Annotated in this window: 40 protein-coding genes and 1 riboswitch (1 of these 41 only partly in view); of the genes, 33 read left to right on the top strand and 7 right to left on the bottom strand. The window is 70.0% G+C overall.

Annotation, left to right across the window (positions count from 1 at the left end; all coding sequences use genetic code 11):
* Together ACIRQP_RS28140 and ACIRQP_RS28135 are read left to right on the top strand one after the other, a co-directional pair.
* Window positions 1-1,617: the 3' portion of an IucA/IucC family protein gene (locus ACIRQP_RS28140; protein WP_403894291.1), read on the top strand. 303 nt of this gene lie to the left of the window's left edge; the window shows 1,617 of its 1,920 coding nt (coding positions 304-1,920); its start codon lies off the left edge, out of view; the stop codon is at window positions 1,615-1,617.
* A gap of 38 nt (window positions 1,618-1,655) precedes the next feature.
* Window positions 1,656-3,626 carry an ATP-dependent DNA helicase gene (locus ACIRQP_RS28135; RefSeq protein WP_403894288.1) on the top strand — a complete coding sequence of 657 codons (1,971 nt, stop codon included), beginning with the start codon at window positions 1,656-1,658 and terminating at the stop codon, window positions 3,624-3,626.
* Window positions 3,627-3,750: 124 nt separating this feature from the next.
* Here ACIRQP_RS28135 and lexA read toward each other — a convergent pair whose 3' ends face one another.
* Window positions 3,751-4,536, bottom strand: coding sequence for a transcriptional repressor LexA (lexA, locus tag ACIRQP_RS28130; RefSeq protein ID WP_030350125.1), 786 nt, complete (start codon window positions 4,534-4,536; stop codon window positions 3,751-3,753).
* A 502-nt stretch (window positions 4,537-5,038) separates the two neighbouring features.
* Between lexA and nrdR the strand changes: the two genes are divergently transcribed.
* Both nrdR and ACIRQP_RS28120 read left to right on the top strand, forming a co-directional pair.
* Window positions 5,039-5,548, top strand: a complete 510-nt coding sequence (nrdR, locus tag ACIRQP_RS28125) for a transcriptional regulator NrdR (RefSeq protein WP_403894285.1) — start codon at window positions 5,039-5,041, stop codon at window positions 5,546-5,548.
* A gap of 144 nt (window positions 5,549-5,692) precedes the next feature.
* The gene (locus ACIRQP_RS28120; protein ID WP_403894282.1) at window positions 5,693-8,590 is read left to right on the top strand and encodes a vitamin B12-dependent ribonucleotide reductase; all 2,898 of its coding nucleotides are present in this window, start codon (window positions 5,693-5,695) and stop codon (window positions 8,588-8,590) included.
* A gap of 71 nt (window positions 8,591-8,661) precedes the next feature.
* On the opposite strand, the gene ACIRQP_RS28115 is transcribed toward ACIRQP_RS28120, so the two are convergent.
* A complete protein-coding gene (locus ACIRQP_RS28115; protein ID WP_403894279.1) occupies window positions 8,662-9,186 on the bottom strand; it encodes a TerD family protein in 525 nt (174 codons plus the stop codon).
* A 202-nt stretch (window positions 9,187-9,388) separates the two neighbouring features.
* Here ACIRQP_RS28115 and ACIRQP_RS28110 point away from each other — a divergent pair, with 202 nt between their 5' ends.
* The 6 genes from ACIRQP_RS28110 to ACIRQP_RS28085 all read left to right on the top strand — a co-directional run bounded on the left by ACIRQP_RS28110 (window position 9,389) and on the right by ACIRQP_RS28085 (window position 15,568).
* Window positions 9,389-9,994, top strand: coding sequence for a YdbC family protein (locus tag ACIRQP_RS28110; RefSeq protein ID WP_403894409.1), 606 nt, complete (start codon window positions 9,389-9,391; stop codon window positions 9,992-9,994).
* Window positions 9,995-10,277: 283 nt separating this feature from the next.
* Window positions 10,278-10,937: a histidine phosphatase family protein gene (locus ACIRQP_RS28105; RefSeq protein ID WP_403894276.1), complete on the top strand. Its 660-nt coding sequence runs from the start codon at window positions 10,278-10,280 to the stop codon at window positions 10,935-10,937.
* 13 nt (window positions 10,938-10,950) lie between these two features.
* On the top strand, window positions 10,951-11,880 hold the full coding sequence (locus ACIRQP_RS28100) for an ADP-ribosylglycohydrolase family protein (protein ID WP_403894273.1): 930 nt from the start codon (window positions 10,951-10,953) through the stop codon (window positions 11,878-11,880).
* A 358-nt stretch (window positions 11,881-12,238) separates the two neighbouring features.
* Window positions 12,239-13,786 (top strand): DUF4153 domain-containing protein, encoded by a 1,548-nt coding sequence (locus tag ACIRQP_RS28095; protein WP_403894270.1) that lies wholly within the window; start codon window positions 12,239-12,241, stop codon window positions 13,784-13,786.
* A gap of 295 nt (window positions 13,787-14,081) precedes the next feature.
* Window positions 14,082-14,792 carry a ribonuclease HII gene (locus ACIRQP_RS28090; protein WP_403894267.1) on the top strand — a complete coding sequence of 237 codons (711 nt, stop codon included), beginning with the start codon at window positions 14,082-14,084 and terminating at the stop codon, window positions 14,790-14,792.
* A gap of 137 nt (window positions 14,793-14,929) precedes the next feature.
* Complete coding sequence (locus tag ACIRQP_RS28085; RefSeq protein ID WP_403894264.1) at window positions 14,930-15,568, top strand: hypothetical protein; 639 nt, start codon at window positions 14,930-14,932, stop codon at window positions 15,566-15,568.
* Window positions 15,569-15,662: 94 nt separating this feature from the next.
* Here the strand turns inward: ACIRQP_RS28085 and ACIRQP_RS28080 are convergent, their stop codons facing one another.
* Complete coding sequence (locus ACIRQP_RS28080; RefSeq protein ID WP_403894261.1) at window positions 15,663-16,283, bottom strand: hypothetical protein; 621 nt, start codon at window positions 16,281-16,283, stop codon at window positions 15,663-15,665.
* Window positions 16,284-16,610: 327 nt separating this feature from the next.
* Between ACIRQP_RS28080 and ACIRQP_RS28075 the strand changes: the two genes are divergently transcribed.
* The 8 genes from ACIRQP_RS28075 to ACIRQP_RS28040 all read left to right on the top strand — a co-directional run bounded on the left by ACIRQP_RS28075 (window position 16,611) and on the right by ACIRQP_RS28040 (window position 29,545).
* The gene (locus ACIRQP_RS28075; RefSeq protein ID WP_403894258.1) at window positions 16,611-18,767 is read left to right on the top strand and encodes a RecQ family ATP-dependent DNA helicase; all 2,157 of its coding nucleotides are present in this window, start codon (window positions 16,611-16,613) and stop codon (window positions 18,765-18,767) included.
* A 286-nt stretch (window positions 18,768-19,053) separates the two neighbouring features.
* Complete coding sequence (locus ACIRQP_RS28070; RefSeq protein ID WP_403894255.1) at window positions 19,054-20,346, top strand: DUF4192 domain-containing protein; 1,293 nt, start codon at window positions 19,054-19,056, stop codon at window positions 20,344-20,346.
* A gap of 115 nt (window positions 20,347-20,461) precedes the next feature.
* Window positions 20,462-22,519 (top strand): glycogen debranching N-terminal domain-containing protein, encoded by a 2,058-nt coding sequence (locus ACIRQP_RS28065; RefSeq protein ID WP_403894252.1) that lies wholly within the window; start codon window positions 20,462-20,464, stop codon window positions 22,517-22,519.
* A gap of 118 nt (window positions 22,520-22,637) precedes the next feature.
* Window positions 22,638-23,402 carry an NUDIX domain-containing protein gene (locus ACIRQP_RS28060; protein WP_249953052.1) on the top strand — a complete coding sequence of 255 codons (765 nt, stop codon included), beginning with the start codon at window positions 22,638-22,640 and terminating at the stop codon, window positions 23,400-23,402.
* 124 nt (window positions 23,403-23,526) lie between these two features.
* A complete protein-coding gene (locus ACIRQP_RS28055; protein WP_403894248.1) occupies window positions 23,527-25,407 on the top strand; it encodes an ATP-binding cassette domain-containing protein in 1,881 nt (626 codons plus the stop codon).
* Between the two features lie 160 nt (window positions 25,408-25,567).
* On the top strand, window positions 25,568-26,455 hold the full coding sequence (locus tag ACIRQP_RS28050; protein WP_403894244.1) for a FadR/GntR family transcriptional regulator: 888 nt from the start codon (window positions 25,568-25,570) through the stop codon (window positions 26,453-26,455).
* Between the two features lie 341 nt (window positions 26,456-26,796).
* Window positions 26,797-28,347, top strand: a complete 1,551-nt coding sequence (locus ACIRQP_RS28045) for an RNA polymerase sigma factor (protein ID WP_403894241.1) — start codon at window positions 26,797-26,799, stop codon at window positions 28,345-28,347.
* A gap of 349 nt (window positions 28,348-28,696) precedes the next feature.
* Window positions 28,697-29,545 (top strand): S1 family serine peptidase, encoded by an 849-nt coding sequence (locus ACIRQP_RS28040; RefSeq protein ID WP_403894238.1) that lies wholly within the window; start codon window positions 28,697-28,699, stop codon window positions 29,543-29,545.
* Window positions 29,546-29,742: 197 nt separating this feature from the next.
* Here the strand turns inward: ACIRQP_RS28040 and ACIRQP_RS28035 are convergent, their stop codons facing one another.
* Window positions 29,743-29,973, bottom strand: coding sequence for a hypothetical protein (locus ACIRQP_RS28035; protein ID WP_030350144.1), 231 nt, complete (start codon window positions 29,971-29,973; stop codon window positions 29,743-29,745).
* 455 nt (window positions 29,974-30,428) lie between these two features.
* Here ACIRQP_RS28035 and ACIRQP_RS28030 point away from each other — a divergent pair, with 455 nt between their 5' ends.
* The 4 genes from ACIRQP_RS28030 (at window position 30,429) to ACIRQP_RS28015 (ending at window position 35,057) form a co-directional block, all read left to right on the top strand.
* Entirely contained in the window at window positions 30,429-32,555 is a 2,127-nt protein-coding gene (locus tag ACIRQP_RS28030) for a type IIA DNA topoisomerase subunit B (protein ID WP_403894235.1), read from the top strand.
* A 146-nt stretch (window positions 32,556-32,701) separates the two neighbouring features.
* A complete protein-coding gene (locus ACIRQP_RS28025; protein WP_403894232.1) occupies window positions 32,702-33,211 on the top strand; it encodes a DUF1453 domain-containing protein in 510 nt (169 codons plus the stop codon).
* Complete coding sequence (locus ACIRQP_RS28020) at window positions 33,208-34,392, top strand: sensor histidine kinase (RefSeq protein WP_403894229.1); 1,185 nt, start codon at window positions 33,208-33,210, stop codon at window positions 34,390-34,392. Before ACIRQP_RS28025 ends, ACIRQP_RS28020 begins: the two co-directional genes overlap by 4 nt.
* Entirely contained in the window at window positions 34,389-35,057 is a 669-nt protein-coding gene (locus tag ACIRQP_RS28015; protein ID WP_403894226.1) for a response regulator, read from the top strand. The genes ACIRQP_RS28020 and ACIRQP_RS28015 overlap by 4 nt, the downstream gene beginning before the upstream one ends.
* Before the next feature lie 126 nt (window positions 35,058-35,183).
* Here the strand turns inward: ACIRQP_RS28015 and ACIRQP_RS28010 are convergent, their stop codons facing one another.
* On the bottom strand, window positions 35,184-35,861 hold the full coding sequence (locus tag ACIRQP_RS28010) for a response regulator (protein ID WP_403894222.1): 678 nt from the start codon (window positions 35,859-35,861) through the stop codon (window positions 35,184-35,186).
* The gene (locus ACIRQP_RS28005) at window positions 35,858-37,567 is read right to left on the bottom strand and encodes an ATP-binding protein (RefSeq protein ID WP_403894219.1); all 1,710 of its coding nucleotides are present in this window, start codon (window positions 37,565-37,567) and stop codon (window positions 35,858-35,860) included. Before ACIRQP_RS28005 ends, ACIRQP_RS28010 begins: the two co-directional genes overlap by 4 nt.
* 380 nt (window positions 37,568-37,947) lie before the next feature.
* Here ACIRQP_RS28005 and ACIRQP_RS28000 point away from each other — a divergent pair, with 380 nt between their 5' ends.
* From ACIRQP_RS28000 to ACIRQP_RS27970, 7 genes are all read left to right on the top strand, one after another.
* Window positions 37,948-42,177 carry a discoidin domain-containing protein gene (locus tag ACIRQP_RS28000; protein ID WP_403894216.1) on the top strand — a complete coding sequence of 1,410 codons (4,230 nt, stop codon included), beginning with the start codon at window positions 37,948-37,950 and terminating at the stop codon, window positions 42,175-42,177.
* 139 nt (window positions 42,178-42,316) lie between these two features.
* Window positions 42,317-43,327 (top strand): LacI family DNA-binding transcriptional regulator, encoded by a 1,011-nt coding sequence (locus ACIRQP_RS27995; protein ID WP_403894213.1) that lies wholly within the window; start codon window positions 42,317-42,319, stop codon window positions 43,325-43,327.
* Window positions 43,328-43,609: 282 nt separating this feature from the next.
* A complete protein-coding gene (locus ACIRQP_RS27990) occupies window positions 43,610-44,959 on the top strand; it encodes an ABC transporter substrate-binding protein (protein WP_403894211.1) in 1,350 nt (449 codons plus the stop codon).
* Between the two features lie 7 nt (window positions 44,960-44,966).
* Entirely contained in the window at window positions 44,967-45,923 is a 957-nt protein-coding gene (locus ACIRQP_RS27985; RefSeq protein WP_403894208.1) for a carbohydrate ABC transporter permease, read from the top strand.
* Window positions 45,924-45,939: 16 nt separating this feature from the next.
* Window positions 45,940-46,860: a carbohydrate ABC transporter permease gene (locus tag ACIRQP_RS27980; RefSeq protein ID WP_403894205.1), complete on the top strand. Its 921-nt coding sequence runs from the start codon at window positions 45,940-45,942 to the stop codon at window positions 46,858-46,860.
* A 38-nt stretch (window positions 46,861-46,898) separates the two neighbouring features.
* Window positions 46,899-48,503 carry a glycoside hydrolase family 13 protein gene (locus tag ACIRQP_RS27975; RefSeq protein WP_403894202.1) on the top strand — a complete coding sequence of 535 codons (1,605 nt, stop codon included), beginning with the start codon at window positions 46,899-46,901 and terminating at the stop codon, window positions 48,501-48,503.
* A 324-nt stretch (window positions 48,504-48,827) separates the two neighbouring features.
* Window positions 48,828-50,003, top strand: a complete 1,176-nt coding sequence (locus tag ACIRQP_RS27970) for a CobW family GTP-binding protein (RefSeq protein ID WP_403894199.1) — start codon at window positions 48,828-48,830, stop codon at window positions 50,001-50,003.
* A 12-nt stretch (window positions 50,004-50,015) separates the two neighbouring features.
* Here the strand turns inward: ACIRQP_RS27970 and ACIRQP_RS27965 are convergent, their stop codons facing one another.
* Complete coding sequence (locus ACIRQP_RS27965; RefSeq protein ID WP_403894197.1) at window positions 50,016-52,466, bottom strand: DNA topoisomerase (ATP-hydrolyzing) subunit A; 2,451 nt, start codon at window positions 52,464-52,466, stop codon at window positions 50,016-50,018.
* Window positions 52,467-52,667: 201 nt separating this feature from the next.
* Between ACIRQP_RS27965 and ACIRQP_RS27960 the strand changes: the two genes are divergently transcribed.
* The 4 genes from ACIRQP_RS27960 to ACIRQP_RS27945 all read left to right on the top strand — a co-directional run bounded on the left by ACIRQP_RS27960 (window position 52,668) and on the right by ACIRQP_RS27945 (window position 57,454).
* A complete protein-coding gene (locus ACIRQP_RS27960; protein WP_403894406.1) occupies window positions 52,668-54,035 on the top strand; it encodes a M16 family metallopeptidase in 1,368 nt (455 codons plus the stop codon).
* Window positions 54,036-54,052: 17 nt separating this feature from the next.
* Window positions 54,053-55,435 carry a M16 family metallopeptidase gene (locus tag ACIRQP_RS27955; protein WP_403894404.1) on the top strand — a complete coding sequence of 461 codons (1,383 nt, stop codon included), beginning with the start codon at window positions 54,053-54,055 and terminating at the stop codon, window positions 55,433-55,435.
* A 188-nt stretch (window positions 55,436-55,623) separates the two neighbouring features.
* A riboswitch (cyclic di-AMP (ydaO/yuaA leader) is annotated at window positions 55,624-55,793 on the top strand.
* Window positions 55,794-55,807: 14 nt separating this feature from the next.
* Window positions 55,808-56,572: a M23 family metallopeptidase gene (locus ACIRQP_RS27950; protein ID WP_403894194.1), complete on the top strand. Its 765-nt coding sequence runs from the start codon at window positions 55,808-55,810 to the stop codon at window positions 56,570-56,572.
* Window positions 56,573-56,764: 192 nt separating this feature from the next.
* Window positions 56,765-57,454 carry a GntR family transcriptional regulator gene (locus ACIRQP_RS27945; protein WP_403894192.1) on the top strand — a complete coding sequence of 230 codons (690 nt, stop codon included), beginning with the start codon at window positions 56,765-56,767 and terminating at the stop codon, window positions 57,452-57,454.
* The last annotated feature ends 217 nt before the right edge of the window (window positions 57,455-57,671 follow it).

Below are 57,671 nucleotides of genomic sequence, written 5' to 3'. Positions count from 1 at the left end.
CTCACCTTCCGCGCGACACGTGGCGCCTACGGCAGCTGGCGCGTCGATCCCGGCTCCCTCGAATGCGACGGCCGGCGCTTCACGGATCCCCTGCGCTTTCTGCTGCTGTCCCGCCAGATGCTCGCCCTCGACGGCGCGACCCTCGGCCATCTCGTCCGCGAGCTCACCACCACCATCGCCGCCGACGCGAAGCTCGCCCACACCGCCCACAGCGCCGCACGCCTCGCCGACCTCGGCTACGCCGAACTCGAAGGACACCAGACCGGCCACCCCTGGATCGTCCTCAACAAGGGCCGGGGCGGCTTCTCCGCCACCGACGCCGACCGGTGGGCGCCCGAGGCCCGCACACCCACCGAGCTCCCCTGGATCGCTGTCAGCACCTCACTCGCCACCTACCGGGGAGTCGGCTCGCTCGACACACCCGATCGGCTCTACGCCGACGAACTCGACGACGCCGTCCGGGAGCGCTTCGACTCCCTGCTCCGCGGCCGGGGCTTCGACCCGGCCGGCTATCTCTACCTCCCCGTGCACCCCTGGCAGTGGGACGAGGTACTGCTTCAGCTCTACGCCCCCGCCATAGCCGAGGGAGCGATCGTCCCGCTCCCCACCGACGGTGATCTCCGGCTGCCGCAGCAGTCCATCCGTACCTTCCTCAACCTCGGACGGCCCGACCGCCACACGGTCAAGTTGCCGCTGTCCATCCTCAACACCCTCGTCTGGCGCGGCCTCCCCACGGAGCGCACGCTCGCGGCCCCCGCCGTCACCGCGTGGATGCACGGGGTGCGCGAAGCGGACACCTTCCTCCGCGACGAGTGCGGGGTGATCCTGCTCGGTGAAGTCGCCTCCGTGACGGTTGAACACCCCCTTTACGACCATCTCCCCGAGGTTCCTTACCAGTACAAGGAGTTGCTCGGCGCGATCTGGCGCGAGCCCCTCCAGGCCCGGCTGGCATCCGGTGAGCGCGCCCGTACGCTCGCCTCGCTCATCCATACGGATCCGGAGGGCAGGGCGTTCACCGCCGAACTGGTCGCGCGTTCGGGACTCACGCCCGCCGACTGGCTCCAGCGGCTCTTCTCCGCGCTGCTGCCGCCCCTGCTGCACTTCCTCTACCGCTACGGGACCGTCTTCTCCCCGCACGGCGAGAACGCCATCGTCGTCTTCGACGGCCAGGACGTGCCGGTACGGCTCGCGATCAAGGACTTCGTCGACGATGTGAACATCAGCGCGCGGCCGTTGCCCGAGCACGACTCGATGCCCGAAGACGTGAAGAGCGTCCTTCTCACGGAAGAGCCGTCCTTCCTCACCCAGTTCATCCATTCAGGGCTCTTCGTCGGTGTCTTCCGCTATCTCGCGCCGCTGTGCCAGGACCAACTGGGCGTGTCCGAGGACGAGTTCTGGTCCCTCGTACGGGCGGAGGTCCTGCGGTACCAGGCGCGGTTCCCGGAGCTGAAGGAGCGCTTCGAGACATTCGACCTGCTCACGCCCCGTATCCAGCGCCTCTGCCTGAACCGGAACCGGCTGCATCTCGACGGCTACCGGGACCGCTCCCACCGGCCGCACGCCGCCGTGCACGGTACGGTTCCCAACCCGCTCGCCGTCCGGCGGCCGGGCGAGTGACCTCCGTTGTCAGCGGGGCCCCGTAGGGTGGTCGGGCTATGACGAAGCCATCACTCCCCGAGCTCCTCCACGCCGCCGTCAGCTCCGTCGGCGGTGTGGAACGGCCAGGCCAGGTCACCATGGCCGAGGCCGTCGCCGAAGCCATCGACGCCCCGTCCCATCTGCTCGTCCAGGCCGGCACCGGCACCGGTAAGTCACTGGGCTATCTGGTGCCGGCCCTGGCCCACGGCGAGCGGGTCGTGGTGGCCACGGCCACCCTGGCGTTGCAGCGCCAGCTCGTGGAGCGAGATCTTCCGCGCACGGTCGACGCGCTGCATCCCCTGCTGCGGCGGCGGCCGGAGTTCGCCATGCTCAAGGGCCGCTCGAACTATCTCTGTCTGCACCGGCTGCACGAGGGGATGCCGCAGGACGAGGAGGACGGCCTTTTCGACCAGTTCGAGGCCGCCGCGCCCACCAGCAAGCTGGGCCAGGACCTGCTGCGGATGCGGGACTGGGCGGACGAGACCGAGACCGGCGACCGCGACGATCTGACACCCGGTGTCTCCGACCGCGCCTGGTCCCAGGTCTCCGTCTCGTCGCGGGAGTGCCTGGGGGCGACGAAATGCGCCTATGGCGCGGAGTGCTTCGCCGAGCTGGCCCGTGAGCGTGCCAAGCTCGCCGAGGTCGTCGTCACCAACCACGCGCTGCTGGCGATCGACGCGATCGAGGGCGCCCCGGTGCTTCCGCAGCACGAGGTACTGATCGTCGATGAGGCCCACGAGCTGGTCTCACGGGTCACCGGAGTCGCCACCGGCGAGCTGACCCCGGGGCAGGTCCACCGCGCCGTGCGTCGCTCGGCGAAGCTGGTGAACGAGAAGGCCGCGGACGCCCTGCAGACGGCGGCCGAGACCTTCGAGCGGCTGATGGAGCTGGCCCTCCCCGGGCGGCTCGAAGAGATCCCCGAGGACCTCGGCTACGCGCTGATGGCGCTGCGCGACGCGGCCCGTACGGTCATCTCGGCGCTCGGCTCGACCCGTGACAAGTCCGTCCAGGACGAGGACGTCGTACGGAAGCAGGCGCTCGCCTCCGTCGAATCCGTCCATAGCGTGGCCGAGCGCATCGCCAACGGTTCCGAGTGGGACGTGGTCTGGTACGAACGGCACGACCGGTTCGGCGCGTCCCTGCGCGTCGCCCCGCTCTCCGTGTCGGGACTGCTGCGGGAGAAGCTCTTCACCGACCGCTCCGTCGTGCTCACCTCCGCGACGCTGAAGCTCGGCGGGGACTTCAACGGCGTGGGCGCCTCGCTGGGTCTGGCGCCGGAAGGCACCGAGGGCGACGACATCCCGCAGTGGAAGGGCATCGATGTCGGCTCGCCCTTCGACTACCGCAAGCAGGGCATCCTCTACGTCGCACGCCATCTGGCCACACCGGGCAGGGAGGGCTCGCGCGGCGACATGATGGATGAGCTGGCGGAGCTGGTGGAGTCGGCGGGCGGCCGTACGCTCGGGCTCTTCTCCTCGATGCGGGCCGCCCAGGCCGCCGCCGAGGAGCTGCGGGGCAGACTCGACGCCCCGATCCTGCTCCAGGGCGAAGAGACGCTCGGCGAGCTGATCAAGGCGTTCGCCGCCGATCCGAAGACCTGTCTGTTCGGCACGCTGTCCCTGTGGCAGGGCGTCGATGTGCCGGGCCCCAGCTCCCAGCTCGTGGTGATGGACCGGATTCCCTTCCCCCGCCCCGACGACCCGCTGATGAGCGCGCGGCAGAAGGCGGTCGAGGAGGCCGGCGGCAATGGGTTCATGGCTGTGGCGGCGACGCATGCCGCCCTGCTGATGGCCCAGGGCGCCGGACGTCTGGTGCGGGCGAGCGGGGACCGCGGCGTCGTGGCCGTACTGGACCCGAGGCTGGCCAACGCGCGCTACGGAAGCTTTCTGCGGGCGTCACTGCCCGGCTTCTGGTACACCACGGACCGTAATCAGGTACGGCGCTCGCTCGCGTCGATCGACGCGGTGGCCCAGGCCGAGGGACGCTAGGTGTATTGGGTACGAGCGTTGTCGACCCCGCTCGAAGACAAACTCGAAGACAAACTCGAAGACAAAGCAGGGCCCCGGAACCGGCGCAGTGGGTTCCGGGGCCCGGTCGGAGCCGGTGGAGTACTCACACCCGGCGCAGGACCGCCACCACCTTGCCGAGGATCGTCGCCTCGTCACCGGGGATCGGTTGGTACGCCGCGTTGTGCGGAAGCAGCCAGACATGGCCGTCCTCGCGCCTGAAGCGTTTGACCGTCGCCTCGCCGTCCAGCATCGCGGCGACGATGTCGCCGTTCTCCGCGACCGGCTGGCGGCGGACCGTCACCCAGTCACCGTCGCAGATCGCGGCCTCGATCATCGAGTCACCGACGACCTTCAGTACGAACAGCTCTCCGTCACCCACCAGCTGGCGGGGGAGCGGGAAGACATCCTCGACGGACTCCTCCGCGAGGATCGGTCCACCGGCGGCGATCCGGCCGACCAGCGGGACATACGAGGCGGCGGGCTTGCCGGTCGTGTCCGTCTGCTGGGTGCTCGGCTGGTCGGAGCCGCGCACCTCGTACGCCCGCGGCCGGTGCGGATCACGGCGCAGAAAGCCCTTGCGCTCCAGGGCCATCAGCTGATGGGCGACCGACGAGGTGCTGGAGAGGCCCACGGCCTGGCCGATCTCCCGCATGGAAGGCGGGTATCCGCGCCGCTGCACGGAGTCACGGATGACCTCGATGACCCTGCGCTGCCGATCCGTGAGACCGGAGCTGTCCGCCCTGATTCCTGGAGGTCGGCCGGGCAACGAACGCGTCGGCTTGGCGCCCTCCGGGTTCGTGAGTACGTCATTCATGGCATGCACCGGCTCGAGTCGGCTCTGGGAGCGGTCCTGGGCAGTGATGGTGGCGCTGTCTGCGGTGGTGGTCACGTCGGCCCCTCTCGAAATGTTCTCCCTAGCTGGACAACGGTAGTAGCTTTCGAAAGGTTGCGCCAAACACACGTTCGAGTGAAAAATTGCGGAGTGTCTGCCTTGAGCATCTGACTGGGTGTATAGGCAGGCTCGATGACCGCGGTACGGGGCCGTTCGCCACCGTACCGTCCGGCTCCCGGACGCCGCCCTCCGCAGCGGGGTCAGTGTTCCACCGGACGGCCCGGAAGGCCGCGCGCCGCGCCCTTCCCGTACTCTCGTGGCCGGTCCGCGCCGCCCCGGGAAACCGTCACGGCACCCGCCTCGACACGCGACACGCGTCGGGGCATAGGATGCAGTTAAACCCCAGATCTAGTGGTTGGATTGTCGCAACCACCCAGAGGTTGTGGTCCCCCCCGCTTTCGGGGGTGAGGTCATCGCCTATGCTGGGGGTGCTTCGAAGGGCTCGTTTCCGGGCCCTGACGAGGCTATTCAGTCGCGCTGTGAAGGAGGGGAGGGAACCATGTACTGTCCCTTCTGCAGGCACCCCGACAGCCGTGTCGTCGACAGTCGCACCACCGACGACGGGACGTCGATCCGCCGCCGCCGTCAGTGCCCCGACTGCTCCCGCCGTTTCACCACGGTGGAGACCGCCTCGCTGATGGTGATCAAGCGCAGCGGCGTGACCGAACCCTTCAGCCGTACCAAGGTCATCTCCGGCGTGCGCAAGGCATGCCAGGGACGGCCGGTCACCGAGGACGCCCTCGCGCAGCTCGGCCAGCGGGTCGAGGAAGCCGTGCGCGCCACCGGGAGTGCCGAGCTGACCACCCACGACGTGGGGCTGGCCATACTCGGTCCATTGCAGGAGCTCGACCTCGTCGCCTACCTGCGCTTCGCATCCGTGTACCGGGCGTTCAACTCGCTCGAAGACTTCGAGGCCGCCATCGCGGAACTGCGCGAGCGGCCCCCCTCAGAGGAAACCGGCGTCGACGGGGCCAGTGCGGTCCCCGTGCCCGCCACCACCGCGGACTGACCGGTCGGCCCGATCCTGGCCGCTCCGCGGTGGCAAAGACCTGTCACGGGCGCCCTGTGCGTACCCGAGGCATCAGACACACACGCTGTGCCACGGGAAGAACATGGCACTTCAAGGCGTTTTTGTACGTATATGGGAGGCGGCATGACAGAGACGGCGAGCGGCTCGGCACGAGGTTCCCGAGCCAAGGGGACCAAGGTCGGCAAGGGTCTGCGTATCGAGCGCATTCATACGAGCCCCGGCGTGCACCCGTACGACGAGGTGGTCTGGGAGCGCCGTGACGTCGTCATGACCAATTGGCGCGACGGCTCGGTCAATTTCGAGCAGCGTGGCGTCGAGTTCCCCGACTTCTGGTCTCTGAACGCGGTCAACATCGTTACCAGCAAGTACTTCCGCGGTGCCGTCGGCACCCCGCAGCGCGAGACCGGTCTCAGGCAGCTCATCGACCGGATCGTGAAGACGTACCGCAAGGCCGGCGAGGAGTACCAGTACTTCGCGACGCCCGCGGACGCCGAGATCTTCGAGCACGAGCTGGCGTACGCCCTCCTGCACCAGGTCTTCAGCTTCAACTCGCCGGTGTGGTTCAACGTCGGCACGCCCCAGCCGCAGCAGGTCTCCGCCTGCTTCATCCTGTCCGTCGACGACTCCATGGACTCGATCCTCGACTGGTACAAGGAAGAGGGAATGATCTTCAAGGGAGGCTCGGGCGCCGGTCTGAACCTCTCCCGGATCCGTTCCTCCAAGGAGCTCCTCTCCTCCGGAGGCAATGCCTCGGGCCCGGTCTCCTTCATGCGCGGTGCCGACGCCTCCGCCGGAACGATCAAGTCCGGTGGCGCCACCCGCCGCGCGGCCAAGATGGTCATCCTCGATGTCGACCACCCCGACATCGAGGACTTCATCCAGACCAAGGTCAAGGAAGAGGAGAAGATCCGCGCCCTGCGTGACGCGGGCTTTGACATGGATCTGGGCGGCGACGACATCACGTCCGTCCAGTACCAGAACGCCAACAACTCGGTCCGGGTGAACGACGAGTTCATGAAGGCCGTCGAGGCCGGCGGCAAGTTCGGGCTGCGCGCCCGGATGACCGGTGAGGTCATCGAAGAGGTCGAGGCGAAGTCCCTCTTCCGCAAGATGGCCGAGGCGGCCTGGGCCTGTGCCGACCCGGGCATCCAGTACGACGACACCATCAACCGCTGGCACACCTGCCCCGAGTCCGGCCGGATCAACGGCTCGAACCCGTGCAGTGAGTACATGCACCTGGACAACACCTCGTGCAACCTGGCCTCGCTGAACCTGATGAAGTTCCTCAAGGACGACGGCAAGGGCCACCAGTCCTTCGACTCCGAGCGCTTCGCCAAGGTCGTCGAGCTGGTCATCACCGCGATGGACATCTCCATCTGCTTCGCGGACTTCCCGACGGAGAAGATCGGCGAGAACACCCGCGCCTTCCGTCAGCTGGGTATCGGTTACGCCAACCTCGGCGCCCTGCTGATGGCCACGGGCCACGCCTACGACTCCGACGGCGGCCGCTCGCTGGCCGGCGCCATCACCTCGCTGATGACCGGCACCTCGTACCGCCGTTCCGCCGAGCTCGCCGCGGTCGTCGGCCCGTACGACGGCTACGCCCGCAACGCCGAGCCGCACAAGCGCGTCATGAAGCAGCACTCCGACGCCAACGCCACCGCGCCCCGGTTCGACGACCTGGACACCCCGGTCTGGGCCGCGGCCACGGAGGCCTGGCAGGACGTTCTGCGGCTGGGTGAGAAGAACGGCTTCCGCAACGCGCAGGCCTCGGTCATCGCGCCCACCGGCACCATCGGTCTCGCGATGTCCTGCGACACCACCGGCCTGGAGCCCGACCTCGCGCTGGTCAAGTTCAAGAAGCTGGTCGGCGGCGGCTCGATGCAGATCGTCAACGGCACCGTCCCGCAGGCCCTGCGCCGGCTGGGCTACCAGGAGGAGCAGATCGAGGCGATCGTCGCCCACATCGCCGAGAACGGCAATGTGATCAACGCGCCGAGCCTGAAGACGGAGCACTACGAGGTCTTCGACTGCGCCATGGGCGAGCGCTCCATCTCCGCCATGGGCCACGTCCGCATGATGGCGGCGATCCAGCCGTGGATCAGCGGCGCGCTGTCCAAGACGGTGAACCTGCCGGAGACCGCCACCGTCGAGGACGTCGAAGAGGTCTACTTCGAGGCGTGGAAGATGGGTGTCAAGGCGCTCGCCATCTACCGCGACAACTGCAAGGTCGGTCAGCCGCTCTCCGCGAAGAAGAAGGAAGAGAAGGTCGCGGAGAAGGCCGAGGACACCATCCGCCAGGCGGTGGAGAAGGTCATTGAGTACCGCCCGGTCCGTAAGCGTCTCCCGAAGGGCCGTCCCGGTCTGACCACCTCCTTCACGGTGGGCGGCGCGGAGGGTTACATGACCGCCAACTCCTACCCCGACGACGGTCTCGGCGAGGTCTTCCTCAAGATGTCCAAGCAGGGCTCGACCCTCGCGGGCATGATGGACGCCTTCTCGATCGCGGTCTCGGTCGGTCTGCAGTACGGCGTCCCGCTGGAGACCTACGTATCGAAGTTCACCAACATGCGCTTCGAGCCGGCCGGAATGACGGACGACCCGGACGTACGGATGGCGCAGTCGATCGTCGACTACATCTTCCGCCGTCTCGCGCTGGACTTCCTTCCGTTCGAGACCCGCTCGGCCCTCGGCATCCACTCCGCCGAGGAGCGTCAGCGCCACCTGGACACCGGTTCGTACGAGCCGTCCATGGACGATGACGACCTCGACATCGACAACCTGGCCCAGTCGGCCCCGCGCCGGCAGGAGACGCTGAAGGCGGTCACCCCGACCCCCGCCGCGCCGGCGGCGGCCGTGGTCCCGGCGCCCAAGGAGGCGCACACCTCGGCCGAACTGGTCGAGATGCAACTCGGCATCAGCGCCGACGCACCGCTCTGCTTCTCCTGCGGCACGAAGATGCAGCGGGCCGGGTCCTGCTACATCTGCGAGGGATGCGGCTCCACGAGCGGCTGCAGCTGAGTCGTAGCGCGGTAAGTTCCCCCCGAGGGGCGGTGGCACGAGAGGCCGCCGCCCCTCGGGGCCGTCGTGGGTCAGGCGCCGCCCATCAGGGCGCCGAAGGACTGGATGTCGGTGTCGAATCCGCGGATCGCCGTGCGGAAGTGCCAGGCACCCGAGGCGTCCCGGGTGAACTCCGCGAACGTCGCCGCCGTGGAGCCGGTCACACCGGAGAAGTCGTGGGCGGCCAGCTCCGTGTACCCCTCCAGGACGCGGACCGAGGCATTGACTATGTCGCCGAACGTCCGCCGCCCGTCGCGCTGCTGGATGGCCACGCCCACCACCACACGGGTGTACGAGGATGCCAGCCGCACCAGCTCCAGCGTCATCTCCTCGTCGGAGCCGAAGCCCTGGCCCGTCCGGCTCTGCCGGTCCAGTGTGATCGTGCCGTCCGGTGAGCGGCTGTCGAAATGGACCAGATAGTCAGGGGCGCCGCTCGGGGTGCCGGAGGTGAACGTCGCGGCGACCAGGTCGAGATCGTGCGGGGGCGCGCCCAGGGGACTGGGGTCCCATTTGAGCGTGACCTCGATCTTCTCCACTCCTCTGTTGAGGCTGCTCACCAGTCTTCCCCCTTTTCCGAACCTGGCCGGATCTCCGAGCCTTGGACACAAGGCTAGTCCCGGGCGCTGACAACCCGCCTCGCGATCAGTCCAGTTGACGCCACGTTGGCCGATACTCGCCTCGTCGGCTGTCCGAACGGTGGCTTCCTCCCGTCCACGAAGAGCGTGACCGATGCCACGTTCCGCGCCGTACGATGGCGCGGTGCTGGTCAAGTGGATTCGCTGCACCGTGACCGACCGTCGAGGTTTCGAACGCGGACAGCGGAAATGGGCGGGGTTGCTCGGTGAGCCGGGATTCCGGGGGCAGAGCGGAGGATGGAGCAGAGCGAGGCCGGGCGTCGCGCATGTCTTCTCGTTCTGGGAGAGCCGCGCGTTCTACGACTCGTTCATGGCGCGCTCGCACGACCGGCTCGCCGCCGCGCAGTCGGGGACACATCGCGACAGTCAGGTCAAACTCTTCGACTACCGCTTCGATGTGAAGACCGGTTTCGAGCCGCGCTTCACGGACGCCGATGTGGTGCGGTTCGCGCACTGCAAGGTGCACGAGGACCGGGTCGAGCATTTCGCGCTGATGCAGGAGAAGGTCTGGAACCCCGCGATGGCGGGGTCGCCCGGAATGGTGCGGGGACTGTTCGGAGAGGCGCCCGGCCATGAGTTCATAGTGCTGTCCATGTGGCAGTCGGCGGCCGAGCACGGAAAGTACCGGGTCGAACGGGTGGAGCGGCTGACGCTGCGCGCGCAGACGGCCGCGGACGTGGCCGCGCTGGCGGGAGACGTCGTCGATCTCGAATCGACCTGGACGGTGTGACCCGGCCGCTCGCCCGGGAGCCCGTCGGACAGTGCCTGCGTCGGATGGTCCGCGTCGGCGCCGGGCGGTCGCACGGTCCGATCCGGACCGCTTCTAGGCCGTGTCTGACACATCCCGCCTGGCTCACGGCGTCTGGCACGCGCGCTCGCCGCGTTGTCGGGCTCGTCCACGTAGCTCCGCTACGAGGACGACCCTCCGCCTTGCGATCGCACGCACCAGACGCCGTGAGCCCCGCCCTCCGGGCGGACGGCGCTATTTATCAGACACGGCCTAGGGTCGTGGCATGGCACGACCACGGCGCATCGTTCTCGTCCGGCACGGCGAGTCGGTGGGCAACGCAGACGACACGGTGTACGAACGCGAGCCCGACCATGCCCTGAGGCTCACCGAGATGGGCCGGCGACAGGCCCTGGAGACCGGCGTACGCCTGCGTGAACTGTTCGGCCGGGAGCCGGTCAGCGTCTTCGTCTCCCCCTATCGCCGCACCCATGAGACGTTCGAGGCGTTCGGCCTCGACCCGGACCTGGTGCGGATACGGGAGGAGCCCCGGCTGCGCGAGCAGGACTGGGGGAACTGGCAGGACCGGGAGGACGTCCGGCTGCAGAAGACCTACCGGGACGCGTACGGGCACTTCTTCTACCGCTTCGCGCAGGGCGAGTCGGGCGCCGATGTCTACGATCGCGTCAGCGCGTTCCTGGAGTCCCTCCACCGGAGCTTCGAGACACCGGACCCGCCGGAGAACGTGCTGCTGGTGACCCATGGACTGACCATGCGGCTGTTCTGTATGCGGTGGTTCCACTGGTCGGTGGCGGAGTTCGAGTCCCTGTCGAACCCGGGCAACGGGGAGACACGGACCCTGCTGCTCGGCGCGGACGGGCGCTACACCCTGGACCGGCCGTTCGAGCGCTGGCGCACCCCCGAGCCCTACGGGCGTACTGGATAGGAATGACCGTGCGATGACTGCTGATTCCACACCCGCTGCATCCTCGACCGACCGGCCAACCGATCCGCGCTACGACCGCGCCCTGGCAAGCCTGCGCGGGCTGGCCGTGGGGGACGCTCTGGGCTCCCAGTTCTTCGTCCCTTCGAACTATCCGCTGCTGAAGCGGCGCGAGCTGCCGCCCGAGCTCTGGCAGTGGACCGACGACACCGAGATGGCCGCGTCGGTGGTGGCCGTACTGGCCGCGCACAGCCGTATCGACCAGGACGCACTGGCCCTGTCCTTCGCCGCGCACCATGACTTCGACCGCGGTTACGGGCCCGCCGTGAACCGTATGCTCCGGTTGATCAGGGAGGGCGGCGACTGGCGTGAACTGGCCGCCGCGCTGTTCAACGGGCAGGGCTCGTGGGGCAATGGGGCCGCCATGCGGATCGCGCCGCTCGGCGCCTGGTACGCGGACGATCCGGAGCAGGCCACGCATCAGGCCGAGATCTCCGCGTACACCACACACCAGCACCGCGAGGCCGTCGTGGGCGCCATGGCGGTCGCGGCGGCGGCAGCTCTCGCCGCGGACCCCGCGGGGCCGTCGGCGCCGGAGGCCCTGCTCGACGGTGTGGTGGCGCTCGTGCCGCGCAGCGCGGTCGGGGCGGGGCTGCGCCGGGCGCGGGACATGCTGGACTACGACGACGCGGGCACGGTGGCCGCGGTTCTCGGCTGTGGGCGGCGTACCAGCGCGCATGACACCGTGCCGTTCGCCCTCTGGTCGGCGGCGCGGGCTCTCGGCGATTTCGAGCGGGGGTTCTGGACCACGGCCCAGGTGGGCGGCGATGTGGATACGACATGCGCGATCGCGGGGGGCGTGATCTCCGCGGCAAGGACCGGGGCGCCGCCGGCGCGTTGGCTGGAGCGGACGGAAGCGCTGCCGGGCTGGCTGCGACCGCGGTAGCCCGCGCGCGGTTGTCACGGTCCTGCCACACCTGCCCTCGGAAACGAGGAGGGGGCGGGGGCGCGCGGTTACTCTGTCGGCCACGCCGCCCCGGTGATCTTCGAGGGGCGTGCGCCGACAAGACGCCGGGCCGTACGCGCCACTCCGCTGCCGCGAAGGGACCCGGCCGGGAGGGGGTCCCGTGACAGATCCGGGCAGAACGCAGGAATCCGACGGGGAGCGGGGGCAGGAGCCGGCCGACAGCCAAGGGCAGGGCGGCGCGCAGGGGCAGGGGGCCACGCAGCGACGGAGCGTCGCACAACGTCAAGGCGGCGCGCAGCGGCCGGGGGACGCCGCCCGTCGGTCCCACGAAGGAGCCGTGCTCACCAAGCAGCGTCAGGGCGGGCCGCCCCCGCCCGACTGGCAGCAGTGGCAGCCGCGGCGCAGCGAGCCGCCCCGCTGGCTCACCGAGATACAGCCGGGCACCCCTGCCCCGATACGTGCCGCCACCCTCTGGTCGGTCCTGGCGACCGCCCTGCTCAGCGCCCTGCTGCTGGGTGACGGACTCGGCCTGAATCTGCTGATCGTGGCGGTGCCCGCGGCGCTCGCCGCCTACTTCGCGGCCCAGGCCGCCGGCCGCCGCCCGCGCCCCTGGACGCTGGTCTGGGCTCTCGGCGGCATCGTTCTGCTCGCCGTCCCCGCCCTGCGGGACGCCGGGCTGCCGACCTTCCTCGCGGTCGTCTCCGCGCTGGCGCTCGGCTCGCTCGCCCTGCACGGCTGCCGTACCTGGCCGGGTGTCGTGTTCGGCCCGCTGGGTCTGCTCGGTTCCCTCGGACCCGGCACGGTCTGGGGGTGGCGCGGCCTTCGGGCACGCGCCGGGGGATCGCGGGGTCGCGTGATGCCGGTCCTCCGTGCCGTCGCGGTCGCGGTCGTCCTGCTGATCGTGTTCGGCACGCTCTTCGCGAACGCCGACGCGGCGTTCGCCGATCTGCTGGGCCAGTTGAGTCCCGACGTCTCGGTCGGCGACGGGCCATGGAGGTTCGTGCTGTTCGCGGTCGGGCTCGTCGGCGCGCTCGCCGCCGCTCACACCGCCGCCGCACCGCTGCGCTGGGACCGGATCACCGTACGCCCCGGACGGGCCCGTGGCCGGATGGAGTGGGCGCTGCCGCTCATCGTCCTCAATCTGCTCTTCGCGGCCTTCATCGCCATCCAGCTCGCCGTGCTCTTCGGCGGATACGACAAGGTCCTTCGGGAGACCGGTCTGACCTACGCGGAGTACGCGCGCCAAGGCTTCTGGCAGCTGCTCTGGGCCACCCTGCTCGTCCTTCTCGTGATCGGGCTCGCCCGGCGATGGGCCCCGCGCGACGGCGCCGGTGACGCCACCCTGGTCCGGGCCGTGCTCGGTGTCCTCTGCGCGCTGACCCTGGTCGTGGTGGCCGCGGCGCTGCGCCGGATGGATCTGTATGTCGACGCCTACGGACTGACCCGCCTGCGCGTCTCGGTGGCGGCGGTGGAGCTGTGGCTCGGTGTGGTGATCGTTCTGATCCTGGTGGCGGTGGTTCTCGGCGGACAGTGGCTGCCGCGCGCCGTCGCCGCGAGTGCCGGGGCCGCCGTCCTGGCCTTCGGTCTGGTTTCGCCGGACGCGCTGGTCGCGGAGCGGAACGTGCAGCGGTACGAGCGTTCGCACAAGATCGACATCGAGTACTTCCAGGACCTCTCGGCCGATGCCGCACCGGCGCTCGACCGGCTGCCCGAGCCGCTGCGTTCGTGCGCCCTGGCCGGCATCGGCCGGAATCTGGGGGACGGGTCCGAGCCCTGGTACGCGACGAGCTGGTCGGAGAGCAGGGCCCGCGAGATCGTGGCGCAGCGGGAGATCGACACGTCCTCCGCCTGCTACGGTCTGGGGCGCGAACTCGACAGGCCCTGAGCGTCGGTGGGTACGGGACGCCCCCGCCGGACGTGCCGTGCCCACCGTGGGCTGTGCGACGGTCCCTCACATGTGTGAGGCGTCAACCGCCGCGCGACATATGTGAGGCGTCAACCGCCGCGCGATTCCACGGGCTGATTCTCGGTGGCGTCAAGGGCCCGTCCGCCCGGCTCGTCGAAAAGGTGGTGGACGGGGGGTCCCGCGCGACGACGCGCGTCCCGAGGTCACCGGCGAACACCACGGCCGGTACCCGGTCTGTCGCGTGGCGTTCGGGCGGCGTAACCTGGCAGGTGCCATGCCGTACGAACCACCCACGCACACCGTCGAGCGCTCGCTGCGCGCCACCACCGACGCCAGGATCATCGCGGGCGTCGATGAGGTCGGGCGCGGAGCGTGGGCCGGTCCCGTAACGGTATGCGCGGCCGTCACGGGGTTGCGCAGACCTCCGGCCGGCCTCACCGACTCCAAACTCATCAGTCCCAAGCGCCGTACGGAGCTGGCCGATGAGCTGGAGGGGTGGGTCACCTCCCACGCGCTGGGACACGCCTCCCCGGAGGAGATCGACGCCCTGGGGATGACCGCGGCGCTCAGGCTCGCCGCCGTACGCGCCCTGGAGGCGCTGCCGGTACGGCCCGACGCGGTGATCCTCGACGGCAAGCACGACTACCTCGGAGGACCCTGGCAGGTGCGTACGGTCATCAAGGGCGACCAGTCCTGCGTCTCGGTGGCTGCCGCTTCGGTACTCGCCAAGGTGCGCAGGGACGCCATGATGGCCGAACTCGGCGCGGAGGCCGAGGAGTACGCTCCCTACGCGTTCGGCGCCAACGCGGGCTACCCCTCACCGGTGCACAGAGCGGCGCTGGAGGAGTGGGGGCCCACACCGCACCACCGGCTCTCGTGGGCCTATCTCGACGTGCTGCCCCGGTGGCGGCACCTCAAGAAGGTCCGGGTCTCCGCGGAGACCACCGCTATGGAAAGCGGGGGCCAACTCGGCTTCGACTTCTGAACTGCCGATTTCCGGAGGGTCCGACTTCCGGAATTTTCGGTGAACCTTGGGTCTGTGCGGCTCGCGCCCGCAGACATGGGTACAAATATCCCCACCTGCCGATGCTTTTCGCACCGGTGTTTGATAGACATCCAGTCATGCCTCTCATCCCTCAGGAGCCTCAGATTCACGAGAGAGCCCAGGGTGCCAGCGCCACTCCGGCCACCGGCCGTACGGCGCCAACCCCTCGTCCCGTACCCGGTCCGCGTCCCGTCCCCGGGCCGCGCTCCGCGACGACACCGCGGCCCGGACGTCCGGGCCCCGGTCCCGCGAGGCCCGCGCCGCCGGCGCAGCGCTCGCACAACTCCGCCGGGCAGCCCCAGGCCTCCGGCGCCACGACTCCTTCCGTCCCTCAGATCCAGCTGATTCCGGCTCCGGCCGGCGGTGCGCTCGATGCCGCCGAGGAAGCGGTCGATCTGCTGCTCGACTCGGGGCGGGCGCCGGGCGACATCCTGGTGCTCACCACCGGGGAACAGCACCCGTGGGCCACCCACGAGTTGTCCTTCGGCGAAGCCGCCTATTGGGCTCAGCACGACGCCCGCGAGGACGTGTTCTTCGCGGACGGCGACGCCGTCGCCCGTGCCCAGTCACGGCCGGTCGTGGTCGTCGCCGTCAACGGAGGCGGTGACGACGCCATCGCTCGGGTGCTTCCGCCGGCCAGGGAGAAGGCCGAAGCGCTGCTCGTCGTGTGCGGTGACTCGAAGCGGATCAACACCGTGCTGGGCGCGGGCGTCTGAGCCGTACGACGCCGGTCCGGCCGTGACCCGGCTGCCCGTTCAGGGGGCGGCCGGGCCGTTGTGACGGGCCGACGAGCGGCGGGCGCCCGGCTGCTCAACGGGCAGTCGCGCGCCGCAATACCTCCACCGCTCCGCCGCCGCGCACCGGCGACGGGTCGGTCACAGTCTCGGCCAGGGCGGCGGGTACGGACTCGGAGTTGGGCTGTCGGCCACCGCGGCCTTCGCCCAGCACCTGCCAGCCGCCGCGGGTCAGCGTGATGTACGCGCCGCAGCGCAGTCCATGGAGGGTGCAGGCGTCCCGCAGCCCCCACATCCAGGCTCCGTCCTCCTCCGTCCAACGCCCGTCGCCCTCACGGCAGTAGAGCAGGACGGCGGTGCGTACGGGCGTACGGCGGCGCAGGTCGTGCGGGATGACGCGGCGCAGATGCGCCAGCAGCGCGTTGCGGAACTCCCATCCGTCGACCGGGGCGGCACGCGGTGCGAACGAGGCGCTGGCGGTGAGCCGTTCCTCGTGGTCGAGTACGGCCACGACAGCGGTCGACGGGATCGGCCGGTGCCGGCTGTGCAGACCGCTGACCACCTCACGGGGGTTGCGCAGTAGCGGAATACCCGCCTCCGCCCATTCGGCGGGTTCGAGCATTCTGGCGAGGCGGCTGACGGAATCGGCCGGTGTACTGACCGAGGTGGCTGCGGACGGAGCGAATCCGAAGGTCACGTTCCTCCCTTCGCATACGCGCCCACAGTGCGGGCTGGGTCGGATGGGGGCGCGCCGCGGCACGGCGTTGACGGACCGCGAGGGGCCGTGCGGGGACGGTTCCAATTCTTCCTGGCGTATCGGCGTGCGGCAACGAGCAATTGGCGCCGTCGTCCGGAACGTGGGGATATGGCAGTCATATCCCTGCCTGAACTCGCCGCTGGTGCGGTTTCGCGTCCCGCCTGAACGGCGAGGACCAGCGGAAACACCCCCTCCGCTGCTGTCGTGAGCCGACTGTCACGCGGGGTGAAGTAGCCGATTGTCCTTGCCGTCGGGTTGCATGGGGGCATGGACAACCTGGAACTCCGCACTGAAGCCGATGCCATCCTCGCCGAGCTCGTCGGTGACCCGAGTGGTTCGGCACGGCTCCGGGAGGACCAGTGGCAGGCGGTGGCGGCGCTGGTGGAGGAGCACCGGCGTGCGCTGGTGGTGCAGCGTACCGGCTGGGGCAAGTCGGCGGTGTACTTCGTCGCCACCGCTCTGCTGCGGCGGCGTGGTTCCGGGCCCACGGTGATCGTCTCGCCGCTGTTGGCGCTGATGCGTAACCAGGTCGAGTCGGCGGCGCGGGCAGGGATCCGGGCGCGCACCATCAACTCGGCCAACCCGGAGGAGTGGGAGACCATCTACGAGGAGGTCGAGCGTGGCGAGACCGATGTCCTTCTCGTAAGTCCGGAACGGCTCAATTCCGTTGATTTCCGCGATCAGGTGCTGCCCAAGCTCGCGGCCACGACCGGTCTGCTGGTGGTCGACGAGGCGCACTGCATCTCCGACTGGGGACATGATTTCCGCCCCGACTACCGCCGGCTGCGGGCGATGCTGGCCGAGCTTGCCCCCGGCGTGCCGGTGCTGGCCACCACCGCGACCGCCAACGCGCGCGTCACAGCGGACGTGGCCGATCAGCTGGGCACCGGTGCCGGCGAGGCGCTGGTGCTGAGGGGCCCGCTGGAGAGGGAAAGCCTGCGGCTGGGTGTGGTCCGGCTGCCGGACGCCGCGCACCGGCTGGCCTGGCTCGCCGAGCACCTGGACGAGCTGCCGGGCTCGGGGATCATCTACACCCTCACCGTCGCCGCGGCCGAGGAGGCCACCGCCTTCCTGCGGCAGCGCGGCTTCCGCGTGGCCTCGTACACCGGAAAGACGGAGAACGCCGACCGGCTGCAGGCCGAGGTCGATCTGCAGGAGAACCGGGTCAAGGCGCTGGTCGCGACGTCGGCGCTGGGTATGGGCTTTGACAAGCCGGACTTGGGCTTCGTCGTGCACCTGGGTTCGCCTTCGTCGCCGATCGCCTACTACCAGCAGGTGGGGCGCGCGGGTCGCGGTGTGGCCCATGCCGATGTGCTGCTGCTGCCGGGCAAGGAGGACGAGGCCATCTGGCGCTACTTCGCCGATACCGCCTTCCCGCCCGAGGCGCAGGTCCGACAGACTCTGTCGGCCCTCGCCGGTGCGGGACGGCCGTTGTCCGTGCCTTCCCTGGAGGCGGTGGTGGATCTTCGGCGCACCCGTCTGGAGACCATGCTCAAGGTGCTCGACGTGGACGGGGCCGTCAAACGGGTGAAGGGCGGCTGGACGGCCACGGGAGCCGACTGGGTGTACGACTCGGAGCGGTACGCGTGGGTCGCGCGGCAGCGCGCGGCCGAGCAGCAGGCCATGCGCGATTACGTGACCACGTCCCGGTGCCGGATGGAGTTCCTGCGCCAACAGCTGGACGACGAGGGGGCGGTTCCGTGCGGCCGTTGCGACAACTGCGCGGGAGCCTGGGCCGATCCGTCTGTCTCGGCGGAGACATTGACGGGGGCGACGAACGAACTGGACCGCCCGGGGGTGGAGGTCGAGCCGCGCCGTATGTGGCCGACGGGGATGCCCGCACTGGGCATCGACCTCAAGGGGCGCATCCCCGCCAGGGACCAGTGCTCCACCGGACGTGCCCTGGGCCGGCTCTCGGACATCGGCTGGGGCAACCGACTGCGCCCGCTGCTGGCCGAGAACGCGCCCGATGAACCGGTCCCCGACGATGTTCTGCGGGCCGCGGTGGCCGTCCTCGCCGACTGGGCGCGCTCCGCGGGCGGCTGGGCGCCGAACGTCCCGGACGCCTCCGCCCGGCCGGTGGGAGTCGTCGCCGTGCCGTCCCTGGCCCGGCCCCAACTCGTCGGCTCCCTCGCCCAGGGAATCGCGTCCATCGGCCGCCTCCCCTTCCTGGGCACCCTCACGTACACCGGCCCGAGCGACGCGCGCGCACGCCGCAGCAACTCCGCCCAACGCCTCAGGGCGCTGTCCGGCACCTTGACCGTCCCTGAGGAGCTGGCTGGTGCCCTGGCCCGCACTCCCGGCCCCGTCCTGCTCGTCGACGACTACACCGACTCCGGCTGGACCCTGGCGGTCGCTGCCCGACTGCTCCGCCAGGCAGGCGGCGAAGGGGTTCTTCCGTTGGTCCTCGCCGCGGCAGGCTGAGCTTCCGCTGAGCCGCCTGAACCGGGCTTGTCCCATGGGACGCCGACGGCTGGACCCTTACTTTTGTACTCCGCGCTCCTGGAACCGCCGTCCTCGCGTATGACCTCGACCAGCTTGCGGCAGCGGGGGTCTTTGTAGGCCGAGGTTCCGAGAGCCGTGCGGTCCGCGTGGGTCATGCCCCCATGCAACCCGATGGCTCCGACAATCCGCGAATGCGCCGATCAGCCTGTGGATAAAGTTATCCACAGGGGTCGCGGGATCCGGGCCGGCGCGGGACCGTCGAGCCATGAACAAGCACCACGAACCGACCGGATCAGCCGACGAGCAGCAGATCACCCTGCGCAGTCCCGCGGAACTCGCCGACGCTCTCCCGTACTTGCTCGGATTCCACCCCACCGATTCCATCGTCATGGTCGCGCTGCAGGGCGACCGGGGACGCTTCGGCGGACGGCTCAGGCTCGGTATCCCGCGCTCGCCGAAGGAATGGCCACCGGCGGCCGATCAGCTCGCCGAGTGTCTGATTGAGGGCAGCGAGCGGCGCGGTGGCCGTCCCGAGGGAATCGTCGTCTTCCTCTGTCAGGACCCGGTGGCGGGGGAGACGGGCCGGCAGGTGATGGAGCGACTGCGCCCCCTCGCGCAGCGGCTGCGCATCGCGTGCGGAAGCCTGGACGTTCCCGTGCACGAGGCGCTCTGCATCTCCGACGGGCGTTTCTGGTCCTACTGCTGCCCGGATGTCCGCTGCTGTCCGCCCGAGGGGACCGGGCTGGCCCTGCCCGGTACGTCGGTGATGGCGGCGGCCGCCGCGTACGCCGGTGTCCAGGTACGGGGGTCGCTGCGGGAGATGGAAGCCCGTCTGGAGCCCTGGCGTACCCCCGCCGCCGAGGAGCAGGAACGGGCGCTGGACGACGCGGGCGCGGCGCTCGTGCCCAGGATCCTGGGGGACGGAAGCCGGGAACGGGTCGGCGAGGAGACACTGCGACTGGCGCGCGCTCTGATCGGGCGGCTGAGGGAGGCGCCGGGGGCGGGCCAAGCCGATACGGACGCCGAGGACGACCGGCTCATCACCCACGAGGAGGCGGCCACCGTCATCCTCGGACTCCAGGACAGGGAGACCCGCGACCGCGCCGCGGAGTGGATGGAGGGGCCCGAGGCCGCGCCCGCCCTGCGGCTCTGGCGCGCGCTGTCCCGGCGCTGTGTCGGTCCGTACGCCGAGCACGCGACCGCCCCGCTGACCCTGGCCGGCTGGGTCGCCTGGTCCACCGGCGACGAGCCCGGCGCGCGGGTCGCCCTGGGACTCGCGCTGCGGCTCGACCCCCAGTACGTCTTCGCGCGCTTGCTCCACCAGGCATGCAACGAAGGACTGGACCCCGAGACGCTCCGCCGCTGTCTGCGCGAGGAGCGCGGCGCACGGGCGCTGCCGGCCCCGCTCGGGACCGGTGGGCGGCCCAAGCTCCGTCCGGTGCGCCGGCCCGTCCCCCGGAAGAGTCTTCCGCCCAAGGGGTCCGCGTCCGGTGCGCAGGCCGCGCGCGACCGACGTGCCAGGCGCGGCGGCCGGCGTGGGACCAGGAGTGGCCGATGAGAGCCGTGACCCCGCCGCCCGGGCAGCCGTTCACCTCTGTGGCGAAGTCGTACGAGCCGCGCCGCCGTACACAGCGCGGCTCTCCGGAGCGCACAGAAGGCAGAGCAGACCACCCATGGCCCTCACCGCCCTTCCCTCACACACCCCTGGCACCTCGAGCGGCGACCCGTCGCGTGCCGCACCCTCGCGTGCCGCACCGTCCGGGGCACGGAGCGGCGCCCTGCCGCACGGCGAACTGCCGGACGTACACCGCGTGCTCCTCTGCGTCGCGCTGCCGCGACTCGCTGTCTCGGCCGAGCACGGACAACTCACCGGCCAGGGGCTGGAGGGCTTCTATCAGTCGGGCCGCCGTCTCCTCTCCCGCTGCCTGCTGCGGATCGCCGGACGGGAACCCCTCCCGTTGCAGGGCAGGCTGGTCGCCGCCGACCGGGCGCGGTTCCGCGCGGTGGTCCGTACGCCTGCGGATGCCGGACCCGACCCGGAGATCAGCGTCGAACGGCTCAGGGACGCCGACGGCACCGAACGCATCACCCTGCACAACTCGGCCCGTGGAGTCCGCCGGTTCCCGGTGGAGATCACTTTGGGGACGGATCTGGCGGAGCTGGCCGCGATCGCGGTCGGCCGCGCCGGGCTCGAACTCCCGGCGAGCGTCCACGCCGCCGGTCTGCGCTGGGCCGCGGCGAACGGCGGACACGCGGTCGTCGCCGCTGACCCGGCCCCGCGGGACGCGCTGGCCTCGGCCGGTCTGCTCCGCTGGGACATGGAGCTGGCCCCCGGGGCCTCCCGGACCATCGAGTTGCGGATCCGTACGGACCGGCCCGTGCGGCCGACCGGCCGGACCGCCAGTAATCCCCTGCCTGAGGCGAGCGCCGAGGGTGACGACCCCAGGGTGCGCCCTCTGTTCGCCGCGAGCCTCGACGATCTCGGGGCGCTCCTCCTGCGCGGGCCGGGCGGCTCCACGGATGTCCATCCCGCCGCGGGCGTGCCCTGGCGCTGCGGACCTCCGGCCGCGGAAGCGCTCTGGGCGGTACGGATGGCTCTCCCGCTCGGCACCCGGCTGGCCGCCGGCACGATGCGTACGCTCGCCCGCACCCAGTTCCGGGGCCCCGGACGCGATTTCGGGCGCATTCCCGGAACGCTGCGGGACGCCGGGCCCCATCTGCCCCCGAGCTGTACGGGAGTTGAGGCCACGCTCGCCTTCCCCGTGGTTCTCGCCGAGGCGCGCCGCTGGGGTCTTCCCGAGGGTGACCTCGCCGAACTGCTCCCCACGGCGGAGCGCTGTCTGTACTGGCTGCGTACCGCCCTCGGTGCCGACGGGCTGCTGGGGGAGCCGGGCCCCACCGGGCCACGGCGCGTCGAGACCCAGGCGCACGCGCATCGCGCCGCGCTGCTCGGGGCCGATCTGCTGGAGTCCTGCGGTCGGCCGGGGGCCGACGGCTGGCGGGAGTGGGCGGGCGCGCTACGGCTGCGGTTCCGGCGGACATTCTGGGTCGACGAGTCCACGGGCGGACGCCCCGCCGCCGCGCGGTGGCCCGACGGCCGGGTTCTCCCCCATCCGAGCGCCGGCGCCGCCCACCTGCTGGACACCGGCCTGCTCGGCGGAGGAAAGGCGGCCCCGGGACTGCTGGACGCGGCGGAGACCGAACGGCTGGTCGCCATGGTCCGGGGAGCGGACCTCGACTCGGGATGGGGACTGCGCGGCCTCGGAGGAAAGGAGCCCGGACACAATCCGTTCGGCCACCGCGCGGGGGCGGTACGGGTCCATGAGACGGCCGTCGCGATCGGGGGCCTGATCGCGGCCGGATACGAGGAGGAGGCAGGCTCGCTGCTCCGGGGTGTGCTGGACGCGGCGGAGGCGTTCGGGCACCGGCTCCCCGAGATGTTCGCGGGGGAGAGGCGCACCGCGGGCGGTGCTCCCGTACCGCACCCCGCGGCGTGCCGTCCGGCGGCCGTGGCCGCGGCCACGGGAATCCATCTGCTCACCGCTCTCGCCGGTATCCGCCCGGACGCGCCCGCGCGCACCGTCGCGTTGCGCCCGGTTCGCAGCGCCCCGCTCGGGGCGGTGCAGCTCACCGGGTTGCGGGTCGCGGAAGAGCCCTTCTCCGTACGGGTCAGCGGACTCGGGCTCGGCATGGTCGAGGAGGCGGCCCCCGGCCTTCAACTGGGGGTCTGAGCCCCGGCGGGCACGCGGGCCGGGCCCGGGACGCGGAGATCACGAAGACAGCGAAGAAGTGGGTAGCGCGAGTGACGGAAGGAGTGTTTATCGTCAGGCAGACGACTATGATCGCGGCATGTCGCCCTACGACCCGTCGGCCTTCCCCGCGTTCGCTGTCACCGTCGACCTGGTCGTGCTCACCGTGCGCCGCCACGCGCTCTGCGCGCTGGTGGTGCGGCGCGGGGAGCCGCCGTTCCAGGGCCGGTGGGCGCTGCCCGGCGGTTTCGTCAGGGCGGACGAGGACCTCGCCGGCGCGGCGGCGCGCGAACTCACCGAGGAGACGGGCCTGTGCGCGCACGACCCGGTCTCCCCGGCGCCCGGGAACGCGGCCCATCTCGAACAGCTCGCCACCTACGGGGATCCCGGGCGCGATCCCCGGATGCGGGTGGTCAGCGTGGCTCATCTGGCGCTCTCGCCCGACCTTCCCGCACCCCGCGCCGGAGGTGACGCCAACAGCGCCCGCTGGGCCCCGGTGGACGCGCTGCTCAACCAGGAGGGCGGTTTCGCCCGCGAGGACGAACAGCCCGCCCAACTCGCCTTCGACCACGCCCGGATCCTCGCGGACGGGGTGGAACGGGCCCGTTCGAAGATCGAGTACTCCTCGCTCGCCACCGCGTTCTGCCCCTCCGAGTTCACCGTCGGTGAGCTGCGCCGGGTGTACGAGGCGGTGTGGGGGGTGGCGCTCGATCCGCGCAACTTCCACCGCAAGGTGACCGGCACTCCGGGATTCCTCGTCCCGTCGGGCGGGACCACGACCCGGCAGGGCGGCAGACCCGCGCAGTTGTTCCGGGCCGGCGGGGCGACCGTACTCAACCCGCCGATGCTGCGCCCGGAGGTCTGACGGGGCCACGTGCCGGACGTCTGACACCCGGGAGCGCCGCCCTGCGCCACAAGTCGGACATGTCGCGTTATCTTGCTGCGGTACCCACCCTGCCGCCGAGCGGTCTCACCCCGCGAGAGAAGCGATGCTCCAGGCCATCGGACTGACCAGCAACCCCCGTCGAGATCTCCCGCCCGCCGTGGACGACCTGACCTTCGAGGCGCCGTCCGGCTCCGTCACGGCGCTTCTCGGCGCCCCCGACGCGGGCAAGACCACCGCGCTCCGGCTGATGCTCGAACTCGAACCAGGACGCGGGGTCACCTACTTCCGCGGTCGCCCCCTCCACCGCATCGAACACCCCGCACGCGAGATCGGGGTGCTCCTCGGCGATGTGCCGGGCCATCCCGCGCGCTCCGTCAAGGGCCAGCTCCGGATGCTCTGCGCCGCCGCGGGAGTGCCCGCCGCACGCGCCGACGAACTCCTCGACGTCGTCGGTCTCGGCGGTCTGCGCGACGAACGGCTCGGCTCGCTCTCGCTCGGCATGGACCGCAGACTCGGGCTCGCCTCCGCGCTGTTGGGGGATCCGCACACCCTGCTGCTCGACGCGCCGTCCGTCGATCTGTCACCCCGTGAGAACAGCTGGCTGTTCGGAATGCTGCGTGCGCACGCCGACCAGGGCGGCACCGTTCTCTACACCACGCAGGACGCCAAGGAGGCCGCGCGTACCGCCGACCATGTCATCACCATCGACGAGGGCCGTCTCGTCGCCGACCAGGACGTGGTCTCCTTCGCCCGTACCCGGCTGCGCCCCCGCGTCGCCGTCAGGACGCCGCACGCCGCCCGCCTCGCCGACGCGCTCAGCCGCGAGGCCCGAGCAGGTCGGCGCTCCGTCGAAGTCGTCTCCGAGCCCGGGGTGGGCAGTCTGCTCACCGTCTACGGCAGCAGTTGCCCGGAGATCGGCGAGACCGCCTTCCGTAACGGCGTCCTCGTTCATCAGCTCGCCGACGAGTTCGGCGACACGGGTCCCGCGCCGGTCTCCGTGCCCGTGCCCGCCCCGGCCCCCGCCTACGACGCCGCCTGCGAGCCCGACTACACCTACGGCTACGAGGACGGCCCCGACCACGGCCCCGACCGCAGCCATGAGGACGGCCATGAGGACGGCCATGAGGACGGCCATGAGGACGGCCACGAAAACGGCCACCCTCGGCACCACGACCGCGGTCCGCTGCCCGTGCCGCTGCCGTCGGGGCCGGTACGCAGCCCTCTCCGGCCCGTGCGCTACGAACTCCGCCGCATGTTCGGGATCCGCACCACCGCACTGATCGCCATCGCCGTCCTCGTCGCGTCCGTGGCCCTCGCCGTGCCGCTCGCCCGCACCGGCAGGACCCCGCTCTCCGGCCTGCTCGCCGCCTGGCCCGCGTTCCTGCCCCTGCCGCCCGCGGCCCTCGGCGCGGGGCTGCTCGGCGCGTACTCGTTCGGTGACGAGTTCCGCTACCCCGCACTCGCCGGCGCGCGGGGCACCGTCCCGCGCCGCCTCGGTCTGCTCCTCGCCAAGTTCGTCGTGACAGCGGCGGCGGCGCTGGCGCTCGCGTTCCTGACCGTGGCCGCCGACGCGGGCGCCCTGCGCCTGGTGTACGGCGCCGACTCCGTGCCCGTGCCGGGCAACTGGTTCGCGCTGAGCGCCGGTTGGGCCGGACTGACCGTCGGCTGCGCCTGGGCGGGGCTGCTGGGGGCCGGCGTCTTCCGGATCACTGCCGCGGGGGTGACCGTGGTTGTCGCCGTGCCGACCCTGGTCGTCCCCCTGATTCAGCGGGCGCTCGCCGGTCCGTCCGCGCGTTCGGTCGTCGGACTCCCGGGCCGGTTGCGCGAGCTGGCCTGGCTGGACTGGCCGCGCCAGGCCGACCACTGGCTGATGGCCACGTTCAGACTTGTCGCCCAACCCGTCGCCGCGGCCCTGACGTTGTCGCTCTTGGCCCTGCTCTGCGCATATCTGCTCACCGGCCTTCGCCGTAGGGCCCGTTGGTGACCACGGAACGACCGGACATTTCACCGGTGTTCGCAACTCCCCTGATGGCGCTCGCTTCTTTCCGATAAGGCGTCAATCGAAGGGCGAGCGCCGATCACCCTTTCGTGTGCTTTTCACCAAAGACCTCAAGGGTCGCGGAAGCAACGCCGACAAAGGATGCGTGAGTACCCTTGCGCACACCATGATGACCGCCGCCCGTTCCGTCGAGTCCGGCCTCGCCGAGCCGGGTGAACTCAACCGCTACCCCTTCGCGGAGGCGCCCGGCGCCGATCGCGTCGCCGCCCCCGTCTGGGACGGCGCAGACACCGACTTGGGCCGGGTGGGACGACGTACGACGAGCAGCCGCGGCCGCGGGCTGCACGGCCAACTCGTCCAGCAACTCGGACAGATGATCGTCTCCGGTGATCTGGGCGCCGACCGGCCGCTCGTACCCGAGGAGATCGGCCAGCGCTTCGAGGTCTCCCGCACGGTGGTGCGGGAGTCGCTGCGCGTGCTGGAGGCCAAGGGCCTGGTGAGCGCCCGGCCCAATGTCGGTACCCGTGTCCGTCCGGTGAGCGACTGGAATCTTCTCGACCCCGACATCATCGAATGGCGCGCTTTCGGGCCGCAGCGCGACGATCAACGCCGCGAGCTGAGTGAGCTGCGCTGGACGATCGAGCCTCTCGCCGCACGGCTGGCGGCCGGCCATGGCCGGGCCGATGTCCAGCAGCGGCTCTCCGACATGGTGGGGATCATGAGCCATGCCCTCGCGCAGGGTGATTCGATCACCTTTTCGCGTGCGGACGCCGAATATCACTCCCTGCTGATCCAGCTCGCCGGCAACCGCATGCTGGAGCATCTCTCGGGGATCGTTTCGGCGGCCCTTCAGGTCTCCGGCGGTCCGGTCACCGGATGCGACCGGCCCACCGAGGCGTCGCTCTCCCATCACGCGCGGATCGTCGACGCCCTCGCCGCCGGTGACGCGCACGCCGCCGAATCGGCCATGCGTCAACTGCTCACCGTCCAGCCTGAAGTGGAGCGTGTCGTTCCGGCACCGCGCGAGCACTGAGCGCCGCCGAGGGCCGGGCGTGGGGGATGTACGCATCGTGTGTCGCCGGACCCAGAGGGTCCGGCGACGCGATTATGGGGCCGTAAATCCCCCTTCTGGTCATTTTGTCGCAAATGGAGTGTGACTCGGGCCACGTGGAATGGGCGTAACACTCCTGGAGACAGCGCGATGACCTAAGAGGTGACAGCCGAGGAGGGAATACGTCCGCCACGCATGGCGCTGTATTCACCTCTGAGGCCCAAGCCCACGCGCCGTCGGCACATCCCCAGCTGACGGTCGTCGGCTCCGGCCCGATCCTGGGCGGGGCCGGAAGCCGTTTCCATCGTTCCGAGAGGTTGTTCGTGTCGGCCAGCACATCCCGTACGCTCCCGCCGGAGATCGCCGAGTCCGAGTCTGTGATGGCGCTCATCGAGCGGGGAAAGGCTGATGGGCAGATCGCCGGCGATGACGTGCGTCGGGCCTTCGAGGCCGACCAGATTCCGCCAACCCAGTGGAAGAATGTTCTGCGCAGCCTCAACCAGATCCTCGAGGAAGAGGGTGTGACGCTGATGGTCAGTGCCGCGGAGTCGCCTAAGCGCACCCGCAAGAGCGTCGCAGCGAAGAGCCCGGTCAAGCGCACCGCCACCAAGACCGTCGCGGCCAAGACGACCACGACGAAGACTGTCGCGGCCGCCACCTCGGCTCCGGCGGCAGAGATCGTGGAAGTCACGGCCGACGAGGCCGGCGCCCCCGCCAAGAAGGCGGCCGCGAAGAAGACCGTGGCGAAGAAAGCCACGGTCAAGAAGACCGCCGCGAAGAAGACGACGGCCAAGAAGGCCGTCGGCAAGAAGGACTCCGACGAGGCCGTCGACGGCGAAGAGCCCACCGACGAGGTGCAGGGCGGCAAGGGCGAGGAGGAGGAGACCGAGGGCGAGAACAAGGGCTTCGTACTCTCCGACGACGACGAGGACGACGCGCCGGCCCAGCAGGTCGCCGTCGCCGGTGCCACCGCCGACCCGGTCAAGGACTATCTGAAGCAGATCGGCAAGGTCCCGCTGCTCAACGCGGAGCAGGAGGTCGAACTCGCCAAGCGCATCGAGGCCGGTCTCTTCGCCGAGGACAAGCTGGCCAACTCCGACAAGCTCGCGCCGAAGCTCAAGCGCGAGCTGGAGATCATCGCCGAGGACGGCCGCCGGGCCAAGAACCACCTGCTGGAGGCGAACCTCCGACTGGTGGTCTCGCTGGCCAAGCGCTACACCGGCCGCGGCATGCTCTTCCTGGACCTGATCCAGGAGGGCAACCTCGGTCTGATCCGCGCGGTCGAGAAGTTCGACTACACCAAGGGCTACAAGTTCTCCACGTATGCAACCTGGTGGATCCGTCAGGCGATCACCCGCGCCATGGCCGACCAGGCCCGCACCATCCGTATCCCGGTGCACATGGTCGAGGTCATCAACAAGCTCGCGCGTGTGCAGCGTCAGATGCTCCAGGACCTGGGCCGCGAGCCCACCCCGGAGGAGCTGGCCAAGGAACTCGACATGACCCCCGAGAAGGTCATCGAGGTCCAGAAGTACGGCCGCGAGCCCATCTCGCTGCACACCCCGCTGGGCGAGGACGGCGACAGCGAGTTCGGAGACCTCATCGAGGACTCCGAGGCGGTCGTCCCGGCCGACGCCGTGAGCTTCACGCTCCTCCAGGAGCAGCTGCACTCGGTGCTCGACACACTCTCCGAGCGTGAGGCGGGCGTGGTCTCCATGCGCTTCGGTCTCACGGACGGCCAGCCCAAGACGCTGGACGAGATCGGCAAGGTCTACGGCGTGACGCGTGAGCGCATCCGCCAGATCGAGTCCAAGACGATGTCGAAGCTGCGCCACCCCTCGCGTTCGCAGGTTCTGCGCGACTACCTGGACTAGCGCGACTACCTGGACTAGGGCGTGTTTCAGAAGTAGCGTCGTCCGCCCGCAGGGCGGGCATCGCGGCGGCCGGAGCGTGCAATCGCAAGGCGGAGGATCGCCCGTGTACCGGACGTACTCGGGCGACTCCGACAACGCAGCGAGTGCGCGTGCCGGCCGCGGCGATGCAGACGGGACTTCTGAAACACGCCCCAGGTCCAGGCGCTGAGCCCAGGGGGCGCGCGAAGCACGAGTGAAGGCCCGGATGCCACCGAGGATCCGGGCCTTCGCGCTGTGCGCGGGGGTGCGAGACTCGACCGGTGAGGTGACTCTGGGTAGATCGGAGTCCACCGGAGAGTCAGGAGACTGTATGCGTCGTTCCGTAGCCCGAGTGCTGACCGGAGGACTGGCCGTGATCACCGCGGGGGCGCTGCCGCCACTCGTCGCGCCTGTTCCCGCCGTCGCCGATCGGGTGATCGTCGGCGGGCAGGCGGTGCGGATCGCCGACAGCCCATGGGTCGTGGCCCTGTCCAGCCGTGACCGTTTCGGAGGTACGCGTGCGGGCCAGTTCTGCGGAGGCGTGGTGGTGGCGCCGACGAAAGTGCTGACCGCCGCTCACTGCATGGGCAGGGACGTCCTCGGAGCGGCCCCGAAGGACGTACCGGACCTCCGGGTCATCGCGGGCCGTGAGCGGCTGCGGGGGTCCGGCGGGCGCGAGGTCGCCGTACGGTCCGTCCAGGTGGATCCGGCGTACGAGCCGCGCACCAACGCGGCGGATCTCGCCGTACTGACGCTCGCCCGCGCCCTGCCCGAGGAGTACACGATCCGGCCGGCGGCGCGGAGTGACCCGGCCTCGGCGCCGGGTACCGAGGCGGCGGTCTACGGCTGGGGCGATACCTCGGGCGACGCCGACTACGCGCAGGTGCTGCGCTCCGCGCCTGTGAAGGTCCTGCCGGACTCCAGCTGTGAGCGGGCGTACCCGGGAGGCTCAGGGGACCGTTACGAGGCCTCCACGATGCTCTGTGCGGGCGATCCCCAGGGCGGGCATGACGCGTGCCAGGGGGACAGTGGCGGGCCGCTGGTGGCCCAGGGACGGCTTATCGGGCTTGTCTCCTGGGGGAGCGGCTGCGGGCGCGCGGACAGTCCGGGCGTCTACACCCGGGTCACCATGGGCGCCCGGCCCGCCGCCGACGCGGTCGGAGCACGGACCTCACGCTGACGGGCGGCTCGTCCGTGCTGAGCGTCGCGGGTCTCCCGTGACCGGAACGGGCACGACGACGAGAACACGACGACGAGAACAGGCACAACCACGGAAACCGGCGCGACCACGAGAACGGGCGGTCACCCTACGGTACAGGGGTGGCCGCCCGTCGGCCGGCTCGGGACCGACCCTTGGCTCGTCGTGGATGCGAGGTGTCAGTGTTCCTCTTCACCGCCGCCGGCCGGTACGGCCGTCAGTCGGTCGGTCTCATCCTGTATTTCCGCGGCGATCTTCTTGAGTTCCGGCTCGAACTTGCGTCCGTGATGGGCGCAGAAGAGCAGTTCACCACCGCTGGACAGGAGGACGCGCAGATAGGCCTGGGCGCCGCACCGGTCGCAGCGATCAGCCGCGGTCAGCGGGCTCGCGGGGGTCAGAACAGTAGTCACGTCGCCTCTTCTCTAGCTCGACGAGCTGTCGTACCAGGGTCAACATCCAACCAGGCCGAAAACGTTCCCGCTCCCGGCTTTTCCTCGAAAGTTTCTTCCGTTGTGGCTGACTGCTGACGATTGGCGGCGAATGGGCCGTATTGCTCGCGGGGCTTCGCACTACGGGTTTCGCGTTGCTTGACGTTGCTTGTCAGGGGGATCGCCCTCGCCGGCCGGCTTGCCGGTTGTTGATGAGGACGTGCCCGGAGCCTAAATGGTTCATGCCTGGAAGGGAACGTGATGTGTGCTTCACTCCATCGAAGGATCGAACACCTATGCGACCTTGGACTAGCATGAGAATTCGCGAGGGTGGCGTGACAACGGCTCTACCAGGCCTCTGTACGCTCTGACCGGTGACAGACGCCGGGCCTTTACCCCACAGAGGCCCATCTCAAATTCAGCGAGGAGCGAACCGCGTGACCGCCGATACGTCCGTGCCGTCCACTGCGCTGCTGACCGCAGACCGTGACGGCTCCAACTACACCGCGCGGCACCTGCTCGTCCTTGAAGGGCTCGAAGCGGTCCGCAAACGCCCCGGAATGTATATCGGCTCGACCGACAGCCGTGGCCTGATGCACTGCCTCTGGGAGATCATCGACAACTCGGTCGACGAGGCCCTGGGCGGCTACTGCGACCACATCGAGGTGATCCTCCACGAGGACGGCTCGGTCGAGGTCAAGGACAACGGCCGGGGCATCCCCGTCGACGTCGAGCCCAAGACCGGCCTCTCCGGCATCGAGGTCGTGATGACCAAGCTGCACGCCGGCGGAAAGTTCGGCGGCGGCTCGTACGCCGCGTCCGGCGGTCTGCACGGCGTGGGCGCCTCCGTCGTCAACGCACTCTCCGCCCGGCTGGACGTCGAGGTGGACCGCAACAGCGCCACGCACTCGATCAGCTTCCGGCGCGGTGTCCCCGGGATGTTCACCGAGCAGGGCCCCGACAGCCCCTTCGATCCCGCGAACGGGCTGCGCAAGGGCAAGCGGGTGCCCAAGACCCGTACCGGCACGCGCGTCCGCTACTGGGCGGACCGGCAGATCTTCCTCAAGGACGCCAAGCTGTCCCTGGACACGCTCCACCAGCGTGCGCGGCAGACCGCCTTCCTGGTCCCCGGTCTGACGCTCGTCGTCAGGGACGAGCGGGGTCTCGGCGAGAGCGAGGGCAACGGGGCGATCGAGGAGACGTTCCGGTTCGACGGCGGCATCAGCGAGTTCTGTGAATATCTCGCACAGGACAAGGCCGTCTGCGATGTGCTGCGGCTGACCGGCCAGGGCACCTTCAAGGAGACCGTGCCGGTCCTGGACGACCGGGGGCACATGACCCCCACCGAAGTCACCCGCGAGCTGGGCGTCGATGTCGCCATGCGCTGGGGCACCGGGTACGACACCACTGTCAAGTCGTTCGTGAACATCATCGCCACCCCCAAGGGCGGCACTCATGTGAGCGGATTCGAGCGTTCTCTGACCAAAACGGTCAATGAGGCGCTGCGCTCGGCCAAGATGCTGCGCGTCGCGGAGGACGACGTCGTCAAGGACGACGCCCTGGAGGGCCTCACGGCCGTGGTCACGGTACGGCTCGCCGAGCCGCAGTTCGAGGGCCAGACCAAGGAGGTCCTCGGTACGTCCGCGGCCAACCGGATCGTCGCCAATGTCATCGCCAAGGAGCTCAAGGAGTTCCTGACCTCGACGAAGCGCGACGCCAAGGCGCAGGCCCGCGCCGTGCTGGAGAAGGCCGTCGCCGCCGCCCGTACGCGGATCGCGGCCCGCCAGCACAAGGAGGCGCAGCGCAGGAAGACGGCGCTGGAGTCCTCCTCGCTGCCGGCCAAGCTGGCCGACTGCCGCAGTGACGACGTGGATCGCAGCGAGCTGTTCATCGTGGAGGGCGACTCCGCGCTCGGTACGGCCAAGCTCGCCAGGAACAGCGAGTTCCAGGCGCTGCTGCCGATCCGGGGCAAGATCCTCAACGTCCAGAAGTCATCCGTCTCGGACATGCTCAAGAACGCCGAGTGCGGCGCGATCATCCAGGTCATAGGGGCGGGCTCGGGCCGGACCTTCGACATCGACGCCGCCCGCTACGGCAAGATCGTGCTGCTGGTCGACGCCGATGTCGACGGCGCCCATATCCGCTGTCTGCTGCTCACGCTCTTCCAGCGCTATATGCGGCCGATGGTGGAGGCGGGCCGGGTCTTCGCCGCCGTGCCGCCGCTGCACCGGATCGAGCTTGTCCAGCCCAAGAAGGGCCAGGACAAGTACATCTACACGTACTCGGACAACGAGCTGCGGCAGACGCTGATGGAGTTCCAGCGCAAGAACGTGCGCTTCAAGGACTCCATCCAGCGTTACAAGGGCCTCGGGGAGATGGACGCCGACCAGCTGGCGGAGACCACGATGGATCCCCGCCACCGCACCCTGCGGCGGATCAACATCGGGGACCTGGAGTCCTCCGAGCAGATCTTCGATCTGCTGATGGGCAATGAGGTGGCTCCCCGCAAGGAGTTCATCACCAGCTCCGCGGCGACGCTGGACCGCTCGCGCATCGACGCCTGAGGCGGCCCGGGATCTACGGGAGTACGGTCTCCACCCAGGGGTGGAGACCGTACGTCCACCTGTGGTCAACCCCCGCGCCGATGCCCTGACCTGGTATTTCTCCGTAGCGTCGAGGTCGTTGAACTTCTTCGTCCCCGGAGGCCCTGATGTCCTCGCTCCTCAATGTGCTGGTGGCCGTCGCGGTGGTCGCTCTGATCGCCGCCCGCCAGTTCAAGCCCCAGCGGGTCACCGCCGACGGGCACCGCTGGCTGGTGGTGCCCGTCATCCTGGTCGTGGTCGCGCTGCGTGAGCCCGGCCTCCTCGACGCGCGGAACCCGTCGCTGTCGGCGCTGCTGCTCGGCGCGGAGCTGGTCGTGGGGGCGCTGATGGGCGCCGGGTGGGCCCGCACCAGCCATATCTGGACCGAGCGGGACGGCTCGGTGTGGTCGAAGGGCACGAAGGCCACCGCCGGGGTCTGGATCGCCGGTATCGCCCTGCGGCTGGGGCTCATGGGCGTCGGCGCGCTGATCGGGGTCCATCAGGGCAGCGGGGCGCTGCTGCTCGCGCTCGCCGCCTCGGTGCTGGTCCGCAGGGGTCTGCTGGTGTGGCGGGCCCGCGCCGGCCGGGCGTCGTACGGTGACGGCGTGACCGCCGCACCGTGGAAGGACCGTGTGTGACCCCCGAGGCCTGGAGGAACTGGCCCTCCCGGGAGGCTCTCTCCCGGCAGGGCCGCACCGACGCCCGGCGACGGCTGAACCGCGGCGTACGAGTGCTGGCCCTCGGCGCCCTGCTGTGGTCCACCTTCAGCCAGCGCCATGTGGCCGGCTGGGCAGCGTTCGCGGCCGTCGCCGGGGTGCTGCTCACCGGGTTTCTCGGCTGGTCCTTCTACCGCACCACGCTGCGCAACGATCTCTGGCCGTCGGTCGGGCTGCTCGTGCTGCTGATGGGCGGGTCCGTCGTCGCGCGGCAGGGCGGGTTCGAGATCCCGGCCACGGTGCTGTGGTGCGGCTGCGCGGTCGTCGCCATGGAGCGGCTGCCGCTCGTCGCGGCGCTGCCCACCACCGTCGTCGCCCTCGGCGGGTTCGCGGCGCACAACCAGGACAACTGGCTCACGACCACGATCACCACCGCCGGGCTGCTCCTGGCCGGATACGTACTGCGGCTCGACGCGGAGGCGCGCGGCAACGCCCAGCGGCTGCTGGCCCAGGAGCGCGCCGCCCGCTCCGCCGAGGCGGAGTCGGCCGCCCTCGCGGAACGTGCCAGGATCGCCCGGGACATCCATGACGTCCTGGCGCACAGCCTCTCCGCACAGCTCGTCCATCTGGAGGCGGCGCGGCTGCGGATCGAGCGCGAGCCGCACAGCCCGTTCCGCGACCAGATCCTGGAAAGGATCGTCGCCGCGCGCTCCATGGCGCGCGAAGGGCTCGCCGAGACCCACCAGGCGCTCTCCGCGCTGCGCGGCGAGATGGCACCCCTCGGGGACTATCTGCGCGAACTGGCCGCGACGGACGGTGCCGAGGTCGAGATCGGGGGTGAGCCGCGGCCACTGCCCGCGGAGGCGTCCCAGACGGTGCGCCGGGTGGTGCAGGAGGCGCTGACCAACGTACGGAAACACGCCCCGGGCGCGCGGGTGCTGATCCGGCTCACGTACGGCGCGGACGAGGTGACGCTGGATGTGCGGGACTTCGGTGGGAAGGGCGCGGCCCCGGCCGGGCTGGGCTCATCGGGCTCCGGGTACGGTCTGCTGGGGATGAAGGAGCGCGCCGAACTGCTCGGCGGCACTCTGGAGGCAGGTCCCGGAGGCCCGGACGACCCCGACGAGAAGGGTTTCAGCGTGCGTTTGCGAGTGCCCGCATGACGGCGAGGGTGATCGTCGCCGATGACCAGGCCGTGGTGCGCGAGGGCATTGTGATGCTGCTCGGGCTGCTGCCGGGCATCGAGGTCGTCGGCGCGGCGAGGGACGGCGAGGAGGCCGTGGCCCTCGTGGCCGAACTCGCTCCCGATGTGGTCCTGATGGATCTGCGGATGCCGCGCTGCGACGGCGTGGAGGCCACCCGCCGTATCCGCGCGGAGCACCCGGGCACGCAAGTCGTGGTGCTCACGACGTACGCCGACGACGACTCGCTCTTCGCCGCGCTCCGGGCCGGCGCCCGCGGCTATCTCACCAAGGACGCCGAGGGGGAGGAGATCATCCGGGCCGTCGAGGACGTACTGGCGGGCCAGGCCGGGCTGGCGCCCGCCGTACAGCGCCGGCTGCTGGAGCGGGTCACGTCCCCGCCCGCCGCGCCCGCCCCCGCGGAGCTGCCCGACGGGCTCACCGCCCGCGAGGCCGAGGTGCTCTCGCTGGTCGCCGAGGGGCTCTCCAACAAGGAGATCGCGCAGCGGCTGCATATCGGGGCGGCCACGGTGAAGACCCACATCAACAACCTCTTCGCCAAGACGGGTGTACGCGACCGCGCGCAGGCCGTGCGCTACGCCTATCAGCGCGGACTCATCCCGCCACCCGGGACAACCATCACCTGATGGAGTGAAGCCGGAGGAGAGAAGAGTCCGGGATCTCGCGGGGAGAAGAGTCCGGGATCTCGCGGGCGCGGTGAATGTGGCGATGGTCGCCGGCCTCGGCCGAGAAAGGGCCCGGCAGCGGGGTCCTCAGCCGCTCGTCGCCCAGGCGTAGCGGTGCTCCGGCCGCCCCGTCTCCCCGTACCGAAGCGTGAGCCGTACCCGACCGGCCCGTTCCAGCAGTTTGAGATAGCGCTGTGCGGTCTGCCGGCTCATCCCCGCGCGCTCCGCGATCTCCTGCGCAGAGAGCGGTCCGTCGGCGCCCATCAGTACCTTGCGCACCACCTCGGCGGTGGTGGGGGAGTGGCCCTTGGGAAGCGCGGGGGCGCTCGCCGCGGAGAGCGCCCCGAACATCCGGTCCACTTCCGACTGTTCCGCCTCGCCGCCGCCCTCCAGGGTGCGGCGCAGCGTCGCGTACGCCTCCAGCTTGGCCCGCAGCCCTGCGAAGTTGAAGGGTTTGACCAGGTACTGGAGCGCGCCGTGGCGCATCGCGGACTGGACGGTGGCGACATCGCGCGCCGCCGTCACCATGATCACGTCGGTCTGATGGCCGAGCCGCCGCAACTCCCTTACCACCGCGAGCCCGTTCTCGTCCGGTAGATAGTGGTCGAGCAGGATGAGATCGACGGAGTGTTCGGCGATCCGGTGCAGGGCCTCGGCGGCGGTGTGGGCCTGGGCCACCACCCGGAAGCCCGCGACCTTGGCCACATAGGCCGTATTGATCCGCGCGACCCGGATGTCGTCGTCCACGACCAGTACGTCGATCATCGTGTCTCCCCTGCGGTGGCCTGCTCGCGGTCCGCCCCCGGGGCCGCGCCGGACCCCGTGGTCCCGTCCGGCCCCATGCTCCCGCCCGGCTCCGGCTCCGTCAGCGCCTCCGGCAGGACGACCGTGAACTCCGCGCCGCCGTGCGCCCCCGCGCCGACCCGCGCGCTGCCGCCCTGCCGCTCGGCGAGTCTGCGCACCAGGGCCAGCCCGAGGCCGCGTTTGCCGTGGGCCGGTGGCTCCTTGGTCGACCAGCCCTCGGAGAAGACCAGTTCGCGCTGGTCGGGCGGGACGCCGGGGCCGCTGTCGGAGATCACGAACACGACCGTACGGCCTTCGGCGCGCAGTTCCACCTCGATCCGCGGGTCCTCGGAGCCGGCCGACGCGTCCAGCGCGTTGTCGACGAGGTTGCCGACGACCGTGACCAGGCCCTGCGGGTCGATCAGCCGGTCCGGCAGCAGCGTGCCGGGGGAGAGCCACAGCGAGACGCCCCGCTCCGCGGCGACCGTGGCCTTGCCGACCAACAGCGCGGCCGGCAGCGGATCATGGATCCGCTCGGTGATCTGCTCGGCGGTGGCCCGGTGCACCCCGACGACCTCGGTGACGAACTCCACCGCCTCCTCGTGCATCTCCAGCTCCAGCAGCCCCAGCAGCGTATGCATCCGGTTCGCGTGTTCATGGTCCTGGGCGCGCAGGGCGTCGATCAGCCCCTTGGTGGCGTCCAGCTCCCGCCCGAGCCGCTCAAGCTCCGTACGGTCGCGGAGGGTCACGACGGCGCCTCCGTCGTCGGTGGGCATCCGGTTGGCGACCAGGACGCGGCTGCCCTGGACGGCAAGCAGATCCTCGCCGACCACCCGCCCCGCCAGCACCTCGGTGGTGCGCCCGGCGCCGAGCACCTCGTCCAGCGGCCGTCCGGTGGCGTCGGGACCGAGCCCGAGCAGCCGCTGCGCCTCGTCGTTCATCAGCCGGATCCGCCCGGTCCCGTCCAGCGCCACGACGCCTTCCCGCAGGCTGTGCAGCATGGCCTCGCGCTCGGTGAGCAGCGCCGAGATATCGGAGAAGGCCAGGTCATGGGTCTGCCGCTGGAGACGCCTGGAGATCAGATACGCGGCGAGCGCCCCGGCGGCCAGTGCTCCGCCCGCGTACGCGAGCAGCCCCGGGATCGCGGACAGGAACCGGTCACGGACGCTGTCGTACGCGATACCGACCGAGACGGCACCGACGATCCGCCCGCTCTCGTCGCGCAGCGGCACCTTGCCCCGGGCGGACCGGCCGAGCGTGCCGCTGTCCAGCTCCATGATGTCCTTGCCCGCGAGGGCGTCGCTGGGATCGGTGGAGACGACCCTGCCGATCTCGTCCAGGTCGGTGTGCGACCAGCGCACCCCGCGTCTGTCCATGATCACCACATACTCGGCGCCGGTGGACTGTCTGATGCGCTCGGCCTCGGCCTGTACGGGACCGTCGGCCGCCGGGTCCGTGGCGACGAGGTCGGCGGCCACATCGGTGGACGCCGTGGTCTCGGCGATCGCCAGTGCGCGGCGCATCGCCTGGTCGTCCAGCTCGGCGCTGAACGGCGCGAGAAAGAGCCCCGTGGCCAGCACGGTGACGCCCGCGGCGATGGCGAGCTGCATCAGCAGCACCTGCGAGAAGACCCGGCGTGGCCAGCCGAATCGCCGTCGTCTGCCCGCGGTGCTCGGTGCGGCGTTCATCTGTACGAACGGTAGAGGGCCGGACGCCCTTTCCGAAACTTCCACATCGACGCAAAAGGCTTGCGCAATTTGCAGCGCACTTACGGTTCCCTGCTGAGCGGCCCGAAACCGGTGTGTGTGGCGGACTTGCCGTCAACTCGGGTGGGGAACCTGGTGATTTGGTTCTGTCCGAGTGGTGGACGCACTCGCATTTCTCTGCAACTCTCTGACCGCAAAACGCAAAAGTCTCTGTTCAGCAGTGCAGAAACGCCTGTCCTACAGGTACGCAGCCAGAGCCGCGCCCTCGTCGCCCCCGCGCCGAGGCCGAAGATCGGGGATCCATGAGATCGCTACGCCGGAGATGGCGGGTCCTCTCCACCGCCATAGCCACCAGTCTTTTGATGATCGGCTGGCCGTCGATGACCGCTGCGGCGGACGACGGTCCCAACATCGCCGCGGGGCGGACCGCGGCGGCGAGCACGACGTCGGGCGACGGGACCGCCCGGAACGTGACGGACGGGGATCAGTCCACGTACTGGGAGGGTGACGGCAAGAAGCTTCCCCAGTGGGTGCAGTCGGACCTGGGGTCGAGCAAGCGCGTCGACCAGGTGGTGCTGAAGCTCCCCGCAGGGTGGGAGTCCCGGAAGCAGACGCTCTCCCTCCAGGGGAGCGCGGACGGCACCAGCTTCTCGACGCTGAAGTCCTCCGCCACGTACACCTTCAGCAAGGGCGCCGGCAACAAGGTCACCGTGTCCTTCCCGGCCACCAAGGCCCGCTTCGTACGGGCCGACATCACGGCCAACACGGCGGGGAAGAAGGCCCAGCTCTCCGAGCTGGAGGTGCACGCGGCCGCCGCGGCGTCGGTGAACCTCGCCCTCGGCAGGACGCTCACGGCGAGCAGCTTCACCGAGGTCTACGGGCCCGGCAACGCCAATGACGGCAACAAGGCCAGCTACTGGGAGAGCAGGAACAACGCCTTCCCGCAGTGGATCCAGGCCGACCTCGGCTCCTCGGTCCGCGTCAACCAGGTGGTGCTGAGGCTGCCGGACGGCTGGGGAGCCAGGAGCCAGACGCTGAAGATCCAGGGGAGCGAGCACAACTCCGCCTTCACGGATCTGACCGCGTCCCAGGCGTACACCTTCAACGCCGCGGGCGGACAGGCGGTGACGATCCCCTTCGACTCCGTCACCACACGCTATGTCCGGGTGCTGATCACGGCCAATACCGGCCAGCCCGGCGGTCAGCTCTCCGAACTGGAGATCTACGGTCCCGAGACCGGTGACACGCAGGCGCCCAGCGCGCCCACGGAGCTGGCCTACACCGAGCCGGCCACCGGTCAGATCAAGCTGACCTGGAAGGCGTCCACCGACAACACCGGTGTGACCGGCTACGACATCTACGCCAACAACGAGCTGCGCACCAGCGTCGCCGGCGGGGTCACGACGTTCGCCGACACCCAGCCCGCCGGCTCGACCGTCTCGTACTACGTACGGGCCAAGGACGCGGCCGGAAACGTCTCGAACAACAGCAACACCGTCACCCGCCAGGGCGGCAGCGGTGACACACAGGCGCCCACCGCCCCCGCCAACCTCGCGTTCACCGAGCCGTCCTCCGGTCAGGTCAGGCTGACCTGGGCCGCGTCGACGGACAACACGGGTGTGACCGGGTACGAGATCTACGCCAACAACGTGCTGCGCCAGACCGTGGCCGGCACTGTCACCACATACACGGACACCCAGCCCGCCGGTACGACCGTCTCGTACTACGTACGGGCCAGGGACGCGGCGGGCAACCGCTCCGGCGACAGCAACACGGTCACCAGGAACGGCAGCAGCGGCTCGGCGTCGAACCTCGCCGTCGGCAAGCCGATCTCCGCGTCCTCCGTGATCCACACCTTCGTCGCGGAGAACGCGAACGACAACAGCGTCACCACCTACTGGGAGGGCGCGGGCGGCAGCTACCCCAACACCCTCACTGTGAAACTGGGCGCCAACGCCGACACTCAGAGCGTCGTCGTCAAGCTCAACCCGGACAGCAGCTGGGGAGCGCGGACCCAGAACATCCAGGTGCTGGGGCGTGAGCAGAGCGCCTCGGGTCTCACCAGCCTGGTGGCCGCCAAGGACTACGCGTTCAGCCCGGCGAACGGGAACGCGGTGACCATCCCGGTCAGCGCGCGCGTCGCCGACGTCCAGCTGAGGTTCACCTCCAACACCGGCTCCGGCGCGGGACAGGTGGCGGAGTTCCAGGTGCTCGGCGATCCGGCGCCCAACCCCGACCTCCAGGTCACGGCGGTCGGCGCGACCCCCGCCGCGCCGGTCGAGTCGGACCCGATCACCCTGTCGGCGACCGTACGCAACTCCGGAGCGGTCGCCGCACCGGCCAGCACGGTCGAGTTCCAGCTCGGCGGCAGCAAGGCGGCCACCGCTTCGGTGGGCGCCCTGGCGGCCGGGGCCTCGGCCACCGTCACGGCGGACATCGGCCCGCGTGACGCCGGTTCGTACCAGCTCGGCGCGGTCGCCGACCCGGGCAACACGGTCATCGAGCAGAACGAGACCAACAACTCCTACACCAGCCCCGGCGCGCTGGTGGTGAAGCCGGTCTCCAGCTCGGACCTGGTCGCCGCGACCGTCTCCACCTCACCGTCCTCGCCCTCGGCCGGGGACACCGTCACCTTCTCGGTGGCGATCAGGAACCAGGGCACGGTGGCCTCCGCGGCCGGCGCGCACGGCATCACGCTCTCCCTGCTCGACTCCAAGGGCGCCACGGTCAGGACCCTGACCGGCTCGCACAACGGGACCATCGCCGCCGGGGCGACCACCCCGCCGGTGGGCCTCGGCACCTGGGCCGCGGCCAACGGCTCGTACACCGTGAAGGTGGTCCTCGCCGACGACACCAACGAACTGCCGGTGAAGCGCGCGAACAACACCAGCACACAGCCGCTGTTCGTCGGGCGCGGCGCCAATATGCCGTACGACATGTACGAGGCGGAGGACGGCACGGCGGGCGGCGGCGCACAGGTCGTCGGCCCGAACCGGACTGTCGGCGATGTCGCGGGCGAGGCGTCGGGGCGTAAGGCCGTCACGCTCAACAACACCGGCAACTACGTCGAGTTCACCACCAGGGCCACTACGAACACGCTGGTCACGCGGTTCTCGATACCGGACTCGGCGGGCGGCGGTGGCATCGACTCCACCCTGAACGTCTATGTCGACGGCACCTTCCTCAAGGCGATCGACCTCACCTCCAAGTACGCGTGGCTGTACGGAGCGGAGGCCGGCCCCGGCAACTCGCCCGGCTCCGGTGCGCCCCGGCACATCTACGACGAGGCGAACGTCATGCTGGGCAAGACCGTCCCGGCGGGCAGCAAGATCAGGCTCCAGAAGGACACGCCCAACACCACCACGTACGCGATCGACTTCATCAACCTGGAGCAGGTCGCGCAGATCGCCAACCCGGACCCGGCGACGTACACGGTCCCGGCCGGATTCGCCCACCAGGACGTGCAGAACGCCCTGGACCGGGTCCGGATGGACACCACGGGGAAGCTGGTCGGTGTCTATCTGCCGCCCGGTGACTACCAGACGTCCAGCAAGTTCCAGGTGTACGGGAAGCCGGTGAAGGTCGTCGGCGCCGGTCCCTGGTACACCAAGTTCCACGCCCCGGCGACACAGGACAACACCGATGTCGGCTTCCGTGCGGAGGCCGCGGCGAAGGGCTCGTCCTTCAGCGGCTTCGCGTACTTCGGCAACTACACCTCGCGTATCGACGGTCCGGGCAAGGTGTTCGACTTCTCGAATGTCTCCGACATCGTGATCGACAACATCTGGAACGAGCACATGGTCTGCCTCTACTGGGGCGCCAACACGGACAACATCACGATCAAGAACTCCCGGATCCGCAACATGTTCGCCGACGGCATCAACATGACCAACGGCAGCACGGACAACCATGTCGTCAACAACGAGGCGCGGGCCACGGGCGACGACAGCTTCGCGCTGTTCTCGGCGATCGACGCCGGGGGCGCGGACATGAAGAACAACGTCTACGAGAACCTGACCTCGATCCTCACCTGGCGCGCGGCGGGCCTGGCCGTGTACGGCGGCTTCAACAACACCTTCCGCAACGTCCATATCGCGGACACGCTCGTGTACTCGGGCATCACGGTCAGCTCGCTGGACTTCGGTTATCCGATGAACGGCTTCGGGACCGATCCGACGACGATCGAGAACGTGTCGATCGTCCGGGCCGGCGGCCACTTCTGGGGAACGCAGACTTTCCCCGGGATCTGGCTGTTCTCGGCGTCCAAGGTGTTCCAGGGGATCCGGATCAACAGTGTCGACATCGTCGATCCGACCTACAGCGGCATCATGTTCCAGACCAACTATGTGGGCGGCCAGCCGCAGTTCCCGATCAAGGACACCATCCTCAGCGACATCTCGATCTCCGGGGCGCGCAAGAGCGGTGACGCCTTCGACGCCAAGTCCGGCTTCGGACTGTGGGCCAACGAGATGCCGGAGGCGGGTCAGGGCCCGGCCGTCGGTGAGGTCACCTTCAACGGTCTGACGCTCAACAACAACGCCATGGACGTGAAGAACACGACGCCCAACTTCAAGATCAACATCAACCCGTAGGAGGGGGCTCAGGGCCCCCGAGGGCCGTAGTGTGGTGCCGGCCGGTCGCTTCCGGCCGGCACCTCGCTTACCGGCGCCTTTACGCTCGAATTACGCTCTCAAGCAAGTAGCTTGCAACCCTTGCGATAGTCTTGCGTGTATGACGCGACGACTTGCTCAGGTGGCGAAGAAGGTTGGGGTCAGCGAGGCCACGGTCAGCCGGGTACTCAATGGCAAGCCCGGTGTCTCGCAGGCCACGCGCCAGTCGGTGCTGACCGCGCTCGACGTCCTGGGCTACGAGCGGCCGACACAGCTGCGTGGCGAGCGCGCCCGGCTCGTCGGTCTGGTCCTGCCGGAGTTGCAGAACCCCATCTTCCCGGCGTTCGCCGAAGTGATCGGCGGGGCGCTGGCCCAGCAGGGACTGACGCCTGTGCTGTGCACCCAGACGAAGGGCGGCGTCTCCGAGGCGGACTATGTGGAACTGCTGCTTCAGCAGCAGGTCTCCGGGGTGGTCTTCGCCGGCGGGCTGTTCGCGCAGGCGGACGCCCCGCACGACCACTACCGGCTGCTCGCCGAGCGCAAGATCCCGGTCGTCCTGATCAACGCGCCGATCGAGAACCTCGACTTCCCCTGTATCTCCTGCGACGACGCCGTGGCCGTCGAGCAGGCCTGGCGCCATCTCGCCTCGCTCGGCCACGAGCGCATCGGTCTCGTACTCGGCCCCTCCGACCATGTGCCGTCCCGGCGCAAGCTCGCCGCGGCGCTGGCGGCGGCGAAGTCCGCCCGGGGGAAGCTTCCCGACGACTGCGTCGAGCGGACCATGTTCTCGCTGGAGGGTGGGCACGCGGCGGCGTCTCGGCTGCTCGACCGCGGTGTCACGGGCATCATCTGCGCGAGTGACCCGCTGGCCCTCGGTGCGGTGCGGGCCGCCCGCCGACGCGGTCTCGACGTACCGCGAGAGGTGTCCGTCGTCGGTTTCGACGACTCCGCTTTCATGAATTGCACCGAGCCGCCGCTGACCACCGTCCGGCAGCCCATTGAGGCCATGGGGCGGGCGGCCGTGGAGATGCTGAGCGCCCAGATCCAGGGTGGCGCGGTGCCGCCCGGTGAGCTGCTGTTCGAGCCGGAGCTGGTGGTACGCGGGTCCACGGCGCAGGCCCCGCGCGGCTGACGGGCGGTCGCGCCGGGCAGCGCGACGGCGACCGGGCGACGACAACACGACGGCTGCACGACGACAGGCAGGATCCGGGCCCCGCACGCGAACGGCGTGCGGGGCCCGCCGCGTTGCGAGGCCGTTCCGCATACAGATGACCGGACATGCGCACCAACTGTCAAGTATTTGCGAAATCGGGGCGACATATTGCGGACATCCGTAGTTGGTGGTTGAGTGAGCGCCGCCACACAGCGAGCAGCTGTGGGTTTCCCACGCTCCTGCCCAAGAGGGGTCCCACCGATGAGACGTTCCGGGTTCAGCCGCACCTGTACCGCAGCCATAGCCTCCGCGCTCGCCCTCACTGGTCTGGCCGCGTGCGGCTCGGGCAGCGAGGACACCGCCGATGGCAAGACGCGTATCTCCGTGAACTGCATGCCGCCGAAGAGCGCCAAGATCGACCGGCAGAGCTTCGAGGACGACATGAAGACGTTCGAGAAGGCGAACCCGGACATCGACGTCGTCGGCCGCGACGCCTTCCCCTGCCAGGATCCGAAGACCTTCGACGCGAAGCTCGCCGGCGGTCAGATGGAAGACGTCTTCTACACCTACTTCACGGACGCCAAGCACGTCGTCGACATCAACCAGGCGGCGGACATCACCTCGTACGTGCAGGAGATGAAGGGCTACAGCGACATCCAGCAGTCGCTGCGCGACGTCTACACCGTCGACGGCAAGGTCTACGGCGTTCCGCGGACGAACTACTCGATGGGCCTCCTCTACAACAAGAAGCTCTTCCAGCAGGCCGGCCTCGACCCCGACAAGCCCCCGGCCACCTGGGAAGAGGTCCGCGCCGCCGCCAAGAAGATCGCGGGACTCGGCCAGGGCTATGTGGGATACGCCGACTACAGCGCGCAGAACCAGGGCGGCTGGCACTTCACCGCCGAGATCTACTCGCAGGGCGGCGATGTCGTCACCGCGGACGGCGAGAAGGGGAGCGTCGACACCCCCGCGGGCAAGGCCGTCCTGCAGAACCTCAAGGACATGCGCTGGACGGACAACTCCATGGGGACCAAGCAGCTCCTGATCCTCAACGACGTCCAGCAGATGATGGGTTCCGGCAAGCTCGGCATGTACATCTCCGCGCCCGACAACGTGCCGATCCTGGTCAAGGAGAAGGGCGGCAAGTACGAGGACCTCGCGCTCGCCCCCATGCCCGGCGGCAAGGGCACGCTCATCGGCGGCGACGGCTACATGTTCAACAAGAAGGCCTCCCCCGAGCAGATCAGGGCCGGTCTGAAGTGGCTGGAGTTCCAGACGAACGCCCCGGGCACCGGGCTCAACAACTGGAAGCGCGCCGCCGATCTGAAGGCCCCGGTCGGTCTCCCCGAGCCCCGGCTGTGGACCGGCGCCACGGACACCAAGGACCAGGAGCTGAAGAAGCAGTACGCCAACGTCCCGGTCGAGAACTACCAGGCGTTCCTGGACGGCAGCCAGCAGCTCACCGCGAAGCTGGAGCCGCCGAAGGCCCAGCAGATCTACTCGGTCCTCGACGGAGCCGTCTCCTCGGTCCTCACCAAGAAGGACGCCGACATCGACGGCCTCCTCAAGGACGCGCAGTCCAAGATCGACGGAATCCTGGCGCGAGGCTGACGCGTCGATGAAGACTGCCCAGGCCCCCCACCGGTCCGCCGCCGCGCCGCCCGCCACCCCGGGACAGCGCCCGGCGGGCCGCGCGGCCGCGGGCCCCCTCCGCCGCAAGCTGTCCCATCAGGCGCGCGCCTACGGGTTCCTGATCGGCGGCCTCATCTGCTTCGCCCTGTTCTCCTGGTACCCGGCGATCCGCGCGGTGATCATCGCCTTCCAGAAGTACACCCCCGGGTCGGCTCCGGAGTGGGTCGGGACGGACAACTTCACCCATGTCTTCGACGACCCCGAGTTCGGGGCGGCCTGGCGCAACACGCTCACCTTCACCCTGATCGCCCTGCTGATCGGCTTCGCGGTCCCGTTCGTGATGGCACTCGTCCTCAATGAACTGCGCCACGCGAAGGCGTTCTTCCGGGTGGTCGTCTATCTGCCGGTGATGATCCCGCCGGTGGTCAGCGCCCTGCTGTGGAAGTGGTTCTACGATCCGGGCGCCGGTCTCGCCAACGAGGCGCTGCGCTTCCTCCATCTGCCCACCTCGAACTGGACCAACGGCGCCGACACCGCGCTCCTCTCCCTCGTCATCGTCGCGACCTGGGCGAACATGGGCGGCACCGTCCTGATCTATCTCGCCGCTCTCCAGGGCATCCCGGGGGAACTGTACGAGGCGGCGGAGCTGGACGGCGCCGGCATCTGGCAGCGCGTGCGCCATGTGACCATCCCGCAGACCCGGTTCATCATCCTGATGCTGATGCTGCTCCAGATCATCGCCACGATGCAGGTGTTCACGGAGCCCTTCGTGATCACCGGCGGCGGACCGGAGAACTCCACGGTCACGATCCTCTATCTCATCTACAAGTACGCGTTCCTCTACAACGACTTCGGCGGGGCGTGCGCCCTGAGCGTGATGCTGCTGATCGTGCTCAGCCTCTTCTCCGCCCTCTATCTGCGGCTCACCCGCACCGACGACTGAGAGAGGAGCGCGGCGCATGATCCGACGTACCTCGGCCGTACGTACCCCCGCTGTACGCACCCCGGCCGTACGCACCCTCGTCTCCCCGCTCGCGCTCGCGAGCACCCGGGGCAGGACGCTCTACTGGATCGTCTTCGGCGGTGTCGTCCTCGCGTTCGTCCTGGCCTTCCTGTTCCCGGTGTACTGGATGGCCTCCGGGGCCATGAAGTCCCCGGACGAACTGGTGCGGACGCCGCCGACGCTGGTCCCCGACAGCTGGCACCTCAGCGCGTACACCGACGCCTGGGACCTGATGCAGCTCCCCACCCATCTGTGGAACACGGTGGTCCAGGCCGCCGGCGCCTGGATCCTCCAGATCGTCTTCTGCACGGCGGCGGCCTACGCCCTGTCCAAACTGAGGCCGGCGTTCGGGAAGGTGATCCTGGGAGGCATCCTCGCCACCCTGATGGTCCCGGCCCAGGCGCTGCTCGTACCGAAGTACCTGACCATCGCCGATCTGCCGCTGATCCACACCAGCCTGCTCAACGACCCGCTGGGGATCTGGCTGCCGGCCGTGGCCAACGCGTTCAACCTCTATCTGCTGAAGCGGTTCTTCGACCAGATCCCGCGCGATGTGCTGGAGGCGGCGGAGATCGACGGAGCGGGAAAGCTCCGTACGCTCTGGTCGATCCTGCTGCCCATGTCACGGCCGGTGCTCGGCGTGGTCTCCATCTTCGCGCTGGTCGCCGTCTGGCAGGACTTCCTCTGGCCGCTGATGGTCTTCTCGGACACCGACAAACAACCCATCAGCGTCGCGCTGGTCCAGCTGTCGCAGAACATCCCGCTGTCGGTACTCATCGCCGCCATGGTGATCGCCAGTATCCCGATGGTCCTGATGTTCCTGGTGTTCCAGCGCCACATCATCGCCGGCATCAGCGCCGGCAGCTCCAAGGGCTGACCAGGACATCAGGGCCGAACATCGTGAAAGGAAGTCGTATGGAAGGCAGCCCTGTGGCGCCCGCCGACACGAATTGGTGGCGTGACGCCGCCATCTACCAGATCTACGTACGCAGCTTCGCCGACGGTGACGGTGACGGCACCGGAGATCTCGCGGGCGTACGGGCGAGGCTGCCGTATCTCGTGCAACTCGGCGTGGACGCCATCTGGTTCACCCCCTGGTATCTCTCGCCCCTCGCCGACGGCGGCTACGACGTGGCGGACTACCGGGCCATCGACCCCGCCTTCGGCACCCTCGCCGAGGCCGAGAAGCTCATCGCCGAGGCGCGTGAACTGGGTATCCGTACGATCATCGACGTCGTACCCAACCATGTCTCCGACCAGCACGCCTGGTTCAAGGCCGCGCTGGCCGCGGGCTCCGGCAGCCCCGAACGCCGGCTGTTCCACTTCAGACCCGGGCGTGGCGAGAACGGCGAGATCCCGCCGAACGACTGGAGCTCCGAATTCGGCGGCACGCCCTGGACCCGGCTGGAGGACGGCGAGTGGTACCTGCATCTCTTCGCCCCCGAGCAGCCCGACCTCAACTGGGCCCATCCCGCGGTGCGCCGGGAGCACGAGGACGTGCTGCGCTTCTGGTTCGAGCGGGGCGTCGCCGGCGTACGGATCGACTCGGCCGCGCTGCTCGCCAAGGACCCGGCGCTGCCGGACTTCACCGCGGGCCGTGACCCGCACCCCTACATCGACCTCGACGAACTGCATGACATCTACCGCTCCTGGCGCGCCATCGCCGACGAGTACGACGCCATCTTCGTCGGCGAGGTCTGGCTGCCCGACACCGAGCGCTTCGTGCGCTACCTGCGCCCGGACGAACTGCACACCGCGTTCAACTTCAACTTCCTGGCCTGCCCCTGGGACGCGGCCCTGCTGCGGACCGCGATCGACGAGACGGTCGCCGAGCACGCGCCCGTCGGCGCCCCGGCCACCTGGGTGCTCTGCAACCACGATGTGACCCGCACGGTCACCCGGTACGGCCGGGAGGCCAGCGGCTTCGACTTCGCGGCCAAGGCGTTCGGCACCCCGACGGACACGGACCTGGGCACCCGTAGGGCGCGCGCCGCCGCGCTGCTCTCGCTGGCGCTCCCCGGCGCCGTCTATCTCTACCAGGGAGAGGAACTGGGGCTGCCCGAGGCGGAGATCCCGCGTGACCGGATCCAGGATCCGATGCACTTCCGCTCCGGCGGCACGGACCCGGGGCGTGACGGCTGCCGGGTGCCGCTGCCCTGGACGGCGGGCGAACCGTACGCGGGGTTCGGCTCGGAGACCGAACCATGGCTGCCGCAGCCGGAGTCGTGGGCCACGTACGCCGCGGATCTCCAGGGGGCCGATCCGGCGTCGATGCTCGCCCTCTACCGCGAGGCCCTGCGGCTGCGCCGTACGGAACCGGGCTTCGGGGACGGGCCGATGAGCTGGCTGGAGGCCGCTCCAGGGGTGCTGTCCTTCGCCCGTACCGACGGTCTGGTCTGCTTCGTCAACCTCGCGGAGGAACCGGCGGAACTCCCCGCCCACACACGTGTCCTGCTCACCAGCGGCCCGTTGGACGGCGGGCGCCTCCCGCGGGACACTGCGGCCTGGCTGCGGAGCTGAATCACCGGACTCACTCGTCCGGGCACCCGCCAGGCCGTGCCGTACAGCCCCCGTCCGCTCAGCTCGGATCCGTCCCGCTCGGGGCGGGTCCCTGGGCGGACGGGGGCCGTTGTACCGGCCGCTCGGTTCACCCGCCCCGCGCGATGGTCACGCCGGTCTTCGCCGCCGCGCGAGCGGTCCGCCGGAGCGCCCATATCCTGGAGCGGACGGCGGACCTCAAGATCATTCGCCCGGCGGCCCGTTACGTGGGACCGCACCCGCCCCAGCCGGTGCCGGCCGGCCGAGCGGTACGGAACCGGACCGGCACGGCACGGAGGCACGCGCGTGAGCAGGAAGCAGATCCCGGTGGTCGTCCTCACCGGCTTTCTGGGATCGGGCAAGACGACCTTGCTCAACCATCTGCTGCGGCGCCGCGCGGGCAACAGGATCGCGGTGGTCGTCAATGACTTCGGCGCCATCGAGATCGACACGATGACGGTCGCCGGGCAGGTCGGCTCGACGGTCTCGCTCGGCAACGGCTGTCTGTGCTGCGCCGTGGACGCGAGCGAACTCGACGGCTACCTGGAGCGGCTGACCCGGCCGTCCGCCCGGATCGACATCGTCGTCATCGAGGCCAGCGGACTGGCGGAACCACAGGAACTCGTCCGGATGATCCTCACCGGCGACCATCCGCACGCCGTGTACGGAGGGCTGGTCCAGGTCGTCGACGCCGCCGAGTTCGACGCCACCCGGGCGCGCCATCCGGAGATCGACCGGCATATCTCGATCGCCGATCTCGTGGTGCTCAACAAGACCGACCGGGTGACGGGGACGGAACACCGGCGCATCCTCGCCACCCTGGACGGACTGGGTCCGGGGACGCCGGTGGTCTCCGCCGCGTACGGCCGGATCGATCCGGAACTGCTCTTCGACCCCGCGGTCCGTCCCGACGAGGAGGAGAAGGCCCGCCAGCTCTCCTTCGAGGACCTGTACGAGGACACGCACGCCGCCCACGACGATCAGGCGTTCCACGGTGATCAGGCGTTCCACGACGGTCGGGCGTCCCACGACGGTCATCTCCACGCGGCCTACGAGAGCGTGTCCTTCATCGCCGAGGCCCCGATGAACCCGCGGCGGCTCATGACCTTCCTCGACTCCCGGCCCCCGGGGCTCTACCGGATCAAGGGATTCGTCGACTTCGGCGCGGCCGACCCGGCCAACCGCTATGCCCTTCACGCGGTCGGCCGGTCGCTGCGCTTCCACCCGGCGCCCTGGGGCCGTGGTGAGGAACGCCTCAGCCAACTGGTGCTGATCGGCTCGGGAATCGACCGGGAGGCCCTGCTCAAGGAGCTGGACGCCTGCCAGGATCCACCACCACGGACAGCGGCATCGCGGGACGCCGCCGCCGTCGACGAGAGCGCCATGTGGGGCGTTCTGCGCTACGTACCCGACCTGACCGACCCCGATCCCGACCCCGATCCCGGGTCCGAGCCCGAAGGCCCGGACCCGGACATGCCGTGAGCGGCCCGGCCGTCAGTGCGCGGGTCCGGCCAGGGTCGCGACCGCCTTCGTGAACGGCGTGCCCGAGCCGTCCCGGCGCGGGTCGGGCTCCGGCAGCTCCACCGGAGCACCGGTCTTCGTCGCCGCCCGTGCCGGACTCGCTCCGGCCCAGGCCAGGACCAGCATGTCCTCGCCCTTCAGGAACCGGTGACAGCGCACACCGCCCGTCGCCCGGCCCTTGCGCGGGTACTCGTCGAACGGGGTGAGCTTGGCCGTACGCACCGAATCGTCCAGCGTGCCGACCGACCCGGTGACCGTGAAGACCACGCCGTCCGCCGCCGGATCCACCGCCGTGAACGAGATCACCGAGGCGCCCTCGGCGAGCTTGACCCCCGCCATACCGCCCGCGGGCCGGCCCTGCGGCCGTACCTGCGCGGCCGGATAGCGCAGCAGTTGGGCGTCGGAGGTGATGAAGACCAGATCCTCCTCGCCCGTCCGCAGCTCCGCGCCGCCGACGACCCGGTCGCCCTCCTTGAGGCCGATGACCTCCAACTCGTCCTTGTTGGACGGATAGTCGGGCACCACCCGCTTGACGACGCCCTGGAGCGTGCCCAGCGCGAGCCCCGGGGACGACTCGTCCAGCGTGGTCAGACAGACCAGCTCCTCGTCACCCTCCAGCGCGAGGAACTCCGAAACAGGCGCCCCGCCCGACAGACTCGGCGCCGAGGCCGTGTCCGGCAGCTGGGGCAGGTCGATCACCGCGATCCGCAGCAGCCGTCCGGTGGAGGTCACCGCGCCGATGTCACCGCGCGCCGTCGCCGGGACGGCCGAGACGATCACATCGTGCTTGACGCGCTTGCCGTCACCGCCCTCCAACGGCTCGCCGTTGACCGTACGGGCCAGCAGACCGGTGGACGAGAGCAGCACCCGGCACGGGTCGTCCGCGACCTCCAGCGGGACGGACGCGACGGACGAACTCGCGGACTCCAGCAGCACCGTGCGCCGCGGGGTGCCGAACTTCTTGGACACCGCGGCCAGTTCGGACGAGACCAGCTTGCGCAGCTCGGTGTCCGAATCCAGGATGCCGGTCAGCTCGTCGATCTCGCCGTTGAGCCGGTCGCGCTCGCTCTCCAGCTCGATCCGGTCGAACCGGGTGAGCCGGCGCAGCGGCGTGTCCAGGATGTACTGCGTCTGGATGTCGCTGAGCGAGAAGCGCTCGATCAGCCGCTCCTTGGCCTGCGCGGAGTTGTCGCTCGACCGGATCAGCCGGATGACCTCATCGATGTCGATGAGCGCGACGAGCAGTCCCTCGACCAGGTGAAGCCGGTCACGCCGCTTCGTCCGGCGGAACTCGCTGCGCCGCCGCACCACCGTGAAGCGGTGGTCGAGATAGACCTCCAGCAGTTCCTTCAGCCCCAGGGTCAGCGGCTGGCCGTCGACCAGCGCCACATTGTTGATCCCGAAGGTCTCCTCCATCGGCGTCAGCTTGTAGAGCTGCTCAAGCACCGCCTCGGGCACGAAGCCGTTCTTGACCTCGATGACCAGGCGCAGTCCGTGCGAACGGTCCGTGAGGTCCTTGACGTCCGCGATGCCCTGGAGCTTCTTGGCGGAGACCAGATCCTTGATCTTCGCGATCACCTTCTCGGGACCGACCGTGAACGGCAGTTCCGTGATGACCAGGCCCTTGCGGCGCGCGGAGACGTCCTCCACCGTCGCGGTGGACCGGATCTTGAACGTGCCCCGGCCCTTCTCGTAGGCGTCCTTGATGCCGGTCAGCCCCACGATCCGGCCACCGGTGGGCAGGTCGGGACCCGGCACGAAACGCATCAGCGTCTCCAGGTCCGCGCCCGGGTGCTTGATCAGATGGCGCGCGGCCGACACGACCTCCCCGAGGTTGTGCGGCGGCATGTTCGTCGCCATCCCGACCGCGATCCCCGAGGCGCCATTGACCAGCAGGTTCGGATACGCGGCCGGAAGCGTGACCGGTTCCCGCTCCTGGCCGTCGTAATTCGACTCGAAATCGACGGTGTCCTCGTCGATCGACTCCGTCATCAGTGACGTGGCGTCGGCCATCCGGCACTCGGTGTAACGCATGGCGGCCGGCGGATCGTCGTTGCCGAGCGAACCGAAGTTGCCATGGCCGTCCACCAGTGGCAACCGCATCGAGAACGGCTGTGCCATGCGGACCATGGCGTCATAGATCGACGCGTCTCCGTGCGGGTGGAGCTTGCCCATCACCTCACCGACGACGCGCGCGCACTTCACATAGCCGCGGTCGGGGCGCAGGCCCATCTCGTTCATCTGGTACACGATGCGGCGGTGCACCGGCTTCATACCGTCGCGGGCGTCCGGCAGGGCCCGGGAGTAGATCACCGAGTAGGCGTACTCGAGGAAGGAGCCCTGCATTTCATCGACCACGTCGATGTCGAGGATCTTCTCCTCGAAGTCCTCCGGCGGCGGGGTCTTCGTGCTGCGGCGGGCCATCGCGGCTGCGGCTCCTTCACAGGTTCTGAACGGCAACTTCTCTGACTGACGCGGACCATTGTGGACCGCGCCACTGACAACCCCGACCTCGACCCGTCGTTGAGCACGCGTCGGGGGTGCTCGCACCGGGAACTTCGCCAGGTGCGAGCACGCTTGCATACAGTGGCAGGACTTCTCCACATCGCGATCGAAGGGACGTACATGCCCATGGGTCACACGGCCACAGCGCAGGCCGGTTCCGGCGGCCTGACAGCGACCGAGCACCGCCTGGCCAACGGCCTGCGCGTGGTGCTCTCCGAGGACCACCTGACCCCGGTCGCCGCGGTGTGCCTCTGGTACGACGTCGGCTCACGCCACGAGGTCAAGGGCCGTACGGGACTCGCCCACCTCTTCGAGCATCTGATGTTCCAGGGCTCGGCGCAGGTGAAGGGGAACGGCCACTTCGAGCTGGTGCAGGGGGCCGGCGGCTCTCTGAACGGCACCACCAGCTTCGAGCGCACCAACTATTTCGAGACGATGCCCACCCACCAGCTGGAGCTGGCGCTCTGGCTGGAAGCCGACCGGATGGGCTCGCTGCTCGCCGCGCTCGACGACGAGTCCATGGAGAACCAGCGGGACGTCGTCAAGAACGAGCGCCGCCAGCGGTACGACAATGTGCCCTACGGTACGTCCTTCGAGCGGCTGACCGCGCTCGCGTACCCCGAGGGCCATCCGTACCACCACACCCCGATCGGCTCGATGGCCGACCTGGACGCGGCGACCCTGGAGGACGCCCGCGCGTTCTTCCGTACGAACTACGCGCCGAACAACGCGGTGCTCTCGGTCGTCGGCGACATCGACCCCGAGCGGACGCTCGGCTGGATCGAGAAGTACTTCGGCTCGATCCCGTCCCACGACGGCAAGCAGCCGCCGCGCGACGGCTCGCTCCCGGACACCATCGGTGAGCAGCTGCGCGAGGAGGTCCACGAGGAGGTCCCGGCACGCGCGCTGATGGCCGCCTACCGGCTGCCGCACGACGGCACCCGTGAGTGCGACGCCGCGGATCTGGCGCTGACCGTCCTCGGCGGCGGCGAGTCCTCCCGGCTCCACAACCGGCTGGTGCGCCGCGACCGGACCGCGGTCGCCGCGGGCTTCGGACTGCTGCGCCTGGCGGGCGCGCCCTCCCTGGGCTGGCTGGACGTGAAGACCTCCGGCGGTGTCGAGGTCCCGGAGATCGAGGCCGCGGTCGACGAGGAGCTGGCACGCTTCGCCGCCGAGGGCCCCACCGCGGAGGAGATGGAGCGGGCCCAGGCCCAGCTGGAGCGCGAGTGGCTGGACCGGCTCGGTACGGTCGCCGGCCGCGCCGACGAGCTGTGCCGGTTCGCCGTGCTCTTCGGCGACCCGCAGCTGGCCCTGACCGCCGTGACCCGCGTCCTGGATGTCACCGCCGAGGAGGTACGGGCCGTCGCCGCGGCGCGGCTGCGCCCCGACAACCGCGCGGTGCTGGTCTACGAACCGGTCACCGCCGACGGCGACGAGGCCTCCGCCGATGAAGACGAGACCGACGAGCACGAGGGGGCGGACCAGTGACCGACGCTGCCGTGACCATGGACTTCCACCCACGCCCGACGGCCGGCGAGGCCAGGCCCTGGGCCTTCCCCGCCCCCGAGCGCGGCGCTCTCGACAACGGCCTGACGGTGCTGCGCTGCGACCGTCCCGGGCAGCAGGTGGTGGCGGTCGAGATCAATCTCGACGCCCCGCTGGACGCCGAGCCCGAGGGATTCGACGGCATCGCCACGATCATGGCGCGGGCCTTTTCCGAGGGCACCGACAAGCACAGCGCCGAGGAGTTCGCCGCCGAGCTGGAGCGCTGCGGCGCCACGCTCGACGCGCACGCCGACCACCCGGGCGTCCGGATCTCCCTGGAGGTCCCCGTCTCCCGGCTGACCAAGGCCCTCGGCCTGCTCGCCGAGGCGCTGCGGGCCCCCGCCTTCGCGGACAGCGAGGTCGAGCGGCTCGTGAGCAACCGTCTCGACGAGATCCCGCACGAGACCGCCAACCCGGGCCGCCGGGCCGCCAAGCAGCTCTCCAAGGAGCTGTTCCCGGCCTCCTCGCGCATGTCACGGCCGCGCCAGGGCACCGAGGAGACGGTGGAGCGCATCGACGCCGCGGGCGTGCGCGCCTTCTACGAGGCGCATGTTCGCCCCGCCACCGCCACCGCCGTGATCGTCGGTGATCTCACCGGCGTCGGTCTCGACGAGGTCCTCGCCGAGACCCTCGGCACCTGGACCGGCGACACCGTCGCTCCCCGTCCCGTGCCGCCCGTGACCGCCGACGACACGGGCCGCGTGGTGATCGTGGACCGGCCCGGCGCCGTCCAGACCCAGCTGCTGATCGGCCGCATCGGCGCCGACCGGCACGACCGGGTCTGGCCCGCCCAGGTCCTCGGCACATACTGCCTGGGCGGCACGCTCACCTCCCGGCTGGACCGGGTGCTGCGCGAGGAGAAGGGCTACACCTACGGCGTACGGGCCTTCGGTCAGGTGCTGCGCTCCTCGGCGCCCGACGCGCCGGGCGGTGCGACCGGCGCGGCGATGCTCGCCATCAGCGGCTCCGTGGACACCGAGTCCACCGGCCCGGCGCTGGACGACCTCTGGACGGTCCTGCGCACCCTCGCGGCCGAGGGGCTGACCGACGACGAGCGCGATGTGGCCGTCCAGAACCTGGTGGGGGTGGCCCCGCTGAAGTACGAGACGGCGGCCTCCGTCGCGGGCACGCTGGCCGACCAGGTCGAGCAGTTCCTCCCGGACGACTTCCAGGCGCAGCTGTACGCGCGGCTGGCCGAGACCGGCACCGTCGAGGCGACGGCCGCGGCCGTCAACGCCTTCCCGGTGGACCGGCTCGTCACCGTGCTCGTCGGTGACGCCGCGCAGATCAAGGAGCCGGTCACGGCTCTCGGGATCGGCGAAGTGACGGTCGTCACCGGCTGATCCGGCCGCTTCATGGAACCCCGGTGGCTTCGGCCGCCGGGGTTTCCCTTTATGTCCCTCTTTGTTGGTGAGGGTGGCGCTCTGCCCTGTGGTGTGCGCTACAAAGGGGCCTGTCTGTTTGGTGATTGAAAGACCACCTGCTTAACGTCGGTCCGGCTGTCCGCCAGTTACGCCGCGTCCGCGGCATCGGGCAGTCATCGCCGAGTCCCCGTCAGGCGCGAGCCCGGGGAGCCGGGGACCCATCACGTCCCTGGGGTGAATCGGACGGCCTTCGCGGCTCGATCGCGCGGAGGGGTCCGTAGGAGACCTTCCTGCTCCGAACCCGTCAGCTAACCCGGTAGGCGAGAAGGAAGGAAAGGACCAGCCACCTCCATGGCGTTCACCCGTGCCACCGGGAAGCATCGTGCCCGCAGCCGTATGAGCCGCAGGAGCGTGAGCGTCGCGGGTGCCGCGACGCTCACCGCCACCGGCGTCATCAGCACCCTCGCCGCTTCCCCGGCGCTCGCCGCCGACACCGGCGCGGCCGCCGCCCGGCAGACCGGTCTGACCCAGGCCCTGGTCATCAACGACTCTCTCGCCGGCACCATCGACGCCCAGGCCGACGCGCAGCGCCGGGCCGCCGCCGAGGTCAGGGCGAGGGCCGAGGCGGCGCGCAAGGCGGAGGCCCGTGCCAAGGAGATCCGCGCGGAGAAGGAGCGTGCGGCCCGGGCCGCCGAGCGCGAGCGCCTCAATGCCTTCCGGCTCCCCATCGCCGGCTCGTACATCACCACCGGGTACCGGGCGGGCGGCTCGCTCTGGTCCTCCGGCAGCCACTCCGGAATCGACTTCCACGCCGCCTCCGGCACGTCCGTCGTGGCCGTAGGAGCGGGCACCGTGGTCGAGGCGGGCTGGGGCGGCTCGTACGGCAACAACATCGTGCTGCGGATGAGCGACGGCACGTACACCCAGTACGGCCACCTCTCCTCGATCGGCGTCGCCGTCGGCCGGAGCGTCATCCCGGGGGAGCGGATCGGCCTCTCGGGCGCGACCGGCAACGCCACCGGGCCGCACCTCCACTTCGAGGCCAGGACGGGCCCCGACTACGGCTCGGACATCGACCCCGTCGCGTATCTGCGTGCACACGGCGTGAGCGTCTGACCACTCCGCCCCCCGAAGACCCCGGCCCGCGCCGGGGCCTTCGGCGCTCCGCCCCCGTGCCCGCCACGTCCGCTGGCCAAAAGATATCCATTGATTCCGGGCACCCATCGGAAATCCGCGATGATTGCAATAGAGTCACGGAACAGGCGTCAATCGGCGGCGTTTCGCGCGGATTAAGGCGGAGGTTCGGACATGCGCGTTCCCGCGCACTCGGTATGCACGGCGATTCGCGACGACATCGTCTCCGGCGTATTCGAACGTGGCAGCCGGCTCACGGAGGAGCAACTGGCACGGCGCTACGGCGTCTCCCGCGTCCCGGTGCGCGAAGCCCTGCGCACGCTGGAGTCGGAGGGCTTCGTGACCACCCGCCGCCATGTCGGCGCCTGCGTGGCCGAGCCCACCGAGCAGGAGGCGGCGGACCTGCTCGAAGTGCGGCTGCTGCTGGAGCCGCTGGGCGCCGCGCGCGCCGCCCAGCGCCGTACGGAAGCCCATCTCAAGGTCCTGCGCGGCCTGGTCAGACTGGGGCAGGAGCGCGCCCGCAGAGGCCAGGGCGAGGATCTGCGCTCGCTCGGCGCCTGGTTCCACGAGACGCTCGCCCAGGCATCGGGAAGCCCGGCGCTCACCGCCCCGCTCACCCAGCTCCGCCACAAGATCGCCTGGATGTACGTGGTCGACCAGCCCGCCGACCCCGCGGAGTCCTGGGCGGAGCACGGCGCGATCGTGGACGCCGTGGCACGCGGCGACGCGGAGCGGGCGCGGACGCTGGCGGCGCTGCACGCGGAGCGGACGGCCGCAGTGCACCGGCTGAAGCGGCCGGAACGCGGCCGGGAAAAGGTGAGGGTTTCGCAACATGCCGTAAACACCGGGAGTGTCCGCGATTAACAATCACGCCGTATACAAAGAAGAGAAATAGTCAGGGCGTCCTTTTTTGCTGCCCGGATGATTCCCCTGCTGTTTCCGCTGCCCGCACGGAAAACGGAGCCGGGGGGGGGGGGGGGGGGGGGGGGCCCCCCGCGCGGGGGGGGGGGGGGCCGCCCCGCCCCCGCGCAGGGAGAGACCGCGAGGGGGACCGCGCGGGGCCCGCGGGGGCCACGCGGGC

The organism is Streptomyces sp. NPDC102274 (assembly GCF_044766385.1).
Taxonomy (GTDB): domain Bacteria; phylum Actinomycetota; class Actinomycetes; order Streptomycetales; family Streptomycetaceae; genus Streptomyces.
Note: the sequence above shows the minus strand (reverse complement) of the source record. Positions and strands in the feature narration are given on the sequence as shown.

Bases quoted from the DNA above. Each gene is read 5' to 3' on its own strand.
- ACIRQP_RS28135 (WP_403894288.1), top strand. From the start codon at position 1,656: ATGACGAAGCCATCACTCCCCGAGCTCCTCCACGCCGCCGTCAGCTCC.
- nrdR (WP_403894285.1), top strand. From the start codon at position 5,039: ATGTACTGTCCCTTCTGCAGGCACCCCGACAGCCGTGTCGTCGACAGT.
- ACIRQP_RS28120 (WP_403894282.1), top strand. From the start codon at position 5,693: ATGACAGAGACGGCGAGCGGCTCGGCACGAGGTTCCCGAGCCAAGGGG.
- ACIRQP_RS28105 (WP_403894276.1), top strand. From the start codon at position 10,278: ATGGCACGACCACGGCGCATCGTTCTCGTCCGGCACGGCGAGTCGGTG.
- ACIRQP_RS28100 (WP_403894273.1), top strand. From the start codon at position 10,951: ATGACTGCTGATTCCACACCCGCTGCATCCTCGACCGACCGGCCAACC.
- ACIRQP_RS28090 (WP_403894267.1), top strand. From the start codon at position 14,082: ATGCCGTACGAACCACCCACGCACACCGTCGAGCGCTCGCTGCGCGCC.
- ACIRQP_RS28085 (WP_403894264.1), top strand. From the start codon at position 14,930: ATGCCTCTCATCCCTCAGGAGCCTCAGATTCACGAGAGAGCCCAGGGT.
- ACIRQP_RS28075 (WP_403894258.1), top strand. From the start codon at position 16,611: ATGGACAACCTGGAACTCCGCACTGAAGCCGATGCCATCCTCGCCGAG.
- ACIRQP_RS28070 (WP_403894255.1), top strand. From the start codon at position 19,054: ATGAACAAGCACCACGAACCGACCGGATCAGCCGACGAGCAGCAGATC.
- ACIRQP_RS28065 (WP_403894252.1), top strand. From the start codon at position 20,462: ATGGCCCTCACCGCCCTTCCCTCACACACCCCTGGCACCTCGAGCGGC.
- ACIRQP_RS28060 (WP_249953052.1), top strand. From the start codon at position 22,638: ATGTCGCCCTACGACCCGTCGGCCTTCCCCGCGTTCGCTGTCACCGTC.
- ACIRQP_RS28055 (WP_403894248.1), top strand. From the start codon at position 23,527: ATGCTCCAGGCCATCGGACTGACCAGCAACCCCCGTCGAGATCTCCCG.
- ACIRQP_RS28040 (WP_403894238.1), top strand. From the start codon at position 28,697: ATGCGTCGTTCCGTAGCCCGAGTGCTGACCGGAGGACTGGCCGTGATC.
- ACIRQP_RS28025 (WP_403894232.1), top strand. From the start codon at position 32,702: ATGTCCTCGCTCCTCAATGTGCTGGTGGCCGTCGCGGTGGTCGCTCTG.
- ACIRQP_RS28015 (WP_403894226.1), top strand. From the start codon at position 34,389: ATGACGGCGAGGGTGATCGTCGCCGATGACCAGGCCGTGGTGCGCGAG.
- ACIRQP_RS28010 (WP_403894222.1), bottom strand. From the start codon at position 35,861: ATGATCGACGTACTGGTCGTGGACGACGACATCCGGGTCGCGCGGATC.
- ACIRQP_RS28005 (WP_403894219.1), bottom strand. From the start codon at position 37,567: ATGAACGCCGCACCGAGCACCGCGGGCAGACGACGGCGATTCGGCTGG.
- ACIRQP_RS28000 (WP_403894216.1), top strand. From the start codon at position 37,948: ATGATCGGCTGGCCGTCGATGACCGCTGCGGCGGACGACGGTCCCAAC.
- ACIRQP_RS27995 (WP_403894213.1), top strand. From the start codon at position 42,317: ATGACGCGACGACTTGCTCAGGTGGCGAAGAAGGTTGGGGTCAGCGAG.
- ACIRQP_RS27990 (WP_403894211.1), top strand. From the start codon at position 43,610: ATGAGACGTTCCGGGTTCAGCCGCACCTGTACCGCAGCCATAGCCTCC.
- ACIRQP_RS27985 (WP_403894208.1), top strand. From the start codon at position 44,967: ATGAAGACTGCCCAGGCCCCCCACCGGTCCGCCGCCGCGCCGCCCGCC.
- ACIRQP_RS27980 (WP_403894205.1), top strand. From the start codon at position 45,940: ATGATCCGACGTACCTCGGCCGTACGTACCCCCGCTGTACGCACCCCG.
- ACIRQP_RS27975 (WP_403894202.1), top strand. From the start codon at position 46,899: ATGGAAGGCAGCCCTGTGGCGCCCGCCGACACGAATTGGTGGCGTGAC.
- ACIRQP_RS27965 (WP_403894197.1), bottom strand. From the start codon at position 52,466: ATGGCCCGCCGCAGCACGAAGACCCCGCCGCCGGAGGACTTCGAGGAG.
- ACIRQP_RS27960 (WP_403894406.1), top strand. From the start codon at position 52,668: ATGCCCATGGGTCACACGGCCACAGCGCAGGCCGGTTCCGGCGGCCTG.
- ACIRQP_RS27955 (WP_403894404.1), top strand. From the start codon at position 54,053: ATGGACTTCCACCCACGCCCGACGGCCGGCGAGGCCAGGCCCTGGGCC.
- ACIRQP_RS27950 (WP_403894194.1), top strand. From the start codon at position 55,808: ATGGCGTTCACCCGTGCCACCGGGAAGCATCGTGCCCGCAGCCGTATG.
- ACIRQP_RS27945 (WP_403894192.1), top strand. From the start codon at position 56,765: ATGCGCGTTCCCGCGCACTCGGTATGCACGGCGATTCGCGACGACATC.